The organism is Microbacterium sp. FG3 (assembly GCF_057809335.1).
Map to the genome: position 1 here is coordinate 1 of NZ_JBMDJT010000011.1, position 57,049 is coordinate 57,049.

Genomic DNA, 57,049 nt, shown 5'->3' on the forward strand with positions numbered 1-57,049 from the left:
GGGGCCCCACGCCCGAGCGGGCGTGGCGCCGGCGGAGTCACTGGTTGTTGGTGATGAACGAGACGGCGTCCTGCACCGTCTTGAGGTTCTTGACCTCGTCATCGGGGATCGTGACGCCGAACTTCTCCTCGGCGTTCACCACGATGGTCATCATGGAGATGGAGTCGATGTCGAGGTCGTCGGTGAACGACTTCTCGAGCGACACCTCCGAGGCGTCGATGCCGGTCTCGTCGGTGATCAGCTCGGCCAGGCCGGCGAGGACCTCGTCGTTGGTGAGTGCCATGGTGTCTCCTCAGGCGGGTTGTGGTTGGGGAATGGGGATCTGAAGAACCGACGCTCAGTCTATGAGCGTGCGCGGCGGGTTCAGGGGAGCACGACCACCTGTGCCGCGAACACGAGTCCCGCCCCGAAGCCGATCTGCAGCGCCAGGCCGCCGCTCAGCTCCGGCCGCTCCTGCAGCAGGCGGTGCGCGGCGAGCGGGATCGACGCGGCCGACGTGTTGCCGGTGGTCGTGATGTCGTTCGCGATCGCCACGGTGTCGGGCAGGCCGAGCTGCTTGGCGAACTCGTCGACGATGCGCATGTTGGCCTGGTGGGGGATGAAGGCCGCGAGCTCCTCGGGCTTCACGCCCGCGTTCTCGAGCGTCTCCTTGGCGACCTTGGCCATCTCCCACACGGCCCAGCGGAACACGCTCGGGCCCTCCTGGCGCAGCGTGGGCCAGGCGGCCTCGCCGTCGCGGAACTGCGTGAGGGTGGCGTTCATGCCCACCAGGTCGGCCTTGGAGCCGTCCGAGCCCCAGCTCGTCGCCGACACGCCGGGGGTGTCGCTCGGGCCGAGCAGCGCCGCGCCCGCGCCGTCGCCCAGCAGGAACGAGATGGACCGATCGGTGGGGTCGATGACGTCGCTGAGCTTCTCGGCGCCGATGACCACGGCATAGCGGGCCCCCCCGGCGCGGATGAGCGCGTCGGCCTGCGCGATGGCGTAGCAGTAGCCGGCGCATGCCGCGTTCATGTCGTAGGCGGCGGCGGGCGTGGCGCCGATGCGGTCGGCGACGACCGCCGCGATCGACGGCGTCTGCTGCACGTTGCTGATCGTCGCGACGATCACGAGGTCGATCTCGGCCGGGTCGACGCCGGACTTCTCGACGGCCTCCTGGGCCGCGGCGGCGGCGAGCTCGAGGGCGCCGGTCTCGCGGTTCGCCCGCGCGCGCGTGACGACGCCGGTGCGCTGGCGGATCCACTCGTCGCTCGAGTTGATCGGCTCGATGATGTCCGCGTTCGGGACGGCGTTCTCGCCGCGCGCGGCGCCCATCGCGTAGATGCGCGAGTGGGCGGCGCCGGCGGATTCCTTCAGAGTGGGCATTCGGGTCTTTCCGTTCAGGCGGCCGCGAGGAGCTCGCGCGCGGCCTCGAGGTCTTCGGGAGTCTTCACGGCCACGGACGGCACGCCCTTGAGACCGCGCTTGGCGAGGCCCACGAGGGCGCCGGCCGGCGCGAGCTCGATGATGCCGGTCACGCCGCGGTCGGCGAACGACGCCATGCACAGGTCCCAGCGCACGGGGCTGGAGACCTGGTGGACGACGAGCTCGAGCGCTCGCGAGCCCGCGTCCACCGGCTCACCGTCGCTGTTGCTCCACAGCAGCAGCTGCGGATCGGCCGGGTCGATCGTGTCGACCGCGTCCTGGAGGGCGTCCTTCGCGGGCGCCATGTAGCGCGTGTGGAAGGCGCCGGCCACCTGCAGGGGGATGACGCGCGCGCCGCGCGGGGCGCTCTCGGCCAGCGCGGCGAGAGCGTCCCTCGCGCCCGCGGCCACGATCTGGCCGCCGCCGTTGTAGTTGGCGGCCTCGAGGCCGCGCTCGGCGATGGCCTGCAGCACCTGCTCCTCGACGCCGCCCACGACGGCGCTCATGCCCGTCTCGGCGAGCGCGGCGGCCTCGGCCATGGCCCGGCCGCGGGCGCCGACGACGCGCATCGCGGCCTCGTCGGAGATCACGCCGGCGGCCGCCAGCGCGGCGAGCTCGCCGACCGAGTGGCCGGCCACGCCGGCGGGGCGCGCGCCCTCGGCGGTCAGCGCGGTCCACGACAGCAGGCTCGCGGCGACGATCAGCGGCTGCGCCACGCTCGTGTCGCGGATGCGATCGGCGTCCCATTCGGTGCCGGCCGGGAGCAGATCGACCTGCGCGGCGTCCGCGTAGGCCTGGAGGCGCTCACGCGCGCCCTCCAGCTCGAGCCAGGGGGAGAGGAAGCCGGGAGTCTGCGAGCCCTGTCCGGGGCATACGACGACGATCACTCTGCAAGTCTGCCAATCATCCGAGACGCTCCGGTGGAGGCGCTCTCACAAGAATCGCGAAAAGCGTTGTGCATGCCGCACATCCTCGCGCGGGCGGGCCGGCTCAGCGCGGGCGCCTCACGGCCGGGCGGCGCCGCGTGGCCTCGGTGCCCATCGAGCCGAGGATGAGGGCCGTCTGCAGGATCAGGGCCTCGCGCGGGCCCGTGGCGTCCCATCCGATGACGTCGCCCACCTTCTTGAGGCGGTACCGCACGGTGTTGGGGTGGACGAACAGCTCGCGGGCCGTCGCCTCGAGCGAGCGGCCGTTGTCGAGGTAGGCCCACAGCGTGGTCACGAGATCGGTGGAGTGATCGGCGAGGGGCTGGTAGATCCGCTCCACGAGCGTGCGCTTGGCCACGGGGTCGCCAGCGAGGGCGCGCTCCGGCAGGAGGTCGTCGGCCTCGACGGGGCGCGGGGCGCCGCGCCAGGCGCGCGCGACCGCGAAGCCCGCGAGGGCCGCGCGGGCGCTGCGGCTCGCGTCGACGAGGGCGGCGACCGTGGGGCCCAGCACGAGGTGGCCCTCGCCGAAGTGCGGCTCGAGGCCGCGGGCGATCTCGTCGAACGGCAGCTCGGGCTGCTCCGCCGCCCGCGGCGCCTGCGCGCGACCGAGCACGAGCACGAGTCGGGAGCCCTGCACGCCGATGAGCACGTCGACGCCGAGCTTGCGGGCCGTGCGGCGCACCTGATCCACGTCGAAACCGCGGGGAGTGGTGCCCACGAGCACGCACGACTCGCCGTGGCCGTGCCAGCCGAGCGCCGCGATCCGGCTCGGCAGCTCCTCGTCGGCCTCACCGGTGAGGATCGAGTCGACGACGAGCGCCTCGAGGCGGGCATCCCACAGCCCGCGCGATTCCGCCGCGCGGGCGTAGACATCGGCGGCCGTGAACGCCACCTCGCGCGAGTAGAGCAGGATCGCCTCGCGGAGATGCTCGCTCTTGCTCGCCACGCGCTCCTCGACCACCTCGACGGTGATCCGCACCAGCTGCAGCGTCTGCTGCAGGCTCACGCTGCGCAGCAGCTCGCGCGGCGCGGCGGCGAAGATGTCGGCCGCGATCGACGGCGTCGTGGTGGGGTCGTCGAACCACTGCACGAACGACGAGATGCCGGCCTGGGCGACGAGGCCCACCGCCGAGCGGCGCCCTGGCGGCATCTCCGTGAACCACGGCAGCGACTCCTCGAGCCGCCGCGTGGTGGCGGTGGCGAGGTCGCCGGAGATGCGCCGGAGCCAGGCGAGGGTGGCGGCCTTGTCGGGATCGACCGCCCCCTCGCCCGTGCGGGCCTCAGGCATCCCCGCCCGCGTTGCCGGACGTGCCGGCGCCGACCTCGTGCAGGCGGTACTTCTCGATCGCCTGGCCGACGACGGAGCGGTCGACCTTGCCCTGTTCGGCGAGCATCTGCAGCGCCTTGACGACCATCGACGGCCCGTCGATCTTGAAGAAGCGGCGGGCGGCGGGGCGCGTGTCGCTGAAGCCGAAGCCGTCGGCGCCGAGCGTGCCGTAGGGGCCGGGCACCCAGGGGCGGATCTGGTCCTGGACGGCGTGCATGAAGTCGCTCGTCGCGACGAACGGCTGGCCCTCGGCGTGCTGCAGCTTCTCGGTGAGGTACGCCGTGCGCGGGTCCTCGTCCGGGTGCAGGAAGTTGTGCTCGTCGGCGGCCAGGCCGTCGCGGCGCAGCTCGGTCCAGCTCGTCACCGACCACACGTCGGCCACGACACCCCAGTCGCTCTTCAGCAGCTCCTGGGCCTCGAGGGCCCACGGCACGCCCACGCCCGAGGCGAGCAGCTGCACGCGGTGCCCGTCGCCGGAACCCTCGGCCACGCGGTGGATGCCCTTGACGATGCCCTCGACGTCGACACCCTCGGGCTCGGCCGGCTGCACCATCGGCTCGTTGTACACCGTGAGGTAGTACATGACATCCGGGTCGGGGTGCTGGCCGCCGTACATCCGCTCGATGCCGGACTGCACGATGTGCGAGATCTCGTACCCGTAGGCCGGGTCGTAGCTGAGGACCGCGGGGTTGGTCGAGGCGAGCAGGTGCGAGTGCCCGTCCATGTGCTGCGTGCCCTCGCCCGCGAGCGTGGTGCGGCCCGCGGTCGCGCCGATGATGAAGCCGCGCGTCAGCTGATCGCCCGCGGCCCAGAACGCGTCGCCCGTGCGCTGGAAGCCGAACATCGAGTAGAAGATGTAGACCGGCAACAATGGCTCGCCGTGCGTCGAATACGACGTGCCCGTGGCGGTGAACGCCGCGGTGGCGCCGGCCTCGTTGATGCCGACGTGCATGATCTGGCCCTGCGGACTCTCCTTGTAGGCCAGGAGCAGCTCGCGGTCGACCGAGGTGTAGTTCTGGCCGTGCGGGTTGTAGATCTTCGCCGTCGGGAAGTACGAGTCCATGCCGAACGTGCGGGCCTCGTCGGGAATGATCGGCACGATGCGGTTGCCGAAGCCCTTGACCTTCATGAGGTCCTTGAGCATGCGGACGAACGCCATGGTCGTGGCGACCTGCTGCGTTCCCGACCCCTTCTTCGGCAGGGCGTAGTCCTTGTCCTGCGGCAGCTCGAGGCCGACGTGCGTCGTGCGGCGCTCGGGCAGGAAGCCGCCGAGGTCCTTGCGGCGCTCCAGCATGTACTGGATCGTCTCGTCCTCCAGGCCCGGGTGGTAGTAGGGCGGCTGGTAGGGGTTCTCCTCGAGCTGCGCGTCGGTGACGGGGATGTCCATCGTGTCGCGGAACAGCTTGAGGTCGTCGAGCGTCATCTTCTTCATCTGGTGGGTCGCGTTGCGGCCCTCGAAGTGCGGCCCGAGGCCGTAGCCCTTGACGGTGTGGGCGAGGATGACGGTGGGCTGGCCCTTGTGCTCCATGGCCGCCTTGTACGCCGCGTACACCTTGCGGTAGTCGTGGCCGCCGCGCTGCAGGTTCCAGATCTGCTCGTCGGTGTAGTCCTTCACGAGCTCGAGGGCGCGCGGGTCGCGGCCGAAGAAGTTCTCGCGGATGTACGCGCCCGACTCGGCCTTGTAGGTCTGGAAGTCGCCGTCGGGCGTCGTGTTCATGAGGTTCAGCAGCGCGCCCTCGACGTCGCGGGCGAGCAGGTCGTCCCAGCCGCGGCCCCAGATGAGCTTGATGACGTTCCAGCCGGCGCCGCGGAAGAAGCTCTCGAGCTCCTGGATGATCTTGCCGTTGCCGCGCACGGGGCCGTCGAGACGCTGCAGGTTGCAGTTGATCACGAACGTGAGGTTGTCGAGGCCCTCGTTCGCGGCCACCTGCAGCTGGCCGCGCGACTCGACCTCGTCCATCTCGCCGTCGCCGAGGAAGGCCCACACGTGCGAGTCCGCGACGTCCTTGATGCCGCGGTTGGCGAGGTACTTGTTCGTCATCGCCTGGTAGATCGCGTTGATCGGGCCCAGGCCCATCGACACCGTCGGGTACTGCCAGAAGTCCGGCATCATGCGCGGGTGCGGGTAGGAGGGGATGCCGACCGGCGCGGCCGACTTCTCCTGGCGGAAGCCGTCGAGCTGGTGCTCGGTGATGCGGCCCTCCAGGAAGGCGCGCGCGTACATGCCGGGGGAGGCGTGGCCCTGGTAGAAGATCTGGTCGCCGCCGTTGCCGGCGTCCTGCCCGCGGAAGAAGTGGTTGTGGCCGACCTCGTAGAGCGACGCCGCCGACGCGTACGTCGAGATGTGGCCGCCCACGCCGATGCCGGGGCGCTGCGCGCGGTGCACCGTGATGGCCGCGTTCCAGCGGATCCAGTGGCGGTAGCGGCGCTCCAGCTCCTCGTCGCCGGGGAAGTCGGGCTCGTCCTCGGCGGAGATCGTGTTGACGTAGTCCGTCGTCGGGACCATCGGCACGCCCAGGCGGCGCTCCTTCGAGCGCTTCAGCAGGCTCAGCATCACCTCGCGCGCGCGCTGCGGGCCCTTGGCCGCGACGAGCTCGTCCAGCGACTGCTGCCATTCGCTGGTCTCCTCGGGATCGCTGTCCTGCGGCCCCTGCGAGTACGGATCCTGATCGTGAACAGCCACCGGATGACCTTTCGTCTTGCGGCAGTTCGTGCCGCGCGTGTTGCCGGCGCGCGCGGGGTCCCGATGGGGGCGGCGCCGCACGCGTATCCTCGCCAGCCTAACGCCATCCGAGGGGCGCTCGGAGTGGACGCCGGGCACGTGCGAGTGGCGGGGAGCGGGCCTCCGCCGCCGCGGTGGGCCCTGCCGGGATCGAACCGACGACAACCTGGGTGTAAACCAGGTGCTCTACCAGCTGAGCTAAAGGCCCCTGCCTCGAGTCTATCCGGGCGGGTCGCGCCGCCCCACGCGCGGGCGTCGGGACCGCGCCGTAGGCTGGAGGGGTGAAGGCCTCTCCCGCGGATCAGCTCCTGCTTCTGGACCTCGCCGACATCGATCGGCGGATGACGGCGGCCGAGGCCGCCCGGACGAACCCGCCGCAGGCGGCGCGCGTGAAGGAGCTGGTCGAGCACCGCAACGCGCTCGGCCGCGAGCTGGTGACGCGCACGAACGCCCGCGACGACGTCGCGGCCGAGCTGAAGCGCATCGAGGGCGACATCGACGTGGCGCGCAAGCGCCGCGAGCGCGACGAGCAGCGCCTCGGTCAGACGGCGATCGCGCGCGACGCGCTCGCGCTGCAGGAGGAGATCGCCGCCCTCGGCGCCCGCATCGACGCGCTCGAGACCAGCGAGCTGGAGCTCATGGAGCGCCGCGACGAGGCCGAGGCCGCGCTGGCCGAGCAGCAGACGCTGCTCGACGCCACGACCGCCGAGGGCCGGCGCCTCAGCGAGGAGGCCAAGCAGGCGGTCACCGACGCGACGCGCGAGCTCACCGAGCTGCGCCGCGACCGCGAGGCGCTGGCGGGGCGGCTGCCCGCCGACCTGCTCGCGGCGTACGAGCGCCTGGCCGCGCGCGGCACGGCCGCCGCGCTGTTCACGCGCACGACCTGCGGCGGGTGCCGCATGACGCTCTCGCCCAGCGACATCTCGGCCGTCCGCGCCACGCCGCTCGACGAGGTGGCGTACTGCCCCGAGTGCGGCACGATCCTCGTGCGCACCAACGAGAGCGGGCTGAACGCCCCGGCCGAGGGCACCGACGGGAAGGTGCGGTTCGAATGACGCGCACGCTCATCGTCGAGGCCGACGGCGGCTCGCGCGGCAACCCGGGCGTTGCCGCGGGCGGCGCCGTCGTGATCGATCCGGCATCGGGGGAGGTGCTGAGCGAGCTCGGCGTCTTCGTCGGGGTCGCCACGAACAACGTCGCCGAGTACAACGGCATGATCGCCGGCATCGCCGCCGCCGTCGAGCGCGATCCGGACGCGATCCACGTGCGCATGGACTCCAAGCTCGTCGTCGAGCAGATGACGGGCCGCTGGAAGATCAAGCACCCCGACATGCAGGTGCTCGCGCGCCGCGCGCGCGAGCTCATCGGATCGCGGCGCGTCACGTTCGAGTGGGTGCCGCGCAACGACAACAAGCTGGCCGATGCCGCGGCGAACGAGTCGATGGACAAGCGCCTGTCGTTCCGGCGCGACCTCGACGGCCACACGGCGGTGACCGAGGCGGCCGCGGTCGACGGTGAGCGGCTCTTCTGACCCAGCCCACGCACCGGTCTCGCCGTGGTCGTCGGCGGACCGGATCGTGCTCGGCCGCACGCCGGGCGGCGCCGCCGTCGCGGTCGCGCTCGACGGCGCCCAGGAGGCGGGCCGCCGCCCGCTGAGCGACGCCGAGCTGCCCGCGTGGGTCGCCGCGCGCGAGGCCGAGGCGCGGCGCATGGGCCGGGGCATCCGCTGGATCTGGTCGAGCACGGCCGAGTGGTACCCGGCGCTGCTCGCCGCCGGCGTGCGCGTGGCGCGCTGCCACGACCTGCGGCTGTGTCGCGCGATCCTCGCCCTCGCGGTCCCCAGCGCGCCGGCGGCCGCACCCGCGTGGGACGCCGCGCCGGATGCCGAGGCGGCGGACGCCCTCTTCGCACTGGACGACGCGGCGCCGCGGGCCACGGACATCGCGCAGACGACCGCCGAGCACGAGCGGCAGGAGGCCGCGGTGGCCCGCGCCGCGGACCCGGGGCGCCTGCGGCTGCTGCTGGCGGCCGAGTCGGCCGGGTCGCTCGTCGCGGCCGAGTTGCGTGCGGCCGGTCTGCCCTGGGACGAGGCGCGGCACGACGAGCTGCTGCGGGCGCAGCTGGGGGAGCGGGTGGCGGGAGGGACGCCCTCGCGGATCGCGGAGGCCGCAGCGCGCGTGCGCGAGGCGCTGGGCGACCCGGCGGCCTCGCTCGACTCGCAGCCCAAGCTGCTGCGCGCCCTGCACCGGGCGGGGGTGCGGGTGGAGTCCACGAGCAAGTGGGAGCTCGCCGAGCACGACCACCCCGTCGTGGAGCCCCTGCTGGAGTACAAGCGCCTGATGCGGCTGTACACGGCCAACGGCTGGGCGTGGTTGGCCGAGTGGGTGCGCGACGGGCGGTTCCGGCCGGTGTACGTGCCCGGTGGGGTCGTCACGGGCCGGTGGGCGTCGTCCGGCGGCGGCGCGCTGCAGCTGCCGCGCGGGCTGCGCGAGGCCGTGCGCGCCGACGAGGGCTGGGTGCTCGTCGACGCCGACGTGGCGCAGCTGGAGCCGCGTGTGCTGGCCGCCATGTCGCGCGACGAGCGGATGGCGCAGGCGGCGGGCGCCGATCTGTACGAGGGCATCGTGACGAGTGGGGCGGTGGCGACGCGGGCGGAGGCGAAGATCGCGATGCTCGGCGCGCTGTACGGATCGACGACGGGCGACGCCGGGCGCCTCGTGCCCCGCCTGCGGCAGGCGTTCCCGGGATCGATGGCGCTCGTGGATGCGGCCGCGCGCGAGGGGGAGCGGGGCGGGCAGGTCGCGACCTGGCTGGGTCGGGTCTCGCCGCCGCCGGGCGACGCGTGGCACGCCGCGCAGCGCGGCTCGTCCGCGGGCGCCGCCGAGGAGCAGCGCGCCCGGCGCCTCGCGGGCGACCACGGCCGGTTCACGCGCAACTTCGTCGTGCAGGGCACCGCGGCGGAGTGGGCACTGGCGTGGCTGGCGGATCTGCGCGCCCGGCTGGCCGCGATCCCGCCGGTGGCCGAGGATCGCGCGGCGCGCCGATCCGGGCCCGTGTTCGCCCGCCGCCCGCACCTGGCGTTCTTCCTGCACGACGAGGTCATCGTGCACGCGCCGGACGAGCGGGCGGAGGACGCGGCGCGGGCGGTGCGCGAGGCGGCCGACGCGGCGGGGCGCCTGCTGTTCGGCTCGTTCCCGATCGCGTTCCCGCTCGACATCCGCGTCGGACGCAGCGTCGCCAAGGACTGAGCGGCGAGAATCCACGCCCGCGCCGAGGATCCATGCGCGCCTGGATTCTCGGCGCACAGATGGATTCTCGGCGGTAGGTGAGAGTGCGAATGGGCCGGCCTGTACGCCGGGTTCTGTTCCGGAGCCTGAGCTCCTTCGACGGCCATCTCTCTCGGCGACACGTTGCCGTGCCGCTCCAGCAACCTACCCGGGGACTCGGCGGGCCGCGTCAACATCCCCTGTTGGTCTTGCTCCGGGCGAGGTTTACCCAGCGAGCCGTGTCACCACGGCCCCTGGTGGTCTCTTACACCACCGTTTCACCCTTACCGGCCGAGGCCGGCGGTCTGCTCTCTGTTGCACTTTCTCGCGGATCGCTCCGGGTGGGTGTTACCCACCGCCCTGCCCTGTGGAGCCCGGACGTTCCTCGGCGCGCTTGCGCGCGACGCGGCCGTCCGGCCGACCCATTCGCCCGCCCAGTCTACGCGGAGGGGCTGCTGAGCTCCGTGAGGTACTCGTCGTCCGACTTCGCGAGGCTGGCGGCGCCGATGATGCCCGCGTTGTTGCGGTGCGTCGCCGTCTTGAACTCCGCGCGCGTCGTGATGAGGGGCATGAACTTCTCGGGGTTCTTCGACACCCCGCCGCCGACCAGGATCAGGTCGGGGGAGAAGAGGAACTCCACGTGGTCGTAGAACTTCTGCAGCCGTCCCGCCCACTTCTCCCACGACAGGCCGTCGCGCTCGCGCGCGGTGGCGGCGGCGTAGCGCTCGATCGACTCGCCATTCCAGATGAGGTGACCCAGCTCGGTGTTCGGCACGAGCTTTCCCTCGAAGAGGAAGGCCGATCCGATGCCCGTGCCCAGCGTGGTGAGGATCGTCAGGCCCGGCTGACCCTTCGCGCCGCCGTAGCGGAGCTCGGCGAGGCCGGCCGCGTCGGCGTCGTTGACGAAGTGGATGTCGCGGCCGAGGCCGTCCTCGAAGAACTTCTCGGCCTCGAAGCCGATCCAGTCCTTCGACACGTTCGCGGCCGAGAGCGTGCGGCCGCCCTTGACGATGGTGGGGAAGCAGATGCCCAGCGGCAGCGCGTCGGCCTCGTCGCCGAGGAGGTTGAGCAGAGCGTGCACCGTGGCGAGCACATCGGCGGGGTGGGCGCCGTCCGGGGTGTCGATCCTGACGCGATCGCTCAGCAGCTCGCCGGAGTCCAGATCAACGATGCCGGCCTTCATGCCGGTGCCCCCGACGTCGACGCCGACCGCACGATTCTCGCTTTTCGCCATGATCTTCAGATTACCGATGATGCGAGGCGCGAATGACCACGGAACGACCGAACGCCGAACGCCGGCCCCGAAGGACCGGCGTTCACGGTGTGGATCCCGCTCAGGCGCTCTTGGCGGACGAGTCCGTCTCGCCGCGGCGGGCGCGCACGTACGCGAGGCGCTCGGCGAGGATCTCCTCGAGCTCGGGGATCGAGCGGCGCTCGAGCAGCATGTCCCAGTGCGTGCGGGGTGCCTTGTCGCCGGAGTGGTCGACCTCCGCCTGCCCGGTGCTCGTCTGCAGCAGCGCCTCGCCGCCGCACGTGCGGCACTCCCACGTCGTGGGTGCCTCGGCGTCGGCCGCGAAGGTGAGCACGGTGTCACGCCCGCACTGGCTGCAGGTGTACGTGTGCTGCGCGCGCTCCATGAACACGACGCCCTCTTCGCTCTGCAGGCTCTGAGCGCCGAGTCGGATGCCACGAAGGCTGCGGTCTGCCATGGTGTGGTCCTTTCGTCAACTCCCCTGTATAACGCTCGCGCCTGTGCGGATCATCCGAACGGCGGGCGCCGCGCGGCTTCTCCCAGGCGATGCTCAGTGCCTGGCGGCGCCGCGCGGGAAGCGCGCTACGCCAGCGCCGCGAGCGCGTCGTCGGCGCGGTCGGTCACGATGCCGTCCACGCCCATCGCGACGAGCCGGCGCATGTCGGCGACGTCGTTCACGGTCCACACGTGCACCTCGCATCCGGCCTCGTGCGCGAGCGCGATGAAGCGCGGCGTGACGATGCGGATCGGCCCCTGTCGCTCCGGCACCTGCAGCGCGTCGACGCCGCGCAGGGCCCGCAGGGCGAGGGGGCGCAGACGCAGTGCGACGCCCAGCAGGAAGCGGACGATCGTGCCGCGCCCGGCGGAGGCGGCGGGGCGTTCGGGCGCGGCCGCCGCGAGCGCGGCGCGGCGGCGGGCGTCGGAGAAGCTCGTGAGCAGCACGCGATCCGGTGCGGTCGCGGCGATCCGCCCGGCCGGTGCCGCGGCGGCCGCGGCCTTCACATCCACGTTGAAGCGGACGTCCGGGAACGTGTCGAGGGCCTGCGCGAGCGTGACCGCGCCGCCGCGATCGGCGAGCAGGGCCTCGAACTCGGCCAGCGTCACGGCGTCGACGCGCCGCGGGTCGCCCGCGACCGACTCGAGCGTGTCGTCGTGGAAGAGCACCACCTCGCCGTCGGCCGTGAGGTGGCAGTCGGTCTCGATGTACGCGACCCCCGCCGCATGCGCCGCCGCGAACGCCGCGAGGGTGTTGGGCGCGATCTCCGGGGAGTCGCGCGGCACGAGGCCCTGGTGCGCGAGCACCCGGGGCCTCGTGCCGTGCGCGAGGTAGGGGTGCGTCACTCTGCCTGGTCGCCGGAGCGGCGCGCGGCCTCCGCGGCGTCGACCGTCGGGCGCGGCGGCAGCGACGAGGCGGACGATCCGCCCACCTGCGACGCCGATGCCTCGGCCTCGGACGAGACCTCCTCCGCGGCCTTCATCGCCTCCTGTGCGGCCTTGAGCGCGTCGCTGACGTCCGGATCGGACGTGCGCGAGGGGGCGGGGCGGGGCGGACGCGGGGCGCCGGGCACCGCACCGCCGGCGAAGCCGCCCGCGATGCCCTTGAGGGCCTCCGTCAGCTCGCTCGGGATGATCCAGAGCTTGCTGGCCTCGCCCTCGGCGATCTTCGGCAGCATCTGCAGGTACTGGTAGGCGAGCAGCTTGTCGTCCGGGGCGCCGGCGTGGATGGCGCTGAAGACGGTCTGGATGGCTTCGGACTCACCCTGGGCGCGCAGCACCTGCGCCTGCTTGTCGCCCTCGGCCTTGAGGATCTCGGACTGACGGGAGCCCTCGGCGACGAGGATCTGCGACTGCTTGTGGCCCTCGGCGGTGAGGATCGCGGCGCGCCGGTCGCGCTCGGCGCGCATCTGCTTCTCCATGGCGTCCTGCAGCGAGGCGGGCGGATCGATCGCCTTCAGCTCGACGCGGTTCACCTTGATGCCCCAGCGGCCCGTGGCCTCGTCGAGCTCGGTCATGAGCTTGGCGTTGATGACGTCGCGGCTGACGAGCGCCTCCTCGAGGTTCAGCGAGCCGACCACGTTTCGCAGCGTGGTGATCGTGAGCTGCTCGACGGCGCCGAGGTAGTTGGCGATCTCGTACGTGGCCGCGCGCGGGTCGGTCACCGTGAAGTACACGACGGTGTCGACGGCGACCGTGAGGTTGTCCTCGGTGATCACGCCCTGCGGCGGGAACGACACGACCTGCTCGCGCAGGTCCACGCGCAGCCGCGGCCGGTCGATGAACGGGACGATGAGGTGCGGTCCGCCGAACAGCGTGCGGTTGTACTTTCCGAGCCGCTCGATGATGACGGCGTCGCTCTGGCGGACGATGGTGATGGCGCGCAGGAGGGTGACGAGCGCGAACACGACGATCGCGATCACGAGCACCCAGAGGATGACGTTGTCCATGGGGGTTTCTCTCTCTCAGCCGGGTGGGGGTCAGTGCGTCGGCTGGGCGGCGGGCGGGCGGTCGGCCACGTACACGAGCGCACCCTTGACGGACTGCACGTAGACCACGGCGCCCGCGGGGATCTCGATGGCCGAGGTCGTGCGGGCCGACCACGTCTGCCCGTCGGCGAGCTTCACGACGCCGGCGATGGGCGTGACGGGCTGCTGCACCGTGCCCGCCATGCCGAACAGGGCATCGACGTTGAACTTCATGGGGTCGTGCGGGCGGCGCAGCCGCCGCAGCAGGGGCGGCCGCAGGAACAGTAGCAGCGCGACGGCCGCGACCGCGGCGATGATGATCTGCAGCCAGATCGGTGCGCCCAGCAGCGAGGCGGTGAGCCCCACGGCGCCGCCGATCGCGATCATCAGGAACGTGAACTCGCCCGAGAGCATCTCGATGACGAGCACGATCGCGATCACCGCGAGCCAGCCGATCCAGGCGTAGTCGGCGATATCCATGTGTGTGCCCTCCCTGCGGCCACCCTATCGACTCGGGCGTGTCGCGGTGACGCGCCGCATGGGCAGAACTGCACATGACGATGGCGGACAACGAATCCGGCGATCCGTTGGGCGAAGGCTCCGGGTCCCGCCGGGGCGTCGTTGCTAGTCTCGGGACGGCCGGTCCGTTCCGTCCGGCTCCGTCGTCTCACGCAGGAGTTCACCCGTGTCGCAGCCCCTCGCCCCCGGATCCCTTGCCGGCAAGACCGCCCTCGTCACCGGGTCTTCCCGTGGCATCGGCGCCGACACGATCCGGTACTTCGCCCAGGCGGGGGCGAACGTCGTCATCAACTTCCGCAACAAGGCACCCCGTGCCGAGAAGCTGGCCGCCGAGGTGCGCGAGCTCGGCGTGAACGCGCTCGTCGTCGGCGCCGACCTCACGGACCCGACCTCGGTGGCCGCCATGTTCGACGCCGTGCGCGCGGAGTTCGGCGCGCTCGACATCCTCGTGCTCAATGCCTCGGGCGGCATGGAGTCGGGCATGGGGGAGGACTACGCGCTCCGCCTCAACCGCGACGCGCAGGTCGGCGCGCTCGAGGCGGCGCTGCCGCTCATGGGCGAGGGCGGGCGCGTCGTGTTCGTCACGAGCCACCAGGCCCACTTCATCCGCACGACGCCGACCATGCCCGAGTACGAGCAGGTCGCGCTGTCGAAGCGCGCGGGCGAGGACGCGCTGCGCGAGCGGATCCCCGCGCTCGAGGAGGTCGGCATCGGCTTCGTGGTGGTCTCGGGCGACATGATCGAGGGCACGATCACGGCGACGCTGCTGGAGCGCGCGAACCCGGGCGCGATCGCGTCGCGCCGCGAGGACGCCGGCAAGCTCTACAACGTCTCGGAGTTCGCCGCCGAGGTGGCCAAGGCGGCCGTCGCGCCCGTTCCCGAGCGGAACGAGCTGCTGCTCGGCGACACCTCGAGCTTCGTCGCGGAGTGACCACCCCGATCCCTCCGCGGAGGGATCCCCGCCGGAATCGTGCGTGACAGGATTGCCGGATGACCTCCCCGCAGTCCCTGTCGCGGCCGCGCACCGCTGAGGCGGCACCGCGCTGGACGCCGCGCTCGCGCCTGGTCTGGTACGCGTGCGTCGCGGCGGTGGCCGTGGTGCTCGTCTCGGTCGCGGCGCCCGTCGAGGCCACGTTCTACGCGGTGCCCGTGCCGTGGGCGCTGCTGCTGGCGGCGGTCCAGGGCGCCGCCCTCGTCGCGGCGGCGCGCTGGCCGGTGTGGTCGATCGCGGCCTTCGCCGGCTCGGGGCTCGCGCTGCGGCTGGCGCCGGCCCCGCCCGCGGCGCCCTGGCCGTGGGCGGTCACGGCGATCATCGCGTTCGCGCTGTTCGTCGGCATCGTCGCGACCGTGCACGGGTGGCGCCTGGGCACGGCCGCCTACGCCGTGCCGGCCGTCGCGGTGTCGGCTCCCGCCTTCTTCGACGACGCGCCGCAGACGCTCGCCAGCACGATCGTGGCGCTGTCGCTCGGGGCCGGCGGCCTGGCCGTGGGCTCGCTGCTCCACGAGCGCATCCGGGTCGCCGGACAGCTGGCCAGGGAGCGCGAGGTGAGCGCCACGGAGCACGAGCGCCGGCTCGTGGCCGAGGAGCGTCAGCGCATCGCGCGCGAGCTGCACGACGTCGTCGCGCACGGGCTCTCGCTCATCCAGGTGCAGGCGACATCGGCGCGCTACCGGCTGCCGGGCCTGCCGGAGGCGGCCGCCGCCGAGTTCGACGACATCGCCCGCTCCGCGCGCACGTCGCTGGGGGAGATGCGGCATCTGCTCGGCGCGCTGCGCGGCGAGGACGCGGCCGAGCTCGCCCCGCAGCCCACGCTCGACGACATCCCGGCGCTCGTCGCCGAGACCGAGCGGGCGGGCGCTGAGGTGCGCCTGCAGCTGAGCGTGGCCGATCCGGTCTCGCGCAGCACCGGCATCGCGGCGTACCGGATCGTGCAGGAGGCCATCAGCAACGCGGTGCGGCACGCGCCGGGCGCGGCCATCGACGTCGCCGTCTCCGGACACGACGGCGCCGTGCTCATCGAGGTGGCCAACGCGCGCGCGGACGGCGAGGCGGCCTCCCGCTCGGGCGACGGGCACGGTCTCGTCGGCATGCGCGAGCGCGCGGCGCTGCTCGGGGGATCGCTGCACGCGGGCCCGACGGCGGCCGGCGGGTTCCGCGTGGCGGCCGCCCTTCCGATCACGCCGCAGGAGGCCTCGTGACCGACCGCATCACGGTGCTCGTCGCCGACGATCAGGCCATGGTGAGGGCCGGCTTCGCCGCGCTCCTCGACGCGCAGGACGGCATCCGCGTGATCGGGCAGGCAGGCGACGGCATCGAGGCCGAGCGCCTCGCGCGCGAGCTGCGCCCCGATGTGATCCTCATGGACGTGCGCATGCCCGAGCGCGACGGGATCGAGGCGACCAGGCGCATCCTGCAGCCGGCGCACCCGCTGCCGCACGTGCCGCGGATCCTCATGCTCACCACCTTCGACGTGGACGAGTACGTCTTCGACGCGCTGCGGGCCGGCGCCAGCGGCTTCCTGCTCAAGGACGCCCTGCCGGACGAACTCGCGAACGCCGTGCGCGTCGTAGCGGCGGGCGAGGCGCTGCTCGCACCGAGCGTGACGCGCCGTTTCATCGAGCGCTTCGCCGCGCAGCCGGCCGCGCCCACGCGGTCCGCGCTGCGCCTGAACGGGCTCACCGAGCGCGAGCGCGAGGTGCTCGTGCTGATCGGGCGCGGGCTGTCGAACGGCGAGATCGCCGCCGAGCTCTATATCGGCGAGCAGACGGTCAAGACGCACGTGGGCAAGCTGCTGCAGAAGCTCGCGGCACGCGACCGCGTGCAGCTCGTGATCACCGCGTACGACGCGGGCCTCGTGCAGCCCGGCTGACGGCCTCACCCCGTGGTGGAGGAGCGGGCCGCGCGGATTCACCCCACGGAGTGATCCGCGGCCCGCCGACCGGTTCGTACGTTCTCCCGGTACCCATCCGAGGAGGACCGATGACCGTCGTCGCACCCGCACCCGCATCCGCCGTCGCATCCGCACCGCTGCGCGGTGCGGGCGTCGCCGCCCCCGCGCCGGACGGGCGCGACCGCAGCCTCGACCTGCTGCGCGCGGGCTGCACCGTGCTCGTCGTGCTGCTGCACGCCATGATGGTCGGCGTCACCGTCGTGGACGGCGCGCCGGTGTTCGCCAACGCCCTCGAGACCGCCTGGTTCGCGCCCGTGAGCTGGTTCGTCCAGATGATGCCGCTGTTCTTCCTCGCGGGCGGCGCGACGGGCCTCGGCGCCTGGCGCCGCGCGAGGGCCAGGGGCACGAGCGCGGGCGCGTTCGCCGCGGGGCGGGTGCAGCGGCTGATCGGCCCCGCCCTCACGGTCATGCTCGTCATGGGCGCCGGCCTGCTGGCGCTGACGATCGCCGGCGTGCCGGCCGACATCGTCGCGACCGCGGGCTTCCGCATGTCGCAGCCGCTGTGGTTCCTCGGCGTCTTCGTGCTCGTGCAGGCGCTCGTGCCCGCCATGGCCGCCCTGCACGAGCGGCGCCCGGTCTGGGGCGTCGCCGGCCCGCTCGTCGCGGTGATCGCGATCGACGTCGCGCGCCTGGCCACAGGCATCGAGGGGATCGGGTTCCTGGGGCTCGCGGCGGTGTGGCTGCTCGTGCAGCAGCTCGGCTTCCTGCTGGCCGACGGCCGACTCGAGGCGCTCTCGCGCGATGCGCGGCTGGGGATCGCGACGGGGGTGCTCGCCCTGCTCCTGCTGCTGACCACGGTCGGGCCGTACTCGCCCGACATGTACGTGAACCTGAACCCGCCCACGCTCGCGCTGGTGCTGCTCGGCACGGTGCAGCTCGCGCTGTTCTCGCTCGCCCAGCCCGCGCTGCGCCGCATCGCGCGGGTGCGCCCGATCGCCGCGATCGCCGACGCGATCGGCGAGCGGTCGATGACGATCTACCTGTGGCACATGCCCGTGCTCATCGGCCTCGCCGGCGTCGGCGTCGCGCTGAGCCTGGCGGGCGCCCTGCCGCTGCCCGAGCTCGGCTCGCCCGAATGGTGGGCGACGCGGCCGGCGTGGCTCGTCATCGCCGGCGTGGCTGTCGCGGCCGTCGTGGCGGGGGCCGGCCGGCTCCCGCACGCGAAGACGCGCCCGGTCGCCGGCGGCGCGCGCGGCGCAGTGGCCGCCGTCTTGGGCGTGGCCGCGGTCGCGGCCGTCTTCGTCCTCGGACTGAGCTGGGTCGTCGCCGGCCTCAGCGCCGCCCTGATGGCGCTCGCGCTGCGATTCGCCGCGGCACCGGGGGAGAACCCCCGCCGCGGGCGGGGCGCAGGCCTCATTACGCATCGGCCGGCCACGCCGCACGCTGGGATCATCCCCGCGGCGGACGCGGATCCGACCAGGGGCTGACGCGCGAGCGCCGTGCCCGTCCGTAGCGTCGAACGCAAGTGAAGGAGCCCCGTGGACCTCATCCTGCAAGCCCTGCTCGACACGATCGCCTCGCCATGGATCTATGCCGTGGCATTCGCGATGGCGGCGATCGACGGCTTCTTCCCGCCCATGCCGAGCGAGACGATCGTCGTCGGCGCCGCGGCCGTGGCGGCGGCGACCGGCGAGCCGAACCTCCTGCTGCTCGGGGCGAGCGCCGCTCTCGGCGCGTTCGCGGGTGACAACGCGACGTACTGGCTGGGCCGGGCGATCGGCACCGAGCGGTTCCGCTGGATGCGCGGTCCGCGCGCGCAGCGCACGATCGGCTGGGCGCGCCGGGGGCTGAGCCGCCGCGGCGCCGCGCTCATCCTCGTCGCCCGCTACATCCCGGTCGGCCGCGTCGCCGTGAACCTCACCGCGGGCGCCACGCGGTACCCCGTGCCGCGCTTCGTCGGGCTCGCGGGGCTGGCGGCGGCGAGCTGGGCCGCCTACTCCGTGGCGATCGGCGCCGTGGCGGGCAGCTGGTTCGAGGACGACCCGCTGATCGGCGCCGCCATTGGCATCGTGTTCGCGATCGTGATGGGCCTCGTCGTGGACCGCGTCCTCGAGTGGCGCCGCCCGCGGCGCGAGCGGCGCGCGGCGGCGCAGGCCGAGCCGGAGCCCGAGCTCGTCGCGTGCTGACGCGTCAGCCGAGCAGCAGGACTACCCCGAGGATGACGGGGATGCAGCCGATCGTGGTCAGGAGCACGGTGTCGCGGGCGATCGTCTCGCCCACGTCGTACCGCTGGGCGTAGTTGAAGACGTTCTGCGCGCTCGGCAGCGCCGCCATGAGCACCACGGCGAGAAGATCGTGCCCGTCCATGCCGAATGCGAAGCGCGCCAGGACCCATGCCGCGATCGGCATGAGAAGGAGCTTCATGCCGGTCGCGACGAGCACGTCCGCGCGGGTGCCTCGGGTGGTGAGCACCCTGCTGCCGTGCAGCGACATCCCGAAGCTGATGAGCAGCACGGGGATGCCGGCACCGGCGATGAGCCGCGCCGGATCCATCACCATGGGTGGCAGCTCCACGGCCGTGAACGCGACGAGCGTGCCCAGGAGTGCGCCGAGGATCATCGGGTTGCGCGCGGTCCGGCGCAGGATGAGGCGGACCTCCGTCGTGCCCGACGAGATCGCATCGAGGATCGCGAGCACCACCGGCGTGAACAGCAGCAGCTGGACGAGGATGATCGGTGCGGAGTACGCGCCGCTGCCGAGCAGGTACGTCGCGATCGGCAGGCCGATGTTGTTGCCGTTCACGTACCCGGCGCCGAGCGATCCGATCACGGTCGCACCGAGCGATCGGCGCAGCACGAACCGGGCGACGAGCGCGTAGAGCAGGAACATCGACAGCGCGGTCAGCAGCGAGACGGGCAGCAGCGACGAGAACAGGACCGCCACGTCGGACTCCGCCAGCACGACGAAGAGCAGGAAGGGGCTCAGCACGAAGAAGGTGAGCCGGCTGAGCACATACCGGCCATGCGTGCCGAGAATGCCGAGCCGCCCGACGACGTAGCCGATGAGGATCGCGAACCCGACGACGGCGTAGCCGGTGAGAACGGCCGTCATGCTGCTGCCGGCATACTGCGATCCGCTCCCGTGCTCACCCGCTCCACGATACGCGGGGGACCAGCCGCGCCCGTTCCGCACCCGTTCGGAGAACGTAGGCTGGGCGGGTGCCCCACACGCTCGAGCGCATCACCGTCTTCACCGGATCGTCACCCGGCAGGGGAGAGGCGTACCTCGCGGCGGCGCGCGCCGTCGGGACGCGGATCGCGGAGCGCGGCCTCGGCGTCGTGTACGGCGGCGGCAACGTCGGCCTCATGGGCGCGGTGGCCTCCGCGGCCCGCGACGCCGGCGGCGAGGTCATCGGCGTCATGCCGGAGGCGCTGCTGAACAAGGAGGTCGCGCATCGCGACCTCACGGAGTTCGAGGTCGTGCCCGACATGCACGCGCGCAAGATGCGGATGGCCGATCTCGCCGACGGCTTCGTCGCCCTGCCCGGCGGCATCGGCACGCTCGAGGAGTTCTTCGAGGCGTGGACGTGGCTGCAGCTGGGCATCCACGCGAAGCCGATCGCGCTGTACGACGTGGCGGGGTTCTGGCAGCCGGCGCTCGCGCTCGTCGACCGCCTCGTGGAGGAGGGCTTCGTGGCCGACGGCTTCCGCGACCGCCTCATCGTGGCGACGGATCCCGACGAGCTGATCGACCGATTCCTCGACTGGACGCCGCCGCCGCCGAAGTGGCCGGAGGCGTCGAGCCCGACCGCCGCGCTGCGCTGAGCCCGGCCGACGCGGACTCCTGCAGCGCGTGTCTGCGGCCTCCGCTACCGTTGCGACCATGACGGTCCACCCCGCCGATTCCCACGACCTCATCCGCGTGCGCGGCGCGCGCGAGAACAACCTCAAGGGCGTCGATCTCGACCTGCCCAAGCGACGCCTCACGGTGTTCACGGGCGTGTCGGGATCGGGCAAGAGCTCGCTGGCCTTCGAGACGATCGCCGCCGAGTCGCAGCGGATGATCAACGAGACCTACAGCGCGTTCGTGCAGGGCTTCATGCCGCAGCTGGCGCGCCCCGACGTCGATTCGCTCGACGGCCTCACGACCGCGATCGTCGTGGATCAGGAGCGACTGGGCGCCAACATCCGCTCCACGGTCGGCACCGCGAGCGATGCGAATGCGATGCTGCGGGTGCTGTTCAGCCGGCTGGGCGATCCGCAGATCGGCCCGCCCAACGCGTACTCGTTCAACACGCCCTCGGTGAAGGCGTCGGGCGCGATCCTCGTCGAGCGCACGGGCGGCGCGAAGCGCGAGCGGGCCGACTTCACGATGCTCGGCGGCATGTGCGCCGGCTGCGAGGGAACCGGCCGCGTCTCGGACCTCGACGTGACGCGCATCTACGACCCGTCGCTGTCGCTCGACGACGGCGCGATCCTCGTGCCGGGCTACAAGCCGGGCGGCTGGATGGTGCGGCAGTACAGCGAGTCGGGGTTCTTCCCCGGCGACGTGCCGGTGGGGGACTTCACCCCCGAGCAGCTGCACGACTTCCTCCACCGCGAGGAGACCAAGGTCAAGCTCAACGGCATCAACATCACCTATCTGGGGCTCGTGCCGCGCATCCGGCAGTCGATGCTGTCGAAGGATCGCGACGCCATGCAGCCGCACATCACGGGCGTGGCCGGCAGCGGCAAGAGTTCCCTTGTGAACGCGCAGCTCGCGGGGCGCGAGGGCGTCGTGTTCGTCGACCAGAGCGCCATCAAGGGCTCGAGCCGCAGCAACCCCGCCACGTACACCGGCCTGCTCGAGCCGATCCGCAAGGCGTTCGCGAAGGCGAACGGCGTCAAGCCGGCGCTGTTCAGCTCGAACAGCGAGGGCGCGTGCCCCACGTGCAAGGGCAACGGCGCGATCACGACGGAGTTCGGGTTCATGCAGGGCGTCACCACGCCCTGCGAGGACTGCGGCGGCCGCCGGTTCATGGCTTCGGTGCTGGAGTACACCCTGGGCGGCAAGAGCATCGCCGACGTGCTGGACCTGCCGATCGGCGAGGCCCTTGACTTCTTCTCGACCGGAGAGGCGCGGATCCCGGCGGCCGCGAAGATCCTGCAGCGGCTGAGCGACGTCGGTCTGAGTTATGTCAGCCTGGGGCAGTCGCTCTCGACGCTGTCGGGAGGGGAGCGGCAGCGGCTGAAGCTGGCCGTGCAGATGGGCGAGGGCGCGGAGGTGTACGTGCTCGACGAGCCGACGACCGGCCTGCACCTGGCCGACGTGTCCAAGATGCTCGAGATGCTGGACCGGCTCGTCGACGGCGGCACGTCGGTGATCGTGATCGAGCATCACCAGGCCGTCATGGCGCACGCCGACTGGATCATCGACACGGGCCCGGGCGCCGGCCACGACGGCGGCCGCGTCGTCTTCGAGGGCACGCCCGCCCAGCTCGTCGCCGACCGCTCGACGCTCACGGGCCAGCACCTCGCGGAGTATGTGGGCGCCTGATCGTCGCACGCGTGCTACGGTGTCGCACATGGAGACGATCAGCCATCGGGAGATGCGCAACAACAGCGCGGAGATCCTGCGGCGGGTCGAGGCGGGCGAGGAGTTCCAGGTGACCAACAACGGTCATCCCGCCGCCTACATCACGCCCGTGCGGCGATCGACCCTCGACGAGCTGGATGCGTCGGGCGGGGCGCGTCCGCCGACTCTCCCGGCCGCCGAAGTCCTGTCGATCGTGCCCGTGACGGCGGATGTCACCACGAGCGAGATCATCGAGGACGCGCGGGGCCGCTGGTGACGATCTCGTACCTCGACACCTCGGCCGCGATGAAGCTGATCGTGCAGGAGGACGGCACCGAGTTCATGCGCCGGTGGCGGCCGACGGCGCGCGCGGTTCCCTCGTGGCTGCTTCACGCGGAGCTGCACTGCGCGGCCGGGCGCAGGCCCGGCGTCGTCTCGCTGGACGCCGTGAACATCGTGCTCGGCACGACGCACCTGATCGACGTCACGCGGGGCGATCTGCTCGCGGCGGGCACGCACGCGCCGTTGCGCTCGAACGACGCCGTGCACCTGGCGACCGCGTTGCGCGTGGGCGCCGACGAGATGGTCACCTATGACGCCGAGCTCGCGCGCGCCGCGCAGTCGGCGGGCCTGCGCGTGCTCGGCATCGGCTGACAGGCGCCTTGCTCGCCGAAACGCTTCTTACCCGATAATGCACATTATGTCAGAACGCGCGAGCAAGGGCGTGTGGCACCGCCCCCTCCGCTCAGGGGTTCGATCCGCATCGCGAAGAAGCGCGACGCCCGTCCCCTTCTACGGCTCGGATCGATCGCGCGCGTCGCGGCGGGCTCGTTCACGGCGCCGGCGACCCGCCAGGACGAACGCGATGAACATGGCGGCGAGCAGCACGCCGCAGTAGGCGGCTGTGGGTGTCAGGCGTCAGTGCTTCGCGCTCGTGATCGTCATGCCCACCATGGTGGCACGGGCGTCGCGCGACGGCACGTGCCGCTGCCCGCTTCTCCCCCTCCGCGTATCGTCGGAGCCATGAGCTTGCACGTCCGCACGGTGACCGCAGATGACGCCCCCGCGTGGGCGGAGCTGTACCGCGGCTACCGCGACTTCTATGAGCTCCCCGATGATGCCGCATCGATCGCTCGCACCTGGGGTTGGGTCCTCGAGGGACGGCATGGCCTGGTGGGGCTCGTGGCCACGCGCGAGGACGAGATCGTGGGCCTGGCGAATGTGCGCTGGTTCGCGCGGCCGTCGACGGGGGCGATGGGGCTCTACCTCGACGACCTGTTCACGGCACCGAGCGCACGCTCGCACGGGGTGGCCCGCGCGCTGCTCGCCCGCGTCGCCGAACTTGCCGGCGAGGGCGGCGCGAACCTGGTCCGCTGGATCACCGCGGCGGACAATCGCGTCGCGCGGCGCCTCTACGACTCCGTCGCGCGCGAGACGCCGTGGGTCACGTACGACATGGCGCCGCACGCGTAGCTCCGGCGGCGATGCCCACGAGGTTCCCAGGCCGGAGCCGGTCCGCTCCCCCTACGCTCCTCGTATGACGACGCCTCGGACCCCGCGAGCACACGCGATCGCTCTCGTCGGCACGATCCTCGTGGTCCTCTATGCGGCGTTCGCCGCCCTGCAGATCCTCGTGCTGAATCCCCTCGCGGCCGCGCCGGGAAGAAGCCTCGTGGAGATCCAGGCGGACATGGCCGCCGCCGGCGAGCCGACCGGCGCCGTGCCGGCGTTCATCGTGCTCGGGATCGGCGTCGCCCTGGCGCTGGCGTTGCTGGTCGTCGTGATCCGGCGCGGTGAAGCCAGGCCGGGGGCGGCGGTGCTCGGCTACGCGCTGCTGCTCGCGTGCGGCGCGCCGGCCTACTTCTTCGCGTCGTTCGGGGCGGGGATGTCGCTCGCCGACACGTACGGCATCTCGGGCGGCGACCACGCGCCGTGGGCGAAGATCCTCTACCTGGTCAGCGCCGCCGCGCTGGTGGTCGGCGCGGTCGGCGCGGCGAGGGGTACACGGCGGCGCGGTCTCGAGGCCGCCTGACGCGGTCCCGACCAAGCACGCGCTGGCAGGATGTGCGCATGACGTTCATCGTGCGAGAACCCGCTCCGTCCGATGCGACGGCGATCGCGGATGTGCACGTGGGGTCGTGGTGCGAGGCGTACGGGCACCTCCTGCCCGCTGACTTCTTCTCCGAAGAGTATGTCGCGGGCCGGCGCCGCATGTGGGACCAGGTGCTGAACGATCCGCGTGACGACGTCGAGGTGCGGGTTGCGGAGAGCGGGGGCTCGATCGTCGGGTTCGCCTGGGTCGGCCCCACCTTCGAGTTCGAGAGCGCCGCTCCCCCGCGCGACCGGCAGCTGTACGCGATCTACGTGCGTGCCGCCCACCACGGCACGGGCGCCGGCCAGGCGCTGCTCGACGCGGCCCTCGGTGACGCGCCCGCGATGCTCTGGGTCGCGAAGGCGAACCCGCGGGCGATCGCCTTCTACGCCCGCAACGGGTTCGTCTTCGACGGCGTCGAGCAGGCCGACGCACACGCGCCCGGGCTCGCCGCCCTGCGCATGATCCGCTGAACCACGCCTCGACAACGTTGTATCGTGCTTGTGGCACAAGTTGTGCTAGACATTCGGTACAACGAGAAGTGGAGGCGCGAATGAGCACCCGGAGCCCGATCGATCCCCTGACGCTGGCGGTGGCGGCGCTCGCCCAACCGGTGGCCACTCTCGCGATCGCCGCGCTGGCGACCGGCGCGATCGTCCTGCTGGCGCGGATGCGGCGCGAGGGCCGGGCGCGCCGCACCACCCATCTCGCACCGGAGGCGGCCGGCGTCGTCGCGGCCCGCCATCGTCCGGAACGTGTCGCGCTGGCGATCGCGGCGGTTGCGGTCATCGCTGCGCTCGTGACAGAGGACCTCGCGGGCGCTTCGCGCTCCTACGACACCGTCTCGTGGTGGCGGTACGTGGTGCCGATCGGCGTGGCGGCGCTGGGGCTGGCCGTCGTCCTCGGCGTCATCGCCGTGCGCGGGACGCGCGCTCCCGAGGAGCCGATGCTCACCGCCGAGCGCCGCACCTGGATGAGCTTCGGCCCCCGCGCGGGGCTCGCCGTCGCGGGCGTCGCCCTGCTGGCACTGATCGCGACGACCGTCGGCGCGGGCGCGGCATCGTCGCCCGACGGCGACGGGCGCCACGTGTGGCTGGAGATCCCGATCCCGAACGAGCCGTCGATCGATCCGATCCGCGTCTGGTTCTACGGGTGGGCCTATGGCGTGCCCGTGCTCATCGGCGCCGTCGTGCTCGTCGGGCTGCTCCTCGCCTGCCTCCGCAGCAACGCGGCGCGCCCGTACATCCGCCCCGAGACCGTGGCGGCAGAGCGCGAGGGCCGTCGTGTGCTTGCGAGCGGCGCGGTGCGCATCGCGACGGCCGGCATGCTGCTCGCGCTGGCGGGAGCCTGGCGCCTCATCGGCAGCGCCGGGTCGCTCTCGGGGCTGGTTGTCGAGGGTGCGAACGGCGGCGCCCCCTATGACGCGACCTGGCGTCGCGCGGAGCTGGCGGTGGCCGCCGGCTGGGGTGCACCCCTCGTCGAGATCGCCGCGTTCGTCCTGCTGCTGCTCGTCGCCGGCGCTGCGTTCGGCCGCGCGTCCGGCGAGGCGGCGCCCGATGAGGCCGCGGCGGTCGCACCCGCGGGAGCGACGCGGTGACGGCGGGTCCGCTCGTCCCCACCACGGACGAGGCCAACCCTGCCGTCGACATCTATCGGCAGCTGCGTGGCCTGATCGTCTCGGGACAGCTCGGCGCCGATGAGCGACTGCCGACCGTGCGGCAGGCGGCGAGCGACCTGGGGGTCGCCGCGGGCACCGTCGCGAAGGCGTACAAGATGCTCGAACAAGGCGGGCTCGTCGTCAGCCGCACGGCCGCGGGCACCCGCGTCGCCGCCTCCGCTGCGGTGCTTCCCGGCTCGGTCATGCGGCACGTGCGCGCTCTCGTCGCCGAGGCCGAGGCGCACGGCGCGCGTCCCGACGACGTGATCGACGTGCTGCGGGCCGTGTGGCGGGCGGATCGCTGAGCGAGAGCGTCACAGGCGCCCGCGCACCGGGGTGCGCTCGGCGGGGTCGCCGCCGTCGGGCATGGCCATCTCGGCGCGGACGCCGAGCAGTCGGATCTCGCGGTCCTCGAGTCGGTCGCACAGGGCGACCGCCGCCGACACCACGTTCTCCGCACGCGTCGTCGGCGCCGGCAGCTTCCGCCCGATGGTGCGGGTCTCGAAGGGTGCGTACCGCACCTTGAGGTGCACGCGGATCACCGGGCGCCCCTCCTCGGCGCAGTCGGCCGCGGCCTGCTCGGCCAGCCGGCGCACTGCCGCGCGCACCTCCCCCGGCGTGGTGAGGTTGCGCTGGTAGGTCGTCTCGCGGCTGTGGCCCCGCGCGATCCACGGTGAGTCGTCGACGACGCGGGGGCCGTTGCCCCGCCCGAGCTCGTGGTACCAGACACCCATCTTCGGTCCGAACTCCGCCACGAGCTCCTGCGGGTCCGCGTCGGCGAGCTCGCGCACGGTGCCGATCCCGAGCGCCGCGAGGCGCTTCTCGACGCGCGAGCCGACGCCCCACAGCGCGCGGGTGGGCCGCTCCCCCATCACCTCGAACCAGTTCTCGGCGGTGAGGCGGAAGACGCCGCGCGGCTTGCCGAACTCCGTCGCGATCTTCGCGCGCACCTTGTTGTCGCCGATCCCGACTGTGCAGTGCAGGCGCGTGGCCTCCCACACGGCCGCCTGGGCGCTGCGGGCCACGCCCTCGGGATCGGCGGTGCGCACGCCCAGGAAGCACTCGTCCCAGCCGAGCACCTCGAGCACCACGCCCGGCAGCGCGCGCAACGCCGCCATGACCTCGTGCGATGCGGCGTCGTACGCCTCCCGGTCGACGGGAAGGAACACGGCATCCTCGGGCGCCTTGCGTGCCGCGATCTTCAGCGGCATGCCCGATCCGATGCCGTGGACGCGGGCCTCGTACGAGGCGGTGGAGACGACGGCGCGCTCGGTGGGATCGCCCCGGCCGCCGACGATGACCGGGCGCCCGGCGAGCTCCGGGCGGCGGAGCACCTCCACTGCCGCGATGAACTGGTCCATGTCGACGTGCAGGACCCAGGCGTCGTCGCGCATGCCACGAGTGTGGCGCGTCGCCGATCGCGATGCCAGGGGCAGAGAAACGCCCCGCGGGCGCCGCCGGTGGGGCGGGCACCCACGGGGCGCGGGGCGTCAGGACGTCGGGAGGACGAGCTCCTGGCCGACGGTGATGACGTCGGGGTTGTCGATCGTGTCCTGGTTGACGGCGAAGACGCCGAGCCAGCCGCTGTCGAGCTCGTGCTCCTGCGCGATCTCGAACAGCGTGTCGCCCGCCTCGACCGTGTAGGTCTCGTCGGACGGCTCGACGTCGGGCAGCGTGTAGGCCGGCTCGGGCGCGGGCTGCTCGGCGGGCTGCTCGGCGGGCGTCGCGGCCGGAGCCTCGGCGGGCGCCGGAGCGGGCGCGGCCTGGCTCGGCTCCGCAGAGCCCGAGGCGCCGATCTGCGCCGAGCACGACGGCCACGCACCCCAGCCCTGGGTCGCGAGCACGTTCTCCGCGACGCGGATCTGCTCCTCGCGGGAGGCGTCGGCGGGGTTGCCGCTGCCGCCGTTGGCCTGCCAGGTCGACATCGAGAACTGCAGGCCGCCGTAGTAGCCGTTGCCGGTGTTGATCGACCAGTTGCCGCCGGACTCGCACTGGGCGAGGGCGTCCCACGTGGCGCCGTCGGCCGCGTTGGCGGCCGTCGGCATCAGCACGGCGCCGGCGAACGCGGCGCCCGCGACGGCGAGGCCGCCGGTGGCGACACGCGCGGCGCGCGACAGGGACGGGCGGTTGGTGTTCTTCTTCGGGTTCACGCACACCTCCGTGGCCCCGTCTTCCCGCGTCGGACGCGGGCTCCGCCCGGCCGGAGCTGACTCGAGGTCCTGGATGCGAGGGCTCTCGGGCGGATACGACGGCGGCCCTCGCGATGGGTCCGGCCACGATACGCACGGTTACGAAGAGGTAACGAACCGATCCAGCGTCTTGTCAGGGACCTGCCCCGCGATGCTCAGGTGCATCGGCGGCCTGAGAGGATGGCGCGGTGGCACCCCGCACGCACGTCTTCGACCTCGACGCGATCGGCGCGGGCCTTCCCGTGGCCGCCGCCCGCGCGGAGATCGAGGCCGCGCTCGCCGCCGGGGCCGCGGTGATCACGGCACCGCCGGGCACGGGCAAGACGACCTTCGTGCCGCCGCTCGTCGCCGATCGCGTCGCCGGCCGGGTGCTCGTGACGCAGCCGCGTCGCGTGGCCGTCCGCGCCGCGGCACGGCGGATCGCCGAACTGGACGGCACCGCGCTGGGCGGCTCGGTGGGCTTCACCGTTCGCGGCGACCGCGCGGTCTCCGACGCGACGCGCATCGAGGTGGTCACCCCCGGCGTGCTGCTGCGGCGGCTGCTCGACGACCCGGCGCTGGACGGCGTGGGCTCCGTGATCCTCGACGAGGTGCACGAGCGCTCCCTCGACGGCGACCTGCTGCTCGGCATCCTCGCGGAGGTGCGCGCCCTGCGCGACGACCTGCTGCTCGTCGCCATGTCGGCCACCGTCGACGCCGACGCGATCGGGCGACTGCTGGGCTCCGGCTCCCCCGCTCCCGTGGCGGACGTGCCGTCCGCGCTGCACCCGCTCACGGTGGAGTATGCGCCGGGCGACGCCCCGCGCCTCGGGCCGCGGGGCGTCACGCGCGAGTTCCTCGAGCACGTCGCCGCGACGGCGGTGCGCGCGCAGGCAGAGGCCGGCCACGACGCGCTCGTCTTCGTGCCCGGCGCGCGCGAGGTGGACGACGTCGTGTCGCGCATCCGGGCGCGCGCCCCCGGTGTCGAGGTGCTTCCGCTCCACGGGCGCCTCTCCCCCTCCGCGCAGGATCGGGCGGTCGGCGGGCGGCGGTCCCCGGCGGATCCGCCCCGGATCGTCGTCAGCACGTCGCTCGCCGAGAGCTCCCTCACCGTTCCCGGCGTGCGCCTCGTCGTCGACGCCGGGCTGTCGCGGGAGGTCCGACGGGACCGGGCGCGCGACATGACCGGTCTCGTCACCGTGAGCGCCTCGCGGGCGAGCGCCGATCAGCGCGCCGGCCGCGCCGCGCGCGAGGGACCGGGGCGCGTCGTGCGCGCCTACGCCGAGGCGGAGTACGCCGCCTTCCGTGCCGCGCACGATCCCGAGATCACCTCCGCCGACCTGACGGACGCGGCGCTGCTTCTCGCCGCGTGGGGCACGCCCGAAGGCCGGGGTCTGCCGCTGCTCACGGCGCCGCCGGCGGCGGCCATGACCCGCGCCCGCGAGGCACTGGCCGCGATGGATCTCGTGGACGACGACGGGCGCATTACCGCGGAGGGCGCGCGCGTCGCGCGGCTGCCGCTCGGCGCCCGGGAGGCCCGCGCCCTCCTGGGCGCCGCGCACGAGGGGATCGCGGCCCGCACGGCCGCCGAGGTCGTGGCGGCGCTGTCGGGCGACCACCGCGACCCCGGGGCCGACCTCGGCGGCCTGCTGCGTGCGCTGCGGCGCGGTTCGGCCCCCGGCGCCGAGCGCTGGCGGGCCGAGGCGCGTCGCCTCGAGCGACTCGCCGGGGCCGCGGCGGGGCCGGATGCGCCCGCTGACCCCGCCGGCGTGATCGCGGCCCTCGCGCGCCCCGAGTGGATCGCGCGCCGCGTGGGCGAGGGCTCGCGTGCGTACCTGCTGGCGAGCGGCACGCGCGCCGCACTGCCCGAGGGCAGCCCGCTGCTGGGCAGCGACTGGATCGCCGTGCACGACGTGCAGCGGGCCGAGGGACGCGCGGCCGACGGCACGGGCGCGGTGATCCGGCTCGCGGCCGCGATCGACGAGGCAGCGGCGTTGCGAATCGCTAACCGGCTCGTGCGCACCGAGCGCCGCTCGGAGGTCGAGGGCGGCAGGCTCCGCGTGCGCGAGGAGCGCCGCGCGGGCGCGATCCTGCTCTCCTCCACGCCGGTCGTGCCCGGCCCCGGCGACGCCGCGCGGGCGTTCACGGCGGACATCCGGCGGCGCGGCCTCGCGGCGCTGAGCTGGACGGCCGACGCCTCGGCGCTGCGCGCCCGACTCGCCCTGCTCCACCGCGAACTGGGCGGTCCGTGGCCGGACGTGTCGGACGACGCGCTGCTCGACCGCCTGGGCGACTGGCTCGGCGGCGCGCTCGACGCGCTGGCCCCGGACGCACCCCTGTCGCGCGTGGACACGGCTTCGGCGCTGCGAAACCTCCGCCCCTGGCCCGAGGCCGCCCGCCTCGATGCCCTGGCGCCCGAGCGGCTCGAGGTGCCGTCGGGGTCGCGCGTGCGCATCGAGTATCCAGATCCGTCCGACCCGCAGGGCGCGCCCGTGGTGGCGGTCAAGCTGCAGGAGGTCTTCGGCCTCGCCTCGACGCCGCGACTCGTCGACGGCCGCGTGCCCGTGCTGTTCCATCTGCTCTCCCCCGCCCGGCGCCCGTTGGCCGTCACGGGAGATCTGCGCTCCTTCTGGGCGGGCCCGTACCGCGAGGTGCGCAAGGAGATGCGCGGCCGCTACCCGAAGCATCCGTGGCCCGAGGATCCGTGGACGGCGCCGGCGACCGCCCGCACGACGCGCGCCCTGCGGAACGACTGAGGCGCCAGGGCATATGCCCGAATCGGAATACTGAGCGCTCGGGATGCTTAAGAGCAGGACCCTCAGCGCCGCAACGGGGTCCAGCCGAACGGCACCGGCCCGTCCCAGAGGGCGCGCTCCTCGTCGGCCCGCGCCGACCAGCCCTGCGCCTCGCCCTCGGCGTCGAAGCCGCCGCGGGCCACGCGGAAGCCGATGTCGTCCTGCTGCAGGCGCGGCGCGCCCCCGCGCCGGGTCGAGGCGCGCACGCTCCACTCCGAGTCGGCGAACCCGCCGCCGCGGAACACGCGGTACTCGCCGTACCGCGCCGGGTCGAGCAGGTCCCAGCACCACTCCCACACGTTGCCGAGGGTGTCGAACAGCCCGTGCAGGTTCGGCAGCTTTCCGCCGACCTCCTGCGGATGCGTCACGCCGTCGCGCTCCGTCCAGGCGATATCGGCGAGCGGGCCGTAGTGCGGGCCCACCGACCCGGCGCGGCACGCGTGCTCCCACTCCGCCTCCGTCGGCAGCCGATATCCGTCGGAGTCGACGTGCCAGGTGACGTCCTCGCCCTCGAACGTGTAGGCGGGGTCGAGCCCCTCCCATTCGCTCGCGGCGTTGCAGAACGCGATGGCCCGCTGCCAGGAGACCTCCACGGCGGGGCGGCGCGGATGCTCGGCCGTGACGCCGAGCATCTCGGCGAGCTGGCCCTCCGTGACGGCGAACACGCCGATCTCGAAGGCCTCGAGCGTCACCGCGCGGCACGCCTTGCGCCGCGCATCGTGCAGCGTGACCGTGCCGGCCGGGATCGAGGCGAGTTCCAGGTCCACCCGAGAACCCTACTCGCGGGCCCAGCCGGCCGGGTCAGGAGACGGCCTTGCGGATGAGCGCGGCCAGCAGATCCTCGTCGGCGGGTGTGAGCTCGGTGACGGCGAAGCTCACCGGCCACATCGTGCCCTCGTCGAGCGCCGCGGCCTCGTCGAAGCCGATCGTCGCGTAGCGCGCCTTGAACTTCGCCGCGGACTGGAAGAAGACGACCACCTTGCCCTTGCCGTTCTTCCATGCCGGCATGCCGTACCACGTGCTCGCCGCGAGATCGGGCGCGTGCTCGGCGACGAGGTCGCGCACGCGCTCGGCGATCACGCGATCCGCGTCGGGCATCTCCGCGATCGCGTCGGCCAGCGCCTCCGCGTCGTTCTGCTTCGGGCGGCGCCGCTCCTTCGCGGTCTCCTTGATCGCCTCCCGCTCCTCTGCGGTCAGGCCCTCGTTCTTCGCCATGGTGACTCCTTCCGTGTGGCTCGTCCCACACGCTACGCGCGGCGCCGCGCGGCCGCTTCTCGATTCCTGATGCGTCCGGGCGTTCCCGCGCCGCGGCGTCACGAGGAGGGCATCCGATCGGTGCGCACGATGATGCAGTCGTCGAAGTCCCAGTAGTCGTCGACGGTGTCCGGATCGCCGTCGTCGCCCTCGAGACCCGCCTCGTGGAACGCGTCGTAGATGCTCTGCTCATAGGGCGTCAGCTCGTCGTCGTTGTCGCGCAGGCGCTCGCCGCTGTCGGATGTGAAGCAGAAGTGGACCGAGCCGTCCTTGCCCATCTCGTCGTAGCGGGCGCGAGTGGTGGTCAGCAGATCGCGGACGACGCCGCCCGCGACAACCTGCGGGGTCTCGAGGTTCACGTGGATCTGCTGGCAGAGCTGCTCGCAGCTGGAGCCGGAGCCGTAGACGTCGGTCACCCGGTAGTCGCGAGGCAGCTCCGCCGAGATGGCGGCCTCGAGGTCGTCGAGGTCCTGCGCGGAGAGGCGGTTGTCCAGGACGAACAGGCCGCGGAAGCCGAGCACGGCGAGCACGACCACCAGCGCGGTGACGAGCAGCATGGCGCTGCAGCCGATGCCCAGGCCGAGTGCCCACCCGTTGACCTTGCGGCGCGGCCGTGGCGGCGGCGGCGCGGGCGGTCGTACGGGAAATCCGTACTGCGTCACGCCTGGCTCATCTCGGTCCGTCCTCCCCTGCGGATCATCATGCCGGGTTTCGCGGGAGGGTGAGAACCTCGCATCAGTCCTCCGTGATCGCCACCGTGTGCTCGGTGTGCGCCGTGCGGGCCCCCGTCGCACTGCGGAGCGTCCAGCCGTCGGGATCCACGACGAGTTCATCGGTGTCGGCCATCACCCATGGCTCCAGCGCGAGCATGAGACCGGGGCGCAGTCGGTACCCGCGGCCGGGCCTGCCGAGGTTCGCCACGTGCGGATCCTGATGCATCGTCGTCCCGATCCCGTGCCCGCCGAACTCGAGGTTCACCGGGTAGCCCGCCTCCGTGAGGACGCCGCCGATGACGTGCGAGAGGTCGCCCACGCGCGCTCCCGGCCTCGCGACGGCGATCGCGGCGTCGAGGGCGCGCTCGGTGGTCTCGATGAGGTGCGCGCTCTCGGGATCGCGCGCCTCGCCCACGATGAAGCTGACGGCGGCGTCGGCCGCCACGCCGCGCAGCGAGACCGCGAGGTCGAGGGAGAGGAGGTCGCCGTCGGCGAGGCGGTAGTCGTGCGGGCGGCCATGCAGGACGGCGTCGTTCACCCCGGTGCAGATGTGATGGCCGAACGGTCCGCGCCCGAACCGCGGGGCGTAGTCGACATAGCAGGAGTCCGCTCCGGCCTCTCGGACGAGCTCCGCCGCCCAGCGGTCGATGTCCAGCAGGTTCACCCCCGGCGTCGCGCGGCGCTTCAGCGTCTGGAGGATGTCGCCGACGAGCGCGCCGGTGTCGCGGGCGCGTCGCAGCTGGTCGGGGGTGAGGATCTCGATCATCCAATAACTATACCGGTCAAAGAATCCCGATACCCTGGAGTCATGATGGTTCGCCTGCCCCTCACCCATGAGGACCTCGCGCGCGGAGAGCGCCTCGGCGCGGTGCTGCGGCGCGCCCGGGGCTCCCGCACGATCCTGGAGCTCGCGAGGGAGGCCGACGTCTCCCCCGAGACGCTGCGCAAGATCGAATCGGGCCGCGTGGCCACGCCGGCCTTCCCGACGATCGCCGCGATCGCCGACGCGCTCGACATCTCGCTCGACGAGATCTGGGCCGAGATGCGCGCGTCGGAGCCGGAGTCGCTCGCCTCCTGACCCGGACTGGTCCTCCGCCGAGGAGTCAAGAGGTCGCGCGCTCGGCGCGCAGCGGAGAGGATGGCCACCATGCCGATCGCACCCGTGCCCGCCCTGCGCGCGGCCGGGTGGTGGGTCCGCGACTACGCATACGCCGCCGTCTGGCAGGCCCGCGCGTTCGCGAACCGCACCGATCCGCGGCGGTTCCGCGCGGGAGGGCTCGCGCCGGTGCTCGTGATCCCCGGGGTGTACGAGACGTGGACGTTCCTGCAGCCGCTCATCGTCGCGCTGCATGAGCGGGGGCATCCGGTCCATGTCGTCGATCCGCTGCGGCACAATCGGCGGCCGGTCGCGACGGGCGCGCAGCTCGTGGCGGAGTACCTGGAGGCGCACGACCTGCACGACGTCGTGCTCGTCGCGCACAGCAAGGGCGGTCTGATCGGCAAGCACGTCATGGCGCTGACGCCGGCGGCCGCGCGCGTGCGCGGCATGATCGCGGTGGCCACGCCGTTCGGCGGATCGCGGTACGCCCGCCTGATGGTCTCGCCCACCCTGCGCAGCTTCTCGCCCCGCAATGCGACGATCCTCGCCCTCGCGCGCGAGACGACGGTCAACGCGAGGATCGTCTCGCTGTACGGCCGCTTCGACCCGCACATCCCGGGCGGCAGCGAGCTTCCGGGGGCGCACAACGTGATGCTCGAGACGGGCGGGCACTTCCGGATCCTGGCGCACCCGCGCGTGATCGCCGAGGTCGCCGCGATGGCCGAGCCCGCCGCCGGCTGAGGCGGGCCGCCGAACCAGGGGCGGTCACCCGGCGACCCAGTCGGCGGCAGAGTGCCTGCCTGGTGCGGCGCTGCTCTCGGGCACGGCCGTCTCGGTGAACCGCACGCCCGATGTCGGTCGGCCGGTGTAGTGGTGGCCGAGGGGGCTGGTCCATTCGAGTTCTCCCCCGACGAGATGTCGTACCTGCCAGGGTGAATGGTGTTTGAGCATGTGATGTCGCTTGCACAGGCTCTGGAGGTTGGTCACGTCGGTGGGGCCGCCCCGCGAGTGCGGGTGGATGTGGTCGGCGTCGCACCGTCGGGCGGCTTGCCGGCAACCGGGGAAGCGGCAGTGCTCGTCGCGGGCCCGGAGGAACCGCCGCTGCGCCGCAGTGGGCGTGTAGTGATCGACGGTCAGCAGCGCCCCGGTGTTCGGGTCGAGGAACAGCCGCTCCCACGCGGTGACCTCGGCCGCGAGCCGGCGGGCCGTGGCCGGATCGATCGGCTCCCCGCCCGCCGTGGGGACGCCGCTCGGGCGCCGGGCGCCGCGGTGCAACCCGGAACTCCCGCGCCGCTCGTGCCGGTGCTCGCGCATGGAGTTGCCGGCCGTCGTGCCGGGGACCGCGTCGGCGTGGATGCGGCCGTCGGTGAGGACGTGGGCGGGGATGGTGACGTGGATCGTGCCGCGTACCTGCGCGAGCACGTCCTGCCCGGTGCCGTCTTCGACGATGTGCCCGCTGGGTGCGCCGGCGAGCAGCAGGTCACACGCCAGGTCGGCGCGCAGCTCATCGATGCGGCGCTTGTCGGGCCCAGCCGCCGCACCGGCACCTTCCGCCGTCCCCGCGTCGGTACCGGCAGTCCGTCCGAACGCATCCCGCTCGGCGATCACCGTCCGCGCCATCGTGGTCAGCCGGTCGTGGATGCCCTGCACCAGCGGCACCGGTGCGGTCAGCCGCAGCTCGGCCATCCCGTCCTCCAGCGCCGTCACCCGCACACCCCGCCGGGCCCGGGCCGCCTCGTGGCGCTGCGCGAGGGACTCCTCCAGGAACGCGTCGGCGATCGCCCGGCACATCGGCTTGAGCCCCGCCACCGTCGCCTCCTCCGCGACACCGAGCGCCCGCGCCTCGTACTCCCGCCGATCCGCCGCGTCCCCGATCCGCGTGCCCTCGGCCACGAGCACCGCGGCGTGACGGCCGGGCAGCCGGCCCTCCTCCACCTGCGCCAGCGTCGCCGGGAAGTCCCGCACCAGCAGCGCGGCGTCGACCATGCGGTTCTCCACGGTCCGCGGCCCCTCCCGCAGGGCCGCGGCGACCTCCGCGGCCATCGACCGCACCGGCATGTCCCACTCCGGCGGGGCACCCGCACGCTCCACCTGCCCGACCGCGATATCCAACGCCCGGCCCAGCAGGCGCGCCTCCTCGGCCTCCAACCGCGCCCGCTCCGCCCGCACCACCTGCAGGCGCGACACGATCCGGCCCGTCTCGGCGCGCTCCGACGCCGTGGGCTCCCAGAAGACCGTGTCTCTTTCCATACCCCGATTCTCCCAGCCACCCCCGACAACCATCGAAGAAATGTACGGGGTGGGGATAAGTCGCCAGCCCGCTCCACAGGTCAGCCACGCGGGACCCGCACCCGCCCTAGGGTGGCCATATGAGCGACTCCCCCTCGGTGCGACAGCTGCGACTCGTCGTCGCGGTGGACGACTTCGACGCGACCCTCCGCCTCTACCGCGACGTGCTCGGGCTGCGCGAGCAGGCGGCGTTCCACGGGGACGGCGGCGCGCGCGTCGCCATCCTCGACGCCGGTGCCGCCACCCTCGAGATCGCCAACCGGGCACAGGTGGAGATGATCGACGGCATCGAGACCGACGGTGGCACGAGCGACCGGATGCGGGTCGGGTTCGAGGTGGATGACGCCGCGGCGACGACCGACCGGTTTGTCGACGCAGGTGCGCAGCTGGAGGCCGCGCCCCGCGAGACGCCCTGGCGCTCCCTCAACTCCCGGCTGCGCACCCCCGGCGACCTTCAGGTCACGCTGTTCCAGGAGCTCGAGACCCTCGAGCAGCGCAGCGCGCGCCCGGGATTCCGAAGCGAAGCCCCGGCAGCGGGCGACGACGGGATCGCGGAGGTCATCGAGAACGAGCGGCAGCTGCAGGACCCCGCCGTGCGGCGGGACGGCGCGCGCCTCGAGTCGCTTCTCGCGGCCGACTTCACCGAGATCGGCGCATCGGGCCGCATCTGGGACCGCGCGCAGATCGTCGACCTGCTGCGCAACGAGACCGTGCGCGACGAGGCCGGCACCGACGAGGCCGGCACCGACGCGATCGAGATGCGCGAGGTCCAGGCCCGGTCGCTCGGCACGGGCCTGGTGCTCGTGACGTGGCTCTCGCAGCGCGCGGGTCGGCACGCCCGCCGCTCGTCGCTGTGGCGGCGCGACGCGGACGGCTGGCGGCTCGTGCACCACCAGGCCACACCGCTGCCCGACGCCGCCGGCTGACCGCCGACACCGGCTGCGCGCCCGACGCGGCGCGATGAGCCACCCCCGCGCGCTCTGCGACACTGTGGTGATGGCCATCACCGCTGACGCCGGCCAGGGCATCGCTCGCCCGGCCGACCCGCGCGCCGCCCGGCGCATCCCCGAACCGCTCGACGAGTTCCAGAGCGCGGAGCAGCAGCCCGAGTACCGCGTCGACGTGGAGCGCATCCGCTTCTCGCCGTACTACTCGCGCCTGTCGGCCGTGACGCAGGTGATCTCGCAGACGGGCGCCGGCCTGGCCGTGCACAACCGGCTCACGCACTCCATCAAGGTGGCGGCGGTGGCGCGCGCGATCGCGACGCACCTGTCGAGCCTGCCGGGCGACGACGGACGGATCGTCGCCGAGCTGGGCGGCTGCCATCCCGTCGTCGTGCAGGCGGCGGCCGCGGCGCACGACCTCGGGCACCCGCCGTTCGGCCACCTCGGCGAGCAGACCCTGGACCGGCTCGCGCGCGAGCGCTTCGGGCTCTGGGAGGGCTTCGAGGGCAATGCGCAGACGTTCCGCATCATCACGCGCCTCGACGAGTTCGACGAGCCCGGCGTGGGCCTGAACCTCACGGCCGCCGTGCGGGCCGCCGTGTTGAAGTACCCGTGGCGGCGGGGCGAGGGCGGCGTCCGCCGCGGCGGGTCGGGCAAGTTCTCGTACTACGCGCTCGACATCGACGAGCAGCGCGAGGCGCTGGCCGCCTATCCCCGGATCGAACAGGGCCAGCAGACCGTCGAGTGCTCGGTCATGGACATCGCCGACGACATCGCCTACTCGCTGCACGACCTCGACGACTTCTACCGCGCCGGCCTGCTCGACCAGGCGATCATCGCGGCAGAGTTCCGCACCTGGCGCGCCGAGCTCGCGCACCTGCGCGGCGCCGACCTCGCCGAGCTGCGCGCGGACGAGCGCGTGCCCGGCCGCTCGCTCGAGCTGCTGTGGCGGCGACTGGAGCAGAAGGACCCGTGGATCGCGGACCCCGACGCGTTCGAGGCGGCGGTCGCGAAGGTGTCGGAGGAGGTCGTCGACGGCCTGCTGCTGCGGCCGTTCGACGGCTCGCTCGCCGCCGAGCGCGGGCTCGCGCGCTTCACGAGCGGATGGATCGCGCACCTGCAGGCCCGCGTGCGCGTGCACCGCTCCCCCGACACCCGATCCGGTCACGTCAGCCTCGACCGCACGGCATGGCACGAGGTCGCCGTGCTGAAGTTCCTGCACCAGCGCTTCATCCTGCACCGCCCGGACTTGGCCGTGTACCAGCGCGGGCGCGCCTCGGTCCTCGAGCGCCTCGTCGACGGCTTCGCCGCGTGGCTGGACGACGCGCACGACGCCCGCCGGGCGCCGCGCCGCCTCGTCGACGTCGTCGAGCTCGCCACCGACGACTACATGCGGCTCCGCCGCGAGGAGCCCGACCTGCTCGACACCACCGACGTGACGCAGCTGCGCCGCCTCGCGGTGGGCCGCGGCATCATCGACTACGTCGCGTCACTCACCGACGCGCAGGCGAGCTCGCTCGACGCGCTGCTCGCGGGTCAGACCGAGCGCCTGTGGGAGGCCGGCCAGGGCCTCTGAGCCGGGCAGCCACGAAGCCGCCCGGCCCGGGCGGGTCAGCGCCAGCCGAGGGCGGGCGCGACGTGGGTGAGGATCGACCCGATCACGTGGGTGTTGTACTCCACGCCGAGCTGGTTCGGCACCGTGAGCAGCAGCGAGTCGGCCTCGGCGATCGCCTCGTCCCGGCGCAGCTCGTCGATCAGCTCGTCCGGCTCGGCCGCGTACGAGCGACCGAACACGGCGCGCGTGGACTCGTCGATGTAGCCGAAGCTGTCGCTGCGCTCGCCCGATCCGAGGAAGTAGCGGCGGTCCATGTCGTTCGTGATCGCGAAGATCGAGCGCGACACCGACACGCGCGGCTCGAAGCCCCAGTCGTGCTTGGCCCACTCCTCGCGGAACTTGCGGATCTGCGTCGCCTGCTGCACGTGCAGCGGCTCGCCCGACTCGTCCCACTTCAGGGTGGAGGTCATCATGTGCATGCCGTGCTCCGCGGCCCACACGGCCGTGGCGTCCGATCCGGCGCCCCACCAGATGCGCTGGCGCAGGCCCTCCGAGTGCGGCTCGAGGCGCAGCAGCCCCGGCGGGTTCGGGAACATCGGCCGCGGGTTCGGCTGCGCGAAGCCCTGGCCCTCGAGCAGTTGCAAGAGGAGCAGCGTCTTCTGGCGGGCGGCCTCGGCGCCGTCGGCGTCGTCGTCCGACGCGGGCTGGTAGCCGAAGTACTTCCAGCCGTCGATCACCTGCTCGGGTGAGCCGCGCGAGATGCCCAGCTGCAGCCGTCCGTCCGAGATGAGGTCGGCGGCGCCGGCGTCCTCGACCATGTACATCGGGTTCTCGTAGCGCATGTCGATCACGCCCGTGCCGATCTCGATGCGCTTCGTGCGCGCGCCGACCGCCGCCAGCAGCGGGAACGGCGAGGCCAGCTGCCGGGCGAAGTGGTGCACGCGGAAGTACGCGCCGTCCGCGCCCACGTCCTCGGCCGCCTGCGCGAGGTCGATCGACTGGTGCAGCACGTCGGAGGCGCTGCGCGTGCCCGACTCGGGATGCGGCGTCCAGTGCCCGAACGAGAGGAAGCCGATGCTCTTGCGACCCGGTACGGTGCTCATGGATTCATTCAACGTCATGGATCCCCCGGCATTCCCGATCCGTCATTCCGTGCCCCGCAGCGCCTCGCCGAGGGCGGCGCGCGACGTGACATCGAGCTTCTGGAACGCGCGGTGCAGGTGGTTCTCGACGGTGCGCACGCTGAGCATGAGCGTCGAGGCGACCTCCTGGTTCGACATGCCCTGCGCCGCGAGCTCGGCGACCTCCCGCTCGCGCGCCGTGAGCGCCGAGCGCGGCGGCACGGGATCGACCACGCGCGGGAAGTCGCCGCCGAGCTTGGTGGCGAGGCGCCGCGCCTGGCGCAGGATGTCGGCGGCACGATCCGGCTCCGTCGCCGCGAGCATGCGCGCGGACGCCGCGAGCAGGGTGAGCCCGTAGCCGCGCATGCCCGCCTTGATCAGCTCCTCGCCCGTGCGGGCGACGGCCGCGCCGTCGGCGGAGGCGAGGGCCTCGCTGCAGCGCCCGATCAGCGTGAGGAGCCGGCTGTCGGCCGCGTCGGCGAGCTGCGCCACCTCCGCCGCGCGCGCGGCGTCCGGATGGATCTCGACCGCGCGCATGCCGGCGACGACGGCGGCGGCGAGGTAGCGGCGCTCCCGCAGCTGCTCGAACTGCTCCCACAGCTCGTCGGCGACGGACGACGCGGACTCGCCCTCGACGAGACGCGCGTGGGCCGTCGCCTGCGCGGCGACCATGAGGGGGAACGGGCCGGTCGGCAGCCCCGACGCCCGCGCCTGGTCGGCCAGGGATCGCGCCGCGCCCGTCCGCCCGACGCGCGCCGCCGCCCGCGCGGCGAGGACGAGCGTGCCGATCTCGTACTGCGTGTGGATGAGCGGCGTGGCGCCGACCGACAGAAGCGGCCCCAGGTGCTCGCGCATCGCGCGCTCGTCGCCGCGGAAGAGGTGGACGAGGGCCAGCACGTAGCCGTGCGGCACGAGCAGCTGCGGATCGAGGGTCGACAGCCCCTCCTGGTACGCGCGCGTGGCGTGCGCCTCGGCCGCGTCGAGGTCGCCGGCGAGCAGGAGGGCCAGGCCGCGACCGATGCGCGCGAGCGGCGCGAGCGCGGTATCGCCCACGGCGTCGAGGTGCGCGAGCGCCTCGCGCCCGCGGCCCAGGGCGAGCAACTCCTCGCCGCGCGTCAGCCGCAGTGCCTCGGCGCCGAAGGGATCGCGCACGTCCTCCGGCGCGGGCTCGTCCGGCACACGATCCAGGAACAGGCGGACGTGCCGCGCCGCCGCCGTGAGCACGCCCTGCCACGACTCGGAGTCCTCGCCCTCGAGCCGCGCGAGGGCCCCGGCGAGATCGTGCGCCCCGAAGGCGGCGACGAGGCCCCGCCACGCGGCCACCAGCGCCCGGTCGTGCGGCTCGCCGGGGGCGTCGTCGGAGAGGATCGCGTCGAGCTCGCGCAGATCGGTGCCGCGGTACGAGAGCGCCCGCGCGTACGCGAGGGCCGAGCGGGCGTCGCGGTGCTGCTCCCACTCCGCGCGCCGGGCGAGCACCTGGGAGGAGTGACGCTCAGCCATCACGCGGTTGAGCACGGCATCGGCGAGCCGACGGCTCTCGGTGTCGGAGACGGGACCCAGCTCGGTGGCGCCCGCGAGGGGGCGCCCCGTCGCGACCCGCCAGGGCGAGGCGTCCTGCTCGCGCCCGAGCGCCTCGGCGATCTCGCCCACGAGGCGCAGCCGGCGGGCACCGATCCGCTCGCGGCTGACGTGATCGGCCACGAGCGGCGGGTACACGCCGACCGAGACCGTGCCGGAGACGGAGGTGAAGGCGAGCAGCCCGCGCTCGTCCAGCTCCTCGAGCGGCGTCCAGTCCGAGAGCCGATGCGCCACCGAGATGTCCACGGCGCCCACGAGCGAGAGCTTCATGAGCGCGTCCAGCGCCTCCAGCGACAGCCCCTGCAGGAACGGCTCGACCGTGCGGGCGAGCTGCGGGGTCCACAGATCGGGGCCGGCCGTCCACATGCCGCCCACCTGGCGCAGCAGACCGTGGCGGCGCGCGTTGTCGGCGATCGCCTGCACGAGGGCGGGCAGCCCGCCGGCGCGGCCGTGGATGAGCGCGACCGTCGCGCGGTCCACGGGCCCTCGGCAGATCGTCTCGATCAGCTGTGCGGACTCGTCGTACACGAGCGGGGCCAGGCTCAGCCGCACGCCGGGCCGGACGAGCGCGGGCAGCGAGAGATCGGGCGCGCGGCGGGTCGTCGACGCCGAGGACAGCAGCGGCGTGTGCACCTGGCCGATCGCGCTCGAGATCGCGCCGATCGAGGCGGGATCGAGGTCGTCCGAGTCGTCGACGACGACGACCGTGCGGCGCGGCTCGATCGAGCGCAGCAGCGCATCGGTCGCGGCGGCGACGGCGCTGCGGGTGTGCGTGGGGTTGGCCGGCACGAGGCCGGCGATCGCGAGCGCCTCGAGCGGGCGATCGCGCAGCGCGGGATTGCCGCGCAGCTCGAGGGTCTTCCAGCCGGCCGCGTTCAGCTGCGCCGCGACGCGGCCGAGCAGCGTCGAGCGCCCGGACCCCGGCAGCCCCCGCAGGCTCACGCTCGTGCCGTCGCGCAGGTAGCCGAGGGTGGATTCGACGATGTCGTCGTGCACGGTCGTGGTGAGGCTCACGCGACCGACCCTACGTCAGGGCTACTCAGTCGTACAGAGGCTCGCCACTTAGGACTCGGCGTGGTCGTCAGCCGCGGCGGCGCCCGTGGGCGCGATGTCGACCCACTCCGGGTACTTCGCGGTGCGCCCGTCTCCCGAGGAGGTGCGCGTGATCCGGCGCCGCAGCCAGGGCAGCACGTGCGCGCGGTAGTACTCCCCCGCGCCCAGGTGTCGGTCGGCCGGTGCCGGCAGGTCCCACCACGTGGGGTCGGCCGGGACGCCGAGTGCGTGGAGCACGCGGGCCGCGACGCGGTGATGCCCGCGGGCGTTCATGTGCAGGCGATCGGGCGACCAGAACGGCGGGGTCGCGAGCTCGCGGTCGGGCCAGTTCAGCGCGCGGACGACGTCGTCGCGCCCCTCGAAGCGCGCGATCACGGCCGCGGACAGCTCGTCGCCGCGCCGCTGGATGAGTCGGCCGAGCGGCAGCCCCGACGAGGGATTCGCGCCCGAGAGCAGAATGAAGCGCACCCCCTCCTCGTCGCAGCGGCGCAGCACGTGGGTGAAGGCGTCGGCGATGCGCGCGATCGTCGTGCGCGGTCGGAGCATGTCGTTGCCGCCGCCGTTGAACGACAGGTGCGTGGGGCGCAGCGCGAGCGCGGGCTCGAGCTGCTCCTCGACGACGGGCCACGCCAGCCGGCCGCGGATGGCGAGGTTCGCGTACTGCACCGTCTGGCCCGTGCCGTTCGCCCATCCCTGGGCGACGAGATCGGCCCAGCCCCGCGGGCGGCCGTCCTCCAGCTCGTCCCCCACACCCTCCGTGAACGAATCGCCGATCGCGACATACCGCACCGCCATGCACCCAGCCTATGTGCCGGTGCCGACCGGCTCCGCCTCGAGCGCCACGCCGGTGCGTTCGACGAGGGGGATCACGGCGAGGGCGGCGAGCACGAAGAAGGCCGCGAACACGCCGAACAGCAGGCCGACGCTCCCCCAGCCGAGCGCCCATGGGACGAACAGCGGCGCGAGGATCGACGCGATGCGGCCGGCGCCCGCCGCCGCGCCGGTGCCCGTGCCGCGGATCGCCGTGGGGTAGATCTCGGGACTGACGGCGTAGAGCGCGCCCCACGCGCCGAGATTGAAGAACGACAGCGCCATGCCCGCGGCGATGATCTGCCACCCCGCGGCCGCCATCCCGAAGCACAGAGCCGCCGCCGCCGACCCGACGAGGAACGTCGCGAGCGTCGCCCGCCGGCCCCACACCTCGATGAGCCACGCGGCCACGGCGTAGCCCGGCAGCTGTGCCAGCGTGATCACCAGCGTGAAGCCGAACGACTTCACGAGGTCGAACCCCTGGTCGAACAGGATCGAGGGGATCCAGATGAACGCCCCGTAGTACGAGAAGTTGACGCAGAACCACACGGCCCACAGGCCGGCCGTGCGTGCCCGCAGCGGCGCCGACCAGAGGTCCGCGAACCCGGGGCGGCGCGCGGGGCCCGCGGTCGCCGGCCCCGAGTCCGCGGCGACCGGCTGCGCCGTCGAGCCGAGCACGGCCGGCGACACCTCGAACGCCTGCACGACGCGTTCGGCCTCGTCCGTGCGGCCGCGGGATTCGAGGAAGCGCGGCGACTCGGGCAGACCCCAGCGGACGACGAGCGCGTACACGACCGGCACGGCGCCGAGGGCGAACGCCCATCGCCAGCCGTTCTCGAGCGGCACGACGAAGTAGCCGATGAGCGCCGCCGCCGTCCAGCCGAGCGCCCAGAACGCCTCGAGGACCACGACCATGCGGCCGCGGATGCGCGCGGGCGCCAGCTCGCTCACGTAGGTGGACGCCACCGGCAGCTCGGAGCCGAGCCCGAGGCCGACGACGAAACGCAGCACGAGCAGCGCCGCCACCCCGCCGACGAGCGCGCTCGCGCCCGTCGCGATCCCGTAGACGAGCAGCGTAAGGGCGAACACCTGCCGGCGCCCGAGCCGGTCGGCCAGCAGGCCGCCGACGCTCGCCCCCACGGCCATGCCGAGGAAGCCGATCGAGGTGATCCATCCCGTCTCGGTGCGCGTGAGGTCCCACTCGACCGACAGCGCCGCGATGATGAACGAGATGAGGCCGACGTCCATGGCGTCGAGCGCCCACCCGATACCCGATCCGGTGAGGACGCGCAGGTGCTTGCGGGTGAGCGGCAGTCCGTCGAGGCGCGACGAGGCGGAGGTCATGCCGCCATACTAATGGTCAGCGTGACATTTACTGCATCCGGATTCCGCGAGAAAGCAATTGCGCGCCGAGACAGCGTGCAAACGACGCTGTCTCGGCGCACAGAAGCTGTTTCGCTGAGGGGTGGCTCAGCCGACCAGCGCCGTCCGCAGGGTGTCGAGGCCGACGCCGCCGAGGTCGAGCGCGCGCTTGTGGAACTCCTTCATCGAGAAGTCGGCGCCGCGCTGCGCGGCGTACGCGTCGCGCACCTGCTCCCAGATGCGCTGCCCGACCTTGTACGAGGGCGCCTGCCCCGGCCAGCCGAGGTAGCGGTTCACCTCGAAGCGCACGAAGCCGTCCTCCATGTTCACGTTGCGCCGCATGAAGTCGAGGGCGTGATCCGCGTCCCACGCGCCCTGGCCGTCCGGGCGCTGCTTGCCCAGGTGCACGCCGATGTCGAGCACGACGCGCGCGGCGCGCATGCGCTGGCCGTCGAGCATGCCGAGGCGGTCGGCCGGATCGTCGAGGTACCCGAGCTGCTCCATGAGCCGCTCGGCGTAGAGCGCCCAGCCCTCGGCGTGCCCGGACGTGCCGGCAAGCAGGCGACGCCACGAGTTCAGCTCGGCCCGGTTGTACACCGCCTGGCCGATCTGCAGGTGGTGGCCGGGGACGCCCTCGTGGTACACCGTCGTCAGCTCGCGCCACGAGTCGAACTCCGTGACGCCCTCGGGCACCGACCACCACATGCGGCCCGGGCGCGAGAAGTCGTCGGTCGGGCCCGTGTAGTAGATCCCGCCCTCCTGCGTGGGCGCGATCATGCACTCGAGCGCGCGCACGGGCTCGGGGATGTCGAAGTGCGTGCGGCCCAGCGCGGCCACGGCCGCGTCGCTCGTGCGCTGCATCCACTCGCGCAGCGCCGTCGTGCCGTGCAGCTTGCGGCTCGCGTCCTGCTCGAGGAACGCGATGGCCTCCTCGACGCTCGCGCCGGGCAGGATCCGGTCCGCGATCCGCTCCTGCTCGTCGACCATGCGGGCAAGTTCCTCGACGCCCCACTCGTAGGTCTCGTCGAGGTCGATCACGGCGCCGAGGAAGCTGCGGGAGTGCAGCGCGTAGAGCTCGCGCCCCACGCCGTCGGCCTCCCCGGCGACCGGGGCGAGCTCGTCGCGCAGGAACGCCTGCAGCGCCGCGTACGCCTCGCGCGCGGCGGCCTGGCCGCGGTCGAGCTCGGCGCGCAGCGACGCGGGCAGCTCGCCCTCGGCCGGTGCGGCGCCGCCCGCGAGCGTCGCGAAGAAGCCGTCGCCCGCCGTGTAGCGGTCGATCTGCCCCGCGACCTCGGCGACCTGGCGCACGGCGGGTACGTCGCCCTCCGCGATGCCGCGGCGCAGCGTCTCGGTGTACCCGCCGAGCGCGGCGGGGATCGCCCGCAGGCGCCGCGCGATGGTGGCCCAGTCATCGGTCGTGTCGGTGGGCATGAGGTCGAAGACGTTGCGCACCTGCTGCGAGGGGCTCTCGATGACGTTGAGGTCGCGCAGCGGCCAGCGCGCCTCCTGCAGCTGCAGGTCGAGCTCGAGCTGGTCGCCCAGGTCCTGCTGCGTCACGCGGTCGACGTCGTCCGCCGGCGCGGCGGCGCGCAGCTGCGCGAGCGCGGAGCGCGCGGCGTCGGCCCACGCGTCCAGCCCGGCGGGGCTGTAGTCGCTGAAGCCGTCCTGGCCCTCGGCGCGGCCGATGTACGTGCCGAGCTCGGGGTTCAGGCGCGCGGACGTGTCGACCCACGCGTCGGCGATGCGGTCGATCTCGGTGGGGGTGCGTTCGGTCATGTCATCCGTTCTTCGTCGTGCCGCGCGTCAGTGCGCGGCCTCGTTCCAGTCGGAGCCGCGGCCGACCTGCACGTCCAGCGGCACCGACAGCTCGGCCGCGCCGCCCATGCGCCGGCGCACGATGTCCTCGACGGCGTCCCACTCCCCCGGCGCCACCTCCACGACGAGCTCGTCGTGAATCTGCAGCAGCACGCGCGAGCCCATGCCGCGCAGGTCCTCGTGGATGCGCAGCAGCGCGATCTTCATGATGTCGGCCGCGCTGCCCTGGATCGGGGCGTTGAGAGCGGCGCGCTCGGCGTTCTCGCGCAGCACGCGGTTGGGGCTCTTCAGGTCGGGGAACGGGCGGCGACGCCCGAAGATCGTCTCGGTGTAGCCGACCTCGCGCGCCGCCTCGACCGACGCGCGCAGGTAGTCGCGCACGGCGCCGAAGCGGGCGAAGTACTCGAGCATCAGCTGCTTGGCCTCGGACTGGTCGATGCGCAGCTGCTTGGACAGGCCGAAGGCCGAGAGCCCGTAGACGAGCCCGTACGACATCGCCTTCACCTTGGTGCGCATCTCGGACGTGACCTCGGCCGGGTCGACGCCGAAGACCCGGGCGCCGACGAAGCGGTGCAGGTCCTCCCCCGAGTTGAACGCCTCGATGAGTCCCGGATCGCCCGACAGGTGCGCCATGATCCGCATCTCGATCTGCGAGTAGTCGGCCGTCAGCAGCGACTCGTACCCGGCGCCGACCTCGAAGGCGGCGCGGATGCGCTTGGACTCCTCGGTGCGGACGGGGATGTTCTGCAGGTTCGGATCGGTGCTCGACAGGCGCCCGGTCTGGCTGCCCGTCTGCACGTAGGTGGTGTGGACGCGCCCCGTGTCGTCGATGGCCGCGTCGAGGCCGTCGATGATCTGCTTGAGCTTGGTCGCCTCGCGGTGCTGCAGCAGCAGCCCGAGGAACGGGTGCGGCGCCTTCTCCTGGATGTCGGCGAGGGCGCCGGCGTCGGTCGTGTACCCCGTCTTGGTCTTGCGGGTCTTCGGCAGCTGCAGCTCCTCGAACAGCACCTCCTGCAGCTGCTTCGGGGAGCCGAGGTTCACCTCGTGGCCGATGGCGGCGTACGCCTGCTGCGCGAGTGCCTCGGCCCGCGCGCCGAGCTCGCGCGAGAAGTCCGACAGCTTCGCGTGCGAGACGGCCACGCCCGCGAGCTCCATGTCCGCGAGCGTCAGGGCCGTGGGCAGCTCGATGTCGACGAGCACGCGCAGCAGCTGCTCGGGCAGGTCGTCGCGCAGCGCCGCGGTGACCCGCAGCACGTACCACGACAGCTGGCCGGGGGTGGCGCCGTCGGTCTCGGGCACGAGCTGCGACGGATCGGCCTCCGGCAGCTTCTCGCCCAGCAGCCGCTCGACGAGGTGCGCGAGCGTCTTGTCGGGGAACGAGGGCCGCAGCAGCCATCCGGCCAGCAGCGGATCGAAGGCGAGCCCCCGCACGACGACGTCGGCGCGACCGAGCGCCTTGATCTGCGCCTTCGCGTCCGAGAGCACCTTCGGCGCGTCCGAGGCGAACCACTCCCGCAGCGCCGCGGCGACCTCGTCCGACCACGTCGCCTCGACGGCCTCGTCGGCGGTCGCGAGCCCGACGCGCTCGGGCAGTCCGGCCAGCGTCGTGACGGTGACGCCGATCTCGCCCGGCGCGGCCGCCTCGACCCAGGCGGCGAGCTCCGCCGCCTCGAGCTGACGCGGCACGGGCGCGGCGGCCACGACCGCGGCGGGCTCCGGCTCATCCGTCATGCCAGCGGCCTCGAACACGCGCGGCAGCAGTGCGCGGAACTCCAGGCGCGCGAAGATGTCGCGCACCGCCTGGCCGTCGATCGGCTGCCGGACGAGGTCCTCCACCTCCACGGGAAGCTCGACGTCGCGGAGCAGCCGGTTCAGGCGGCGGTTGCGCCGCACGTCGTCGAGGTGCTCGCGCAGGTTGCCGCCCACGACGCCCTTGATCGTGTCGGCCCCCTCGAGCAGCGCGTCGAGCGATCCGAACTGCGTCAGCCACTTCACGGCGGTCTTCTCGCCCACCTTGGGCACGCCGGGCAGGTTGTCGCTCGTCTCGCCGACGAGCGCCGCGATGTCGGGGTACATCTCGGGCTCGACGCCGTACTTCTCGCGCACGGCCTGCGGGTCGTAGCGCTTCAGCTGCGAGACGCCCTGGACCGAGGGGTACAGCAGCGTGATGTCGTCGTTCACGAGCTGGATCGCGTCGCGATCGCCCGAGCAGACGAGCACGTTCCAGCCGGCCGCCGCGCCGCGCGTCGCGAGCGTGGCGAGGATGTCGTCGGCCTCGAAGTCGGGCTTGGTGAGCACGGTCACGCCCATCGCCTGCAGGCACTCCTGCAGCAGCGGGATCTGACCCTTGAACTCCGCGGGCGTCTCGGAGCGGTTCGCCTTGTACTCCGCGTACTCGCGGGTGCGGAACGACTCCCGCGCCGTGTCGAAGGCGACCGCCAGATGCGTGGGCTTCTCGGCCTTCAGCAGGTTGACGAACATCGACAGGAAGCCGTAGATCCCGTTCGTGTGCTGACCGTCCTTCGTCGAGAAGTTCTCGACGGGGAGGGCGTAGAAGGCCCGGTAGGCGAGCGAGTGGCCGTCTACCACCAGAAGGGTAGGCTTTGCGGAGTCCGTCACTCTGCCAGCCTAACGAGGGCGGCGGACATCGCAGTGTGAGGAGCGGGATGAGCGACACCGACGAGCTGGCCTGGGCGAACGAGCGGGGCCTCGGCGCCCTCGCCGAGAAGATGGGCATCCGCTTCACGGAGTTCTCCGTCGAGCGCGCCGTGGCGACCATGCCGGTCGAGGGCAACACGCAGCCGCGCATGCTGCTGCACGGCGGCGCCTACGTCGTGCTCGGCGAGTCGCTCGGATCCATGAGCGCGAACCTCTACGCCGGCCCGGGCCGCTACGCCGTGGGCATCGACATCAACGCCACGCACACCGCCTCCGCGACGAGCGGTCTCGTCACCGGCGTGTGCACGCCCATCCACCTCGGCCGCTCCCTCACCGTGCACGAGATCGCCGTGACGGACGAGAACGGCCGCCGCTGCTCGACGATCCGGATCACCAACCTGATCCGCGACGAGCGCCCCTGACACGAGCGGTCGGCGCGGAACCGCCCGGGCTCAGCCCTTCTTGGGGGCGAGCTGCTCGATGATCGCCTTGGCGACGTCCTGCATGGTGAGGCGGCGGTCCATCGAGGCCTTCTGGATCCAGCGGAACGCCTCGGGCTCCGACAGGCCCATCTTCTCGTTCAGCAGGCCCTTGGCGCGGTCGACGAGCTTGCGGGTCTCGAAGCGCTCGACCATGTCGGCCACCTCGGCCTCGAGCGTGATGATCTGCTCGTGGCGCGCCATGGCGATCTCGATCGCGGGCAGCAGGTCGTTCGGGGTGAACGGCTTGACCACGTAGGCCAGCGCGCCCGCCTCGCTCGCGCGCTCGACGAGCTCCTTCTGGCTGAAGGCCGTGAGCAGCACGACGGGGGCGATGTGGTTCTTGCTGAGCTTCTCGGCGGCGCTGATGCCGTCGAGCTGCGGCATCTTCACGTCCATGATCACGAGATCCGGGCGCAGCTCGGTCGCGAGCTGGACCGCCGTCTCGCCGTCGCCGGCCTCGCCGACCACGTCGTAGCCGTTGTCGCGGAGGATCTCCACGATGTCGAGGCGGATGAGGGACTCGTCCTCGGCGACGACCACGCGTCGCGGTGCCGTGGCCTGCTCGTTCTGCTCTTCGCTCACGAATCCATCCTAATCTCAGCCCACGCCCGCACCTGGGAGCGCCCCGCGCGCGCCGGATGAGCCTGTTGGTGCCGGCGGTGGGACTCGAACCCCGCCCCGACGGCCCTCCACACGCCGCATGCGCGGCGCGCGGAGCCTCCGCCGCGGGGGCCCTGTGTGGGTTCTCGCCCACCACCGTCACTTCGTGCCGGCGGTGGGACTCGAACCCACACGCCCGTGAGGACAGCGCATTTTGAGTGCGCCGCGTCTGCCATTCCGCCACGCCGGCCCGGTCCCAGCCTACGGGAAAGCGGGCGGACGCCTTCGCGCCCGCCCGCTCTCACCGAAGCGCGCTCAGCCCTCGTTCTGGTACACCGGCGCGGCGCCGTGCACCGCGTCGCCGACCTTGTGGATGCGCACGTCGTTGGTCGATCCCGCGATCCCGGGAGGGGATCCGGAGATCACGACGACCTTGTCGCCGACCTTCGCGAGGTCGTTCGACAGCAGGTAGTCGTCCACCTGCGGGAACATGCGGTCGGTGTGGTCCACCGGGTCGACGAGCGCCGAGCGGATGCCCCACGTCAGCGCCATGCGGCGGCGGATGGCCTCGTCGGTCGTGAACGCGATCATCGGGATGCGCGAGCGCAGGCGCGCCATGCGGCGGGCCGAGTCGCCGCCCTCCGTGAAGATGCAAAGGAACTTGGCCTCGACGAAGTCGGCCACCTCGACGGCGGCCATCGTCACGATGCCGCCCTGGGTGCGCGGTCGCGCCGTGAGGGGCTGGATGCGCTCCAGGCCGTGCTCCTCCGTCGACTCCACGATGCGGGCCATCGTCTGGACGGTGACGATCGGATACTTGCCGACGCTCGTCTCGCCGGAGAGCATGACCGCGTCGGCGCCGTCGATCACGGCGTTGGCGACGTCGCTCGTCTCGGCGCGCGTGGGCACGGGGTTCTCGATCATCGACTCGAGCATCTGCGTGGCCACGATGACGGGCTTGGCGAGGCGGCGGGCGATCTCGACGGCGCGCTTCTGCACGATCGGCACGGCCTCGAGCGGCAGCTCGACGCCCAGGTCGCCGCGCGCCACCATGATCGCGTCGAAGGCCTCGATGATCTCCTCGAGGTTGTCCACCGCCTGCGGCTTCTCGACCTTGGCGATGACCGGCACGAACCGGCCCTCCTCGGCCATGATCTCGTGTACGCGCTGCACGTCCGACGCGTCGCGCACGAACGACAGCGCGATGAGGTCGGCGCCCTTGCGCAGACCCCAGCGGAGGTCGTCCTCGTCCTTCTCGCTCAGGGCGGGCACGCTCACGGCGACGCCGGGCAGGTTGATGCCCTTGTTGTTCGACACGGGGCCGCCGACGATCACCTCGGTCGTGACGACCGTGTCGTCGGCCTCGATCACCTTGACGCGCACCTTGCCGTCGTCGATCAGCAGGAAGTCGCCGGGCTTGACGTCCCCCGGCAGGCCCTTGAAGGTCGTCGAGACGATCTCCTTCGTCCCGGGGATGTCCTCCACCGTGATCTTGAAGATGTCGCCGACGGCGAGCTCGTGGGGTCCGTCCGCGAACTTGCCGAGGCGGATCTTCGGGCCCTGCAGGTCGACGAGGATCGCGACGGGCTTGCCGAGCTCCTCGGCGGCCGCCCGCACATTCGCGTAGTTGTTGTCGTGGACGGAGTGGTCACCATGGCTCAGATTGAACCGGGTGACATCCACACCCGCCTCGATGAGCTCCTTGACTGTCTCCTTCGTCGACGTCGCCGGCCCGAGGGTGGCGACGATCTTGGCACGTCTCAACGATTCACCTTCCGCACATGTGTGCCCGACACGCCCCTCCGCACGAGGGCCGCGATGTCGGGTTGCGGCCGATGCCGGCCGCCTTCGCCATGCTACAGCCCGATGGGAGCGTCGGTGGGTCGCACCGGCGCGGGCAGCAGCGTCTCGCCCATGAGGTACTCGTCCACCTTCGACGCGACCGACCGGCCCTCGGCGATCGCCCACACGATGAGCGACTGGCCGCGGCCGGCGTCGCCCGCGACGAACACGCCGGGGACCGTCGTCTGGAAGTCGCCGTCGCGCTCGACGTTGCCGCGGTCGGTGAACTGCGTGCTCGTCTGCTCCTCGAGCAGGTCGCGCTCGGGGCCCGTGAAGCCCATCGCGATGAGCACGAGGTCGGCGGGGATCTCGCGCTCGGTGCCGCTCTTGGGAACGCGGCGGCCGTCGACGAACTCCGTCTCGGCCACGCGCAGCGCGCGCACCTCGCCCGCGTCGTTGCCCAGGAACTCGACCGTGGTGGCGAGGTACTGCCGCTCGCCGCCCTCCTCGTGCGCCGAGGAGACCTCGAACACCTGCGGGGTCATGGGCCACGGCTGGTGGTCGGGGCGGGAGTCGGCGGGGCGCGTGCCGATCGCGAGGTTGGTCACGCTCAGCGCGCCCTGGCGGTGCGCCGTGCCGATGCAGTCGGCGCCGGTGTCGCCGCCGCCGATCACCACGACGTGCTTGCCCTCCGCGGATATCTGGTTGGGCACCTGGTCGCCCGCGACGGCCTTGTTCGACTCGACGAGGTACTCCATCGCGAAGTGCACGCCGTCGAGGTCGCGACCCGGGATCGGCAGGTCGCGCGGCAGGGTCGAGCCCGTCGCGATGACGACGGCGTCGTAGCGGCTGCGCAGCTCGTCCCAGCTGATGTCGACGCCGATCGTGACGCCCGCGCGGAACTTCGTGCCCTCGTCCTGCATCTGGCGCAGGCGCGCCTCGAGGTGGCGCTTCTCCATCTTGAAATCGGGGATGCCGTAGCGCAGCAGGCCGCCGATGCGGTCGTCGCGCTCGTACACGGCCACCGTGTGCCCGGCGCGCGTGAGCTGCTGCGCCGCGGCCAGGCCCGCGGGGCCGGATCCGACGACCGCCACGGTCTTGCCGGTGAGGCGCGACGGCGCCTTCGGCTCGACCCAGCCGTTCGCGAACGCCTCGTCGATCGTCGAGACCTCGATCTGCTTGATCGTGACGGCCGGCTGGTTGATCCCCAGCACGCACGCGCTCTCGCACGGCGCGGGGCACAGCCGCCCCGTGAACTCGGGGAAGTTGTTCGTCGCGTGCAGGCGCTCGATCGCGTCGCGGCCCTCGCCGCGGTACATCAGGTCGTTCCACTCGGGGATGAGGTTCCCGAGCGGGCAGCCCTGGTGGCAGAACGGGATGCCGCAGTCCATGCAGCGGCTCGCCTGGCGGCGGAGCACGGCCGAGTCGCCCGGCTCGTACACCTCCTTCCAGTCGAGGATGCGCACGGGCACGGGGCGCCGAGCGGGCAGCTCCCGCTCGGTCACCTTCAGAAAGCCCTTGGGATCAGCCACCGGTCACCTCCAGGATGCGGTTCCAGACGACGTCGCCGTCGGGGTCCAGCCCCTCCGCGACCGCCGCCTGGCGGGTCTCCATGACGGCGGCGTAGTCGCGCGGCAGCACGCGCACGAAGTTCGCCGTCTCGTTCTCGAAGTCGTCCAGCAGGCGCCGCGCGAGCGCCGAGCCGGTCTGCTCGACGTGCTGCTCCAGCAGGTCGCGCAGGATCTCGGCGTCGCCGGATCCGAGCGGGCTGAGCGTGAGCTCGCCCGTGCGCAGCGCGTCGGCGTTGACGAGCGTCTCGTCCAGCCGGTACACGTACGCCGTGCCGCCCGACATGCCGGCGCCGAGGTTGCGGCCGGTCTGCCCGAGGATGACGGCGAGGCCACCGGTCATGTACTCGAGCGCGTGGTCGCCCACGCCCTCGACCACGGCGGTGGCGCCGGAGTTGCGCACGAAGAACCGCTCCCCCACCACGCCGCTGAGGAACATCGATCCGCGCGTGGCGCCGTAGCCGATGACGTTGCCGGCGATGACGTTCTCGGACGCGTCGAACGCCGCACCCCGCGGCGGGCGGATCACGATCTGCCCGCCCGAGAGGCCCTTGCCCACGTAGTCGTTCGAGTCGCCCTCGAGCCGCAGCGTGATGCCGCTCGGCAGGAACGCCCCGAAGGACTGTCCGGCCGAGCCGCGCAGCGACACGGTGATCGACCCGGCGGGCAGGCCCTGCTCGCCGTGCGCCTTCGTGACGTGGTGGCCCAGCATCGTCCCGACCGCGCGCGCCGTGTTGCGCACCGGCAGGTCGATCTCGACCTGGCCGCCGTGCGCGATGACGTCGCGGGCGCGCTCGATGAGCTGCACGTCGAAGTGCTCGTCGAGCTCGTGCGCCTGCGCCCGCCGGTGGCGGCGCGGCTCGTCCTCGGCGAACTGCGGACCGTGCAGGATCGGCGAGAGGTCGAGGCCGCTCGCCTTCCAGTGCTCGATCGCGCCGTCGACGTCGAGCAGGTCGCTGCGGCCGATCGCCTCGTCGAGCGAGCGGAAGCCCAGCTCGGCGAGATACTCGCGCACCTCCTGCGCGATGAACTCCATGAAGTTGACCACGTACTCGGCCTTGCCCGTGAAGCGGTCGCGCAGCACCGGGTTCTGCGTGGCCACGCCCACCGGGCAGGTGTCGAGATGGCACACGCGCATCATGATGCAGCCGCTCACCACGAGCGGCGCCGTGGCGAAGCCGAACTCCTCCGCGCCCAGCAGCGCGCCGATGAGCACGTCGCGGCCCGTCTTGAGCTGGCCGTCCACCTGCACGACCACGCGGTCGCGCATGGCGTTGAGCATGAGCGTCTGCTGCGTCTCGGCGAGCCCGAGCTCCCACGGCGTACCGGCGTGCTTGAGGGAGTTCAGCGGGCTCGCGCCCGTGCCGCCGTCGTGGCCCGAGACGAGGATGACGTCGCTGAGGGCCTTGGCCACGCCGGCCGCGACCGCGCCGATGCCCGACTGGCTGACGAGCTTCGTGTGGATGCGCGCCTTCGGGTTGGCCCGCTTGAGGTCGAAGATGAGCTGCTTCAGGTCCTCGATCGAGTAGATGTCGTGGTGCGGCGGCGGCGAGATGAGGCCGACGCCGGCCGTCGCGTGGCGCGTGCGCGCGACCCACGGGTACACCTTGCCGGGCGGCAGCTGGCCGCCCTCGCCGGGCTTGGCGCCCTGGGCGAGCTTGATCTGGATGTCGTCGGCCTCGGCGAGGTACATGCTCGTCACGCCGAACCGGCCGGAGGCGACCTGCTTGATCGCGCTGCGGCGCTCCGGATCGACGAGGCGCTCGACGTCCTCGCCGCCCTCGCCCGTGTTCGACTTGCCGCCGAGGCGGTTCATCGCGATCGCGAGCGTCTCGTGCGCCTCCTTCGAGATGGAGCCGTAGCTCATCGCGCCCGTCGAGAAGCGCTTCACGATGGACGAGACGGGCTCGACCTCGTCGATCGGCACGGGCTTGCGCCCGGCGGTCCTCAGCTTGAACAGCCCGCGGAGCGTCTTCAGCTCGGCGGCCTGGTCGTCGACGAGGCGCGTGTACTCGCGGAAGATGTCGTAGCGCTTCGTGCGCGTGGAGTGCTGCAGGCGGAACACCGTCTCGGGGTTGAACAGGTGCGGCGAGCCGTCGCGGCGCCACTGGTACTCGCCGCCGGTCCACAGCCGCTCGTGCACGCGCGGGGCGCGGTCCTCCGGGTAGGCGAAGGCGTGCCGCGCGGCGTTCTCGGCCGCGATCTGCTCGAGGCCGATGCCGCCGAGCTTCGACTCGGTGCCCGTGAAGTAGGCGTCGATGAGCTCCTGCGAGAGCCCGACGGCCTCGAACACCTGCGCGCCCGTGTACGACGACACCGTCGAGATGCCCATCTTCGACATGATCTTCAGCACGCCCTTGCCGAGCGCGTAGATGAGGTTCTTCACGGCCTTCTCGGGCGTGACGCCCGTGATGGCGCCGCGGCGCACGAGGTTCTCGACGGTCTCCATCGCGAGGTACGGGTTCACCGCCGACGCGCCGTAGCCGAGCAGCGTTGCCACGTGGTGCACCTCGCGCACGTCGCCGGCCTCGACGACGAGCCCCACCCGCATGCGGGTGGAGTTGCGGATGAGGTGGTGGTGCACGGCCGCCACGAGCAGCAGCGACGGGATGGGCGCGAGGTCGCGGTTGCTGTCGCGGTCGCTCAGCACGATGAACTCCGCGCCGTCCTCGATGGCGTTGTCGACCTCGTCGCAGATCTGCTCGAGGCGCTTGCGCAGGCCCTTGTGCCCGCCCGCCACGCGATACAGGCCGCGGATCGTCACCGACGTGCGCCCGGGCAGCGCCGAGTGGATGTGCTGGATCTTCGCGAGCTCGTCGTTGTCGATCACGGGGAAGTCCAGACCGACCATGCGCGTGTGCTTCGGTCCCCACGACAGCAGGTTGCCCTCGGGTCCGAGCCCGAGGCGGAGGCTCGTGACGACCTCCTCGCGGATGGAGTCGAGCGGCGGGTTCGTGACCTGCGCGAACTGCTGCGTGAAGTAGTCGAACAGCAGCCGCGGCCGGTCGCTGAGCACGGCGATGGGCGTGTCCGATCCCATCGCGCCGATCGGCTCCGCGCCCGTGCGCCCCATGGGGGTGAGGAGGATGCGGACCTCCTCCTCCGTGTAGCCGAAGGTGCGCAGGCGCCGGTTGATCGAGGCGATCGGGTGCACGATGTGCTCGCGCTCGGGCAGGTCGGCCAGGCGCACGCCGCCCGCGTCGAGCCACTCGCGCCAGGGGTGCATGGTCGCCAGCTCGCGCTTGATCTCGTCGTCGCCGATGATCCGCCCCTGCGCCGTGTCGACGAGGAACATGCGGCCGGGCAGCAGCCGGCCGCGGCGCGCGATGCGCTCG

General features: G+C 72.7%; 51 protein-coding genes, 2 tRNA genes and 1 other RNA gene (1 of these 54 cut by a window edge). 23 read left to right on the forward strand and 31 right to left on the reverse strand.

Features of this window, described 5'->3' with window-relative positions; all coding sequences use genetic code 11:
• Positions 1-37: 37 nt before the first annotated feature.
• The 6 genes from ACODR5_RS05495 to ACODR5_RS05520 all read right to left on the reverse strand — a co-directional run bounded on the left by ACODR5_RS05495 (position 38) and on the right by ACODR5_RS05520 (position 6,584).
• Positions 38-283, reverse strand: a complete 246-nt coding sequence (locus ACODR5_RS05495; RefSeq protein ID WP_449854975.1) for an acyl carrier protein — start codon at positions 281-283, stop codon at positions 38-40.
• 80 nt (positions 284-363) lie between these two features.
• Positions 364-1,362, reverse strand: a complete 999-nt coding sequence (locus tag ACODR5_RS05500) for a beta-ketoacyl-ACP synthase III (protein WP_460815569.1) — start codon at positions 1,360-1,362, stop codon at positions 364-366.
• Positions 1,363-1,376: 14 nt separating this feature from the next.
• The gene (locus tag ACODR5_RS05505) at positions 1,377-2,288 is read right to left on the reverse strand and encodes an ACP S-malonyltransferase (protein WP_460815568.1); all 912 of its coding nucleotides are present in this window, start codon (positions 2,286-2,288) and stop codon (positions 1,377-1,379) included.
• Between the two features lie 103 nt (positions 2,289-2,391).
• A complete protein-coding gene (locus tag ACODR5_RS05510) occupies positions 2,392-3,615 on the reverse strand; it encodes a PucR family transcriptional regulator (RefSeq protein WP_488982972.1) in 1,224 nt (407 codons plus the stop codon).
• On the reverse strand, positions 3,608-6,337 hold the full coding sequence (gene aceE / locus ACODR5_RS05515) for a pyruvate dehydrogenase (acetyl-transferring), homodimeric type (RefSeq protein WP_488982973.1): 2,730 nt from the start codon (positions 6,335-6,337) through the stop codon (positions 3,608-3,610). Before aceE ends, ACODR5_RS05510 begins: the two co-directional genes overlap by 8 nt.
• Before the next feature lie 174 nt (positions 6,338-6,511).
• Positions 6,512-6,584: transfer RNA gene (locus ACODR5_RS05520), tRNA-Val, on the reverse strand.
• 73 nt (positions 6,585-6,657) lie between these two features.
• Here ACODR5_RS05520 and ACODR5_RS05525 point away from each other — a divergent pair.
• The 3 genes from ACODR5_RS05525 to ACODR5_RS05535 are packed head-to-tail and all read left to right on the forward strand — an operon-like array spanning position 6,658 to position 9,624.
• A complete protein-coding gene (locus tag ACODR5_RS05525; RefSeq protein ID WP_488982974.1) occupies positions 6,658-7,431 on the forward strand; it encodes a zinc ribbon domain-containing protein in 774 nt (257 codons plus the stop codon).
• Complete coding sequence (locus ACODR5_RS05530; protein WP_488982975.1) at positions 7,428-7,907, forward strand: reverse transcriptase-like protein; 480 nt, start codon at positions 7,428-7,430, stop codon at positions 7,905-7,907. Before ACODR5_RS05525 ends, ACODR5_RS05530 begins: the two co-directional genes overlap by 4 nt.
• Positions 7,891-9,624, forward strand: a complete 1,734-nt coding sequence (locus ACODR5_RS05535) for a bifunctional 3'-5' exonuclease/DNA polymerase (protein WP_488982976.1) — start codon at positions 7,891-7,893, stop codon at positions 9,622-9,624. Before ACODR5_RS05530 ends, ACODR5_RS05535 begins: the two co-directional genes overlap by 17 nt.
• 86 nt (positions 9,625-9,710) lie before the next feature.
• Here the strand turns inward: ACODR5_RS05535 and rnpB are convergent.
• The 6 genes from rnpB to ACODR5_RS05565 form a co-directional block, all read right to left on the reverse strand.
• An RNA gene (gene rnpB / locus ACODR5_RS05540) (RNase P RNA component class A) lies at positions 9,711-10,067 on the reverse strand.
• A gap of 14 nt (positions 10,068-10,081) precedes the next feature.
• Positions 10,082-10,876 (reverse strand): polyphosphate--glucose phosphotransferase, encoded by a 795-nt coding sequence (gene ppgK, locus ACODR5_RS05545; RefSeq protein ID WP_488982977.1) that lies wholly within the window; start codon positions 10,874-10,876, stop codon positions 10,082-10,084.
• Between the two features lie 100 nt (positions 10,877-10,976).
• A complete protein-coding gene (locus tag ACODR5_RS05550) occupies positions 10,977-11,351 on the reverse strand; it encodes an RNA polymerase-binding protein RbpA (RefSeq protein ID WP_488982978.1) in 375 nt (124 codons plus the stop codon).
• A 125-nt stretch (positions 11,352-11,476) separates the two neighbouring features.
• Positions 11,477-12,235, reverse strand: coding sequence for a glycerophosphodiester phosphodiesterase family protein (locus ACODR5_RS05555; protein WP_488982979.1), 759 nt, complete (start codon positions 12,233-12,235; stop codon positions 11,477-11,479).
• A complete protein-coding gene (locus ACODR5_RS05560) occupies positions 12,232-13,338 on the reverse strand; it encodes an SPFH domain-containing protein (RefSeq protein ID WP_449854964.1) in 1,107 nt (368 codons plus the stop codon). Before ACODR5_RS05560 ends, ACODR5_RS05555 begins: the two co-directional genes overlap by 4 nt.
• A 30-nt stretch (positions 13,339-13,368) precedes the next feature.
• Positions 13,369-13,836 carry an NfeD family protein gene (locus tag ACODR5_RS05565; protein ID WP_449854963.1) on the reverse strand — a complete coding sequence of 156 codons (468 nt, stop codon included), beginning with the start codon at positions 13,834-13,836 and terminating at the stop codon, positions 13,369-13,371.
• A gap of 205 nt (positions 13,837-14,041) precedes the next feature.
• Here ACODR5_RS05565 and ACODR5_RS05570 point away from each other — a divergent pair, with 205 nt between their 5' ends.
• The 5 genes from ACODR5_RS05570 to ACODR5_RS05590 all read left to right on the forward strand — a co-directional run bounded on the left by ACODR5_RS05570 (position 14,042) and on the right by ACODR5_RS05590 (position 18,952).
• A complete protein-coding gene (locus ACODR5_RS05570) occupies positions 14,042-14,806 on the forward strand; it encodes an SDR family oxidoreductase (RefSeq protein ID WP_488982980.1) in 765 nt (254 codons plus the stop codon).
• Positions 14,807-14,865: 59 nt separating this feature from the next.
• A complete protein-coding gene (locus ACODR5_RS05575) occupies positions 14,866-16,074 on the forward strand; it encodes a sensor histidine kinase (RefSeq protein WP_488982981.1) in 1,209 nt (402 codons plus the stop codon).
• Positions 16,071-16,745 carry a response regulator gene (locus tag ACODR5_RS05580; protein WP_460815548.1) on the forward strand — a complete coding sequence of 225 codons (675 nt, stop codon included), beginning with the start codon at positions 16,071-16,073 and terminating at the stop codon, positions 16,743-16,745. Before ACODR5_RS05575 ends, ACODR5_RS05580 begins: the two co-directional genes overlap by 4 nt.
• Positions 16,746-16,855: 110 nt before the next feature.
• Complete coding sequence (locus tag ACODR5_RS05585) at positions 16,856-18,253, forward strand: acyltransferase family protein (protein WP_488982982.1); 1,398 nt, start codon at positions 16,856-16,858, stop codon at positions 18,251-18,253.
• 51 nt (positions 18,254-18,304) lie between these two features.
• Positions 18,305-18,952 (forward strand): DedA family protein, encoded by a 648-nt coding sequence (locus ACODR5_RS05590; RefSeq protein ID WP_488982983.1) that lies wholly within the window; start codon positions 18,305-18,307, stop codon positions 18,950-18,952.
• A 4-nt stretch (positions 18,953-18,956) separates the two neighbouring features.
• On the opposite strand, the gene ACODR5_RS05595 is transcribed toward ACODR5_RS05590, so the two are convergent.
• Positions 18,957-19,877: an AEC family transporter gene (locus ACODR5_RS05595; protein ID WP_460815543.1), complete on the reverse strand. Its 921-nt coding sequence runs from the start codon at positions 19,875-19,877 to the stop codon at positions 18,957-18,959.
• Positions 19,878-19,984: 107 nt separating this feature from the next.
• On the opposite strand from ACODR5_RS05595, the gene ACODR5_RS05600 reads away from it, so the two are divergent.
• From ACODR5_RS05600 to ACODR5_RS05640, 9 genes are all read left to right on the forward strand, one after another.
• The gene (locus tag ACODR5_RS05600; protein ID WP_449854956.1) at positions 19,985-20,590 is read left to right on the forward strand and encodes an LOG family protein; all 606 of its coding nucleotides are present in this window, start codon (positions 19,985-19,987) and stop codon (positions 20,588-20,590) included.
• Between the two features lie 58 nt (positions 20,591-20,648).
• Positions 20,649-22,301, forward strand: a complete 1,653-nt coding sequence (locus ACODR5_RS05605) for an ATP-binding cassette domain-containing protein (RefSeq protein ID WP_488982984.1) — start codon at positions 20,649-20,651, stop codon at positions 22,299-22,301.
• 28 nt (positions 22,302-22,329) lie between these two features.
• Positions 22,330-22,596 (forward strand): type II toxin-antitoxin system Phd/YefM family antitoxin, encoded by a 267-nt coding sequence (locus ACODR5_RS05610; RefSeq protein WP_460815540.1) that lies wholly within the window; start codon positions 22,330-22,332, stop codon positions 22,594-22,596.
• Positions 22,593-22,973: a type II toxin-antitoxin system VapC family toxin gene (locus tag ACODR5_RS05615; RefSeq protein ID WP_488982985.1), complete on the forward strand. Its 381-nt coding sequence runs from the start codon at positions 22,593-22,595 to the stop codon at positions 22,971-22,973. The genes ACODR5_RS05610 and ACODR5_RS05615 overlap by 4 nt, the downstream gene beginning before the upstream one ends.
• Before the next feature lie 369 nt (positions 22,974-23,342).
• Positions 23,343-23,792, forward strand: coding sequence for a GNAT family N-acetyltransferase (locus tag ACODR5_RS05620; protein WP_488982986.1), 450 nt, complete (start codon positions 23,343-23,345; stop codon positions 23,790-23,792).
• Between the two features lie 64 nt (positions 23,793-23,856).
• Positions 23,857-24,351, forward strand: a complete 495-nt coding sequence (locus ACODR5_RS05625; protein ID WP_488982987.1) for a hypothetical protein — start codon at positions 23,857-23,859, stop codon at positions 24,349-24,351.
• Between the two features lie 38 nt (positions 24,352-24,389).
• On the forward strand, positions 24,390-24,884 hold the full coding sequence (locus ACODR5_RS05630) for a GNAT family N-acetyltransferase (protein WP_488982988.1): 495 nt from the start codon (positions 24,390-24,392) through the stop codon (positions 24,882-24,884).
• Positions 24,885-24,964: 80 nt separating this feature from the next.
• Positions 24,965-26,008 carry a hypothetical protein gene (locus ACODR5_RS05635; protein WP_488982989.1) on the forward strand — a complete coding sequence of 348 codons (1,044 nt, stop codon included), beginning with the start codon at positions 24,965-24,967 and terminating at the stop codon, positions 26,006-26,008.
• Positions 26,005-26,373 carry a GntR family transcriptional regulator gene (locus tag ACODR5_RS05640; protein ID WP_488982990.1) on the forward strand — a complete coding sequence of 123 codons (369 nt, stop codon included), beginning with the start codon at positions 26,005-26,007 and terminating at the stop codon, positions 26,371-26,373. The genes ACODR5_RS05635 and ACODR5_RS05640 overlap by 4 nt, the downstream gene beginning before the upstream one ends.
• Positions 26,374-26,382: 9 nt before the next feature.
• On the opposite strand, the gene ACODR5_RS05645 is transcribed toward ACODR5_RS05640, so the two are convergent.
• Both ACODR5_RS05645 and ACODR5_RS05650 read right to left on the reverse strand, forming a co-directional pair.
• A complete protein-coding gene (locus tag ACODR5_RS05645; RefSeq protein ID WP_488982991.1) occupies positions 26,383-27,462 on the reverse strand; it encodes a DNA polymerase IV in 1,080 nt (359 codons plus the stop codon).
• Between the two features lie 96 nt (positions 27,463-27,558).
• On the reverse strand, positions 27,559-28,218 hold the full coding sequence (locus ACODR5_RS05650; protein WP_488982992.1) for a transglycosylase family protein: 660 nt from the start codon (positions 28,216-28,218) through the stop codon (positions 27,559-27,561).
• Positions 28,219-28,445: 227 nt separating this feature from the next.
• Here ACODR5_RS05650 and hrpB point away from each other — a divergent pair, with 227 nt between their 5' ends.
• Positions 28,446-30,992, forward strand: coding sequence for an ATP-dependent helicase HrpB (hrpB, locus tag ACODR5_RS05655; RefSeq protein WP_488982993.1), 2,547 nt, complete (start codon positions 28,446-28,448; stop codon positions 30,990-30,992).
• A 62-nt stretch (positions 30,993-31,054) separates the two neighbouring features.
• Here hrpB and ACODR5_RS05660 read toward each other — a convergent pair whose 3' ends face one another.
• The 4 genes from ACODR5_RS05660 to map all read right to left on the reverse strand — a co-directional run bounded on the left by ACODR5_RS05660 (position 31,055) and on the right by map (position 33,764).
• Entirely contained in the window at positions 31,055-31,798 is a 744-nt protein-coding gene (locus tag ACODR5_RS05660) for a formylglycine-generating enzyme family protein (protein ID WP_449853313.1), read from the reverse strand.
• Between the two features lie 34 nt (positions 31,799-31,832).
• Entirely contained in the window at positions 31,833-32,246 is a 414-nt protein-coding gene (locus tag ACODR5_RS05665) for an iron chaperone (protein WP_488982994.1), read from the reverse strand.
• Positions 32,247-32,344: 98 nt separating this feature from the next.
• Complete coding sequence (locus ACODR5_RS05670) at positions 32,345-32,947, reverse strand: hypothetical protein (protein WP_488982995.1); 603 nt, start codon at positions 32,945-32,947, stop codon at positions 32,345-32,347.
• A gap of 73 nt (positions 32,948-33,020) precedes the next feature.
• Positions 33,021-33,764: a type I methionyl aminopeptidase gene (gene map / locus ACODR5_RS05675; RefSeq protein ID WP_488982996.1), complete on the reverse strand. Its 744-nt coding sequence runs from the start codon at positions 33,762-33,764 to the stop codon at positions 33,021-33,023.
• 45 nt (positions 33,765-33,809) lie between these two features.
• Between map and ACODR5_RS05680 the strand changes: the two genes are divergently transcribed.
• Together ACODR5_RS05680 and ACODR5_RS05685 are read left to right on the forward strand one after the other, a co-directional pair.
• On the forward strand, positions 33,810-34,076 hold the full coding sequence (locus tag ACODR5_RS05680) for a helix-turn-helix domain-containing protein (RefSeq protein WP_488983011.1): 267 nt from the start codon (positions 33,810-33,812) through the stop codon (positions 34,074-34,076).
• A gap of 69 nt (positions 34,077-34,145) precedes the next feature.
• The gene (locus ACODR5_RS05685; RefSeq protein WP_449853317.1) at positions 34,146-34,838 is read left to right on the forward strand and encodes an esterase/lipase family protein; all 693 of its coding nucleotides are present in this window, start codon (positions 34,146-34,148) and stop codon (positions 34,836-34,838) included.
• Between the two features lie 24 nt (positions 34,839-34,862).
• On the opposite strand, the gene ACODR5_RS05690 is transcribed toward ACODR5_RS05685, so the two are convergent.
• On the reverse strand, positions 34,863-36,347 hold the full coding sequence (locus ACODR5_RS05690; protein WP_488982997.1) for an HNH endonuclease signature motif containing protein: 1,485 nt from the start codon (positions 36,345-36,347) through the stop codon (positions 34,863-34,865).
• 119 nt (positions 36,348-36,466) lie between these two features.
• On the opposite strand from ACODR5_RS05690, the gene ACODR5_RS05695 reads away from it, so the two are divergent.
• Both ACODR5_RS05695 and ACODR5_RS05700 read left to right on the forward strand, forming a co-directional pair.
• Positions 36,467-37,312, forward strand: a complete 846-nt coding sequence (locus tag ACODR5_RS05695) for a DUF4440 domain-containing protein (protein ID WP_449853135.1) — start codon at positions 36,467-36,469, stop codon at positions 37,310-37,312.
• 70 nt (positions 37,313-37,382) lie between these two features.
• Positions 37,383-38,906, forward strand: a complete 1,524-nt coding sequence (locus tag ACODR5_RS05700) for a deoxyguanosinetriphosphate triphosphohydrolase family protein (RefSeq protein ID WP_449853136.1) — start codon at positions 37,383-37,385, stop codon at positions 38,904-38,906.
• A 35-nt stretch (positions 38,907-38,941) separates the two neighbouring features.
• On the opposite strand, the gene ACODR5_RS05705 is transcribed toward ACODR5_RS05700, so the two are convergent.
• The 6 genes from ACODR5_RS05705 to polA all read right to left on the reverse strand — a co-directional run bounded on the left by ACODR5_RS05705 (position 38,942) and on the right by polA (position 49,243).
• Positions 38,942-39,988, reverse strand: a complete 1,047-nt coding sequence (locus ACODR5_RS05705) for an LLM class flavin-dependent oxidoreductase (RefSeq protein WP_460815525.1) — start codon at positions 39,986-39,988, stop codon at positions 38,942-38,944.
• A gap of 42 nt (positions 39,989-40,030) precedes the next feature.
• Positions 40,031-42,598 (reverse strand): helix-turn-helix transcriptional regulator, encoded by a 2,568-nt coding sequence (locus ACODR5_RS05710; protein ID WP_488982998.1) that lies wholly within the window; start codon positions 42,596-42,598, stop codon positions 40,031-40,033.
• Positions 42,599-42,646: 48 nt separating this feature from the next.
• Positions 42,647-43,432: an SGNH/GDSL hydrolase family protein gene (locus ACODR5_RS05715; RefSeq protein ID WP_488982999.1), complete on the reverse strand. Its 786-nt coding sequence runs from the start codon at positions 43,430-43,432 to the stop codon at positions 42,647-42,649.
• 9 nt (positions 43,433-43,441) lie between these two features.
• Entirely contained in the window at positions 43,442-44,791 is a 1,350-nt protein-coding gene (locus tag ACODR5_RS05720; protein ID WP_488983000.1) for an MFS transporter, read from the reverse strand.
• 126 nt (positions 44,792-44,917) lie between these two features.
• Positions 44,918-46,585, reverse strand: a complete 1,668-nt coding sequence (locus tag ACODR5_RS05725) for a DUF885 domain-containing protein (protein WP_488983001.1) — start codon at positions 46,583-46,585, stop codon at positions 44,918-44,920.
• A 27-nt stretch (positions 46,586-46,612) separates the two neighbouring features.
• A complete protein-coding gene (gene polA, locus ACODR5_RS05730) occupies positions 46,613-49,243 on the reverse strand; it encodes a DNA polymerase I (protein ID WP_488983002.1) in 2,631 nt (876 codons plus the stop codon).
• Positions 49,244-49,290: 47 nt separating this feature from the next.
• Here polA and ACODR5_RS05735 point away from each other — a divergent pair, with 47 nt between their 5' ends.
• Complete coding sequence (locus ACODR5_RS05735; protein ID WP_449853143.1) at positions 49,291-49,704, forward strand: hotdog fold thioesterase; 414 nt, start codon at positions 49,291-49,293, stop codon at positions 49,702-49,704.
• Positions 49,705-49,734: 30 nt separating this feature from the next.
• Here ACODR5_RS05735 and ACODR5_RS05740 read toward each other — a convergent pair whose 3' ends face one another.
• The 5 genes from ACODR5_RS05740 to gltB form a co-directional block, all read right to left on the reverse strand.
• The gene (locus ACODR5_RS05740) at positions 49,735-50,346 is read right to left on the reverse strand and encodes an ANTAR domain-containing response regulator (protein ID WP_449853144.1); all 612 of its coding nucleotides are present in this window, start codon (positions 50,344-50,346) and stop codon (positions 49,735-49,737) included.
• 185 nt (positions 50,347-50,531) lie between these two features.
• A tRNA-Leu gene (locus ACODR5_RS05745) sits at positions 50,532-50,614 on the reverse strand.
• A 65-nt stretch (positions 50,615-50,679) separates the two neighbouring features.
• The gene (pyk, locus tag ACODR5_RS05750; RefSeq protein WP_488983003.1) at positions 50,680-52,128 is read right to left on the reverse strand and encodes a pyruvate kinase; all 1,449 of its coding nucleotides are present in this window, start codon (positions 52,126-52,128) and stop codon (positions 50,680-50,682) included.
• 92 nt (positions 52,129-52,220) lie between these two features.
• Positions 52,221-53,678, reverse strand: a complete 1,458-nt coding sequence (locus tag ACODR5_RS05755) for a glutamate synthase subunit beta (RefSeq protein ID WP_460815513.1) — start codon at positions 53,676-53,678, stop codon at positions 52,221-52,223.
• A protein-coding gene (gltB, locus tag ACODR5_RS05760) for a glutamate synthase large subunit (protein WP_488983004.1) crosses the window boundary here: on the reverse strand, positions 53,671-57,049 show its 3' portion. 1,202 nt of this gene lie beyond the right edge of the window; 3,379 of the gene's 4,581 nt are visible here — the last part of the coding sequence; its start codon lies off the right edge, out of view — the gene reads right to left on this strand; its stop codon occupies positions 53,671-53,673. The genes ACODR5_RS05755 and gltB overlap by 8 nt, the downstream gene beginning before the upstream one ends.

Excerpts from the sequence above, each read along its gene's own strand:
- ACODR5_RS05690 (WP_488982997.1), bottom strand. The coding sequence starts at position 36,347 with ATGGAAAGAGACACGGTCTTCTGGGAGCCCACGGCGTCGGAGCGCGCC.
- ACODR5_RS05530 (WP_488982975.1), top strand. The coding sequence starts at position 7,428 with ATGACGCGCACGCTCATCGTCGAGGCCGACGGCGGCTCGCGCGGCAAC.
- ACODR5_RS05495 (WP_449854975.1), bottom strand. The coding sequence starts at position 283 with ATGGCACTCACCAACGACGAGGTCCTCGCCGGCCTGGCCGAGCTGATC.
- ACODR5_RS05665 (WP_488982994.1), bottom strand. The coding sequence starts at position 32,246 with ATGGCGAAGAACGAGGGCCTGACCGCAGAGGAGCGGGAGGCGATCAAG.
- ACODR5_RS05630 (WP_488982988.1), top strand. The coding sequence starts at position 24,390 with ATGACGTTCATCGTGCGAGAACCCGCTCCGTCCGATGCGACGGCGATC.
- ACODR5_RS05635 (WP_488982989.1), top strand. The coding sequence starts at position 24,965 with ATGAGCACCCGGAGCCCGATCGATCCCCTGACGCTGGCGGTGGCGGCG.
- ACODR5_RS05725 (WP_488983001.1), bottom strand. The coding sequence starts at position 46,585 with ATGACCGAACGCACCCCCACCGAGATCGACCGCATCGCCGACGCGTGG.
- ACODR5_RS05595 (WP_460815543.1), bottom strand. The coding sequence starts at position 19,877 with ATGACGGCCGTTCTCACCGGCTACGCCGTCGTCGGGTTCGCGATCCTC.
- ACODR5_RS05695 (WP_449853135.1), top strand. The coding sequence starts at position 36,467 with ATGAGCGACTCCCCCTCGGTGCGACAGCTGCGACTCGTCGTCGCGGTG.
- ACODR5_RS05720 (WP_488983000.1), bottom strand. The coding sequence starts at position 44,791 with ATGACCTCCGCCTCGTCGCGCCTCGACGGACTGCCGCTCACCCGCAAG.
- map (WP_488982996.1), bottom strand. The coding sequence starts at position 33,764 with ATGATCGAGATCCTCACCCCCGACCAGCTGCGACGCGCCCGCGACACC.
- ACODR5_RS05685 (WP_449853317.1), top strand. The coding sequence starts at position 34,146 with ATGCCGATCGCACCCGTGCCCGCCCTGCGCGCGGCCGGGTGGTGGGTC.
- ACODR5_RS05605 (WP_488982984.1), top strand. The coding sequence starts at position 20,649 with ATGACGGTCCACCCCGCCGATTCCCACGACCTCATCCGCGTGCGCGGC.
- ACODR5_RS05585 (WP_488982982.1), top strand. The coding sequence starts at position 16,856 with ATGACCGTCGTCGCACCCGCACCCGCATCCGCCGTCGCATCCGCACCG.
- ACODR5_RS05610 (WP_460815540.1), top strand. The coding sequence starts at position 22,330 with ATGGAGACGATCAGCCATCGGGAGATGCGCAACAACAGCGCGGAGATC.
- ACODR5_RS05735 (WP_449853143.1), top strand. The coding sequence starts at position 49,291 with ATGAGCGACACCGACGAGCTGGCCTGGGCGAACGAGCGGGGCCTCGGC.
- ACODR5_RS05620 (WP_488982986.1), top strand. The coding sequence starts at position 23,343 with ATGAGCTTGCACGTCCGCACGGTGACCGCAGATGACGCCCCCGCGTGG.
- ACODR5_RS05560 (WP_449854964.1), bottom strand. The coding sequence starts at position 13,338 with ATGGACAACGTCATCCTCTGGGTGCTCGTGATCGCGATCGTCGTGTTC.
- ACODR5_RS05625 (WP_488982987.1), top strand. The coding sequence starts at position 23,857 with ATGACGACGCCTCGGACCCCGCGAGCACACGCGATCGCTCTCGTCGGC.
- ACODR5_RS05715 (WP_488982999.1), bottom strand. The coding sequence starts at position 43,432 with ATGGCGGTGCGGTATGTCGCGATCGGCGATTCGTTCACGGAGGGTGTG.
- ACODR5_RS05680 (WP_488983011.1), top strand. The coding sequence starts at position 33,810 with ATGGTTCGCCTGCCCCTCACCCATGAGGACCTCGCGCGCGGAGAGCGC.
- ACODR5_RS05575 (WP_488982981.1), top strand. The coding sequence starts at position 14,866 with ATGACCTCCCCGCAGTCCCTGTCGCGGCCGCGCACCGCTGAGGCGGCA.
- ACODR5_RS05705 (WP_460815525.1), bottom strand. The coding sequence starts at position 39,988 with ATGAGCACCGTACCGGGTCGCAAGAGCATCGGCTTCCTCTCGTTCGGG.
- ACODR5_RS05565 (WP_449854963.1), bottom strand. The coding sequence starts at position 13,836 with ATGGATATCGCCGACTACGCCTGGATCGGCTGGCTCGCGGTGATCGCG.
- ppgK (WP_488982977.1), bottom strand. The coding sequence starts at position 10,876 with ATGGCGAAAAGCGAGAATCGTGCGGTCGGCGTCGACGTCGGGGGCACC.
- ACODR5_RS05510 (WP_488982972.1), bottom strand. The coding sequence starts at position 3,615 with ATGCCTGAGGCCCGCACGGGCGAGGGGGCGGTCGATCCCGACAAGGCC.
- ACODR5_RS05550 (WP_488982978.1), bottom strand. The coding sequence starts at position 11,351 with ATGGCAGACCGCAGCCTTCGTGGCATCCGACTCGGCGCTCAGAGCCTG.
- ACODR5_RS05645 (WP_488982991.1), bottom strand. The coding sequence starts at position 27,462 with ATGCGCGACGACGCCTGGGTCCTGCACGTCGACATGGACCAGTTCATC.
- ACODR5_RS05500 (WP_460815569.1), bottom strand. The coding sequence starts at position 1,362 with ATGCCCACTCTGAAGGAATCCGCCGGCGCCGCCCACTCGCGCATCTAC.
- ACODR5_RS05700 (WP_449853136.1), top strand. The coding sequence starts at position 37,383 with ATGGCCATCACCGCTGACGCCGGCCAGGGCATCGCTCGCCCGGCCGAC.